Below are 54,618 nucleotides of genomic sequence, written 5' to 3' on the forward strand. Positions count from 1 at the left end.
ACCCCCCCCCCCCCCCCCCCCCCCCCCCCCCCCCCCCCCCCCCCCTCCCCCCCCCCTCCCCCCCCCCCCCCCCCCCCCCCCCCCCCCGGGCCCCTTCGTCGTTCCCGGCCGACAACAGTGCCGCCGCGGGCGGTATGCCCCACTCTGTTTCGCGTGCTGACCAGCGTGTGTGGGGCACGTGTGGGGCGGCGCGCCCGCCCCTCAGCGCCCGGCCACCGCCCGCACCGCGTCCTCCACCGGTACCTCCCCGCCGATCAGCTCCAGCGTCCGGCCGATGGTGGCGGGCTCGTCGAGCAGCGCCACCAGGGCGGCCGCCACATCGTCCCGGGTCACCTCGCTGCGGCCGGTCGTGTCGGCCAGCGCCACCAGGCCCGTGCCGGGGTCGTTGGTCAGCCGGCCCGGTCGCAGGATCGTCCAGTCCAGCCCGGCGCGGGCCCGTACGTCCGCGTCCGCGGCGCCCTTCGCCCGCAGGTACGCGGCGAAGACCGGGTCGGTGCCCTCGGGGGGCTCACGGTCCGCGCCCATGGACGAGACGACGAGGAAGCGCCGTACCCCGGCCGCCTCGGCCGCGTCCGCGAAGACCGCCGCCGCGCCGCGGTCCACCGTGTCCTTGCGTTCGATGCCACTGCCCGGTCCCGCGCCCGCCGCGAAGACGGCCGCGTCGGCGCCCTCCATGTGCCGGGCGAGATCCTCCACCGACGCCGACTCCAGGTCGCAGACCACCGGTTCGGCTCCCGCGGCCAGCACGTCACCGGCCTGTTCCGGCCGGCGGATGATGCCCGCGACCTCGTCCCCGCGCTTGGCGAGCAACCGCTCCAGCCGCAGCGCGATCTGACCATGTCCACCTGCGATGACAATGCGCATGATCCCGACCGTACGCCGAAGCGCCGCCGCGTAGTGCGGGACCGGCCGGGGGAGCGGCCCTTGTCCCCGCGCGCGGCTCAGCGCTGCGACTGCCGCGGCAGCTCCAGCGCCACCTCCGCCGCCGAGTCGCAGTACTCCCGCACCGCGCTGGTACGGGCGACCACCCGCCCGCGGTGGATCACGATCCGGCTGTACGCGAGCGAGAGCACCCCGGCGATCCGCTCGCCCCGCACCGCCAGCAGCTCCGCGGGGAAGCCCGCCTCGACCCGTACCTCCGGCAGCCCCAGGGTCGCCCGGGCCGCCGAACTCACGCTCTCGTAGGCCGCCTCCGGCGTGGCCTCCCCCAGAGACGCCAGCAGATACGCGGCCTCCAACGGGTCACCGCGCCCCACCGGATTCGCCACGTCCCGCAGCGCCCCGCTGCCCGCCGCCACCTGGACACCGGCCGCCCGCAGCAGCCGTACGGGCGCCGGCCGCGACACCCGCGAGCCGTACCGCTCCAGGCCCGTGCAGTCGCCCTGCGGCAGACAGACGACGGCGACCCCGGCGGCCGCCAGCTGCTCGGCGACCCGCGCCGCCACGCTCCGCGGCATCCGCGCCATCCCGGCACACGGGCCGAGCGCGACGCCCGGCCGCAGCCCGCCGGACATCGCCGCGAACCGCGCCAGCCGCGCCGGATCGTCCCCGTCGGTGTGCAGATCCACCGGGCAGCCGTGCTCCCCGGCCAGCTCCAGAACCGTCTCGACGTACCCGGCCGGATCGGGGTCCAGGTCCGGGCAGCCGCCGATGACCGAGGCGCCCATCTTCACCGCGTCCCGCAGCATCGCCAGCCCGTCCGCCCCTGCCACCCCGGTCAGTACCCGCGGCACCGCGACCGCCGCCAGATCGGCCAGCCCGCGCAGCGACCGGCGCGCCTGGAGCACCGCCTCCAGCGACCGCAGCCCCTGTACGTCGCCGATCCTGACGTGGCTGCGCGAGGCGGTGGCGCCGTGCCCCAGCTGGAGCAGCGCGGCCTCGGTCGTCCGGCGCTGGACGTCCTCGGGCGAACGGGAGGCGGGGCCGTCGGAGTCGGCGGTCAGGGCGGTGTCGCAGTGCGCATGGGGTTCGGCGGGGGCGGGGAGCAGGAGGTAGCCGGCGAGGTCGACGCGGGCGCCCTGCGGGGCGAGGCTGCCGGCCGTCCCGACGGCCTCGATGCGTCCGCCACCGAGCCGTACGTCCACCGTCCGCCCGTCGGCGAGCCGGGCACCGCACAACACGAGCGCGCCGCTTTCCGACCTGGCGAACCGGCCGGGCCCGACGGGCTTTCCCGGCTGCGGCTGCGGCGAACTGCTGTCGGACATCGCGCTCCTCGAAGGCACCGGCGTGCAAGATCACGCAGCGTTCTTCCGAGCCTAGGCCGCTGCCGGGAGAGCGTTGCGCAAGCGCGAAATAGTCGTACCGGTGTGGTGCGCGGGGCCGCTGTGGCACGGCCCGGATACGGATTTCACGTTTGGCGGCGGGCCGTGTAATGTCTTCATCGCTCGCCCCAATAGCTCAGTCGGCAGAGCGTCTCCATGGTAAGGAGAAGGTCTACGGTTCGATTCCGTATTGGGGCTCTGATGTGTGAGGTTCCCGCCTTCGGGCGGGGTCCCCTCGCATCGCAGCGGTGTAGCTCAGTCGGTAGAGCAAGCGGCTCATAATCGCTGTGTCACCGGTTCAAGTCCGGTCACCGCTACTGACAGTAGCCGATTGTGGGGTCGGTCCTCCGATCGGCTACTCTTTTATGCGTTAATCCGACCACCCGTCCGTCCAAGGAGCACTCACGTGGCTGCCACCGACGTCCGCCCGAAGATCACGCTGGCCTGCGTGGAGTGCAAGGAGCGGAACTACATCACCAAGAAGAACCGGCGCAACGACCCGGACCGTCTTGAGATGAAGAAGCACTGCCCCCGTTGCAACTCGCACACCGCGCACCGCGAGACGCGATAACACAGGCTCGTCCGTGAGGCCGTCCCCATTCGTGGGGGCGGCCTCACGGCGTTGTCACCATCAGTACAGGGAGGTTGCGAGCCCATGGCGCTCGACCAGTCTTTTGTCGGACGCACGTACCCGCCCACCGACCCGTACGAGGTCGGCCGGGAAAAGATCCGGGAATTCGCCGAGTCGATCGGCGACCCCAACCCCGCTTACACCGACGCCGAAGCGGCCAAGGCACTCGGATACTCCGATGTGATCGCACCGCCGACTTTTGTGTTCGCCATCACTTTCAAGGCCGCGGGACAGGTCATCGAGGACCCGCAACTGGGCCTGGACTACAGCCGGGTGGTGCACGGCGACCAGAAATTCGCCTACACCCGCCCCGTGCGCAGCGGGGACCGGCTGTCCGTCACCTCCACCATCGAGGCCATCAAGACCATGGCGGGCAACGACATCATCGACATCCGCGGCGAGGTGCACGACGAGGCGGGCGAACACGTCGTGACCGCGTTCACCAAGCTGGTGGCCCGTGCCGCGAAGGAGGCCTGAGATGACCGCGAAGATTTCCTATGACGAGGTCGAGGTCGGCACGGAACTCCCGGCGCAGACCTTCCCGGTGAGCCGCGCCACGCTCGTCCGGTACGCGGGCGCCTCCGGTGACTTCAACCCGATCCACTGGAACGAGAAGTTCGCCAAGGAGGTCGGGCTGCCGGACGTCATCGCGCACGGCATGTTCACCATGGCCGAGGCGATCCGGGTGGTCACCGACTGGGCCGGTGACCCGGGCGCGGTCGCCGAGTACGGGGTGCGCTTCACCAAGCCCGTCATCGTCCCCAACGACGAGACCGGCGCACTGATCGAGGTCAGCGCCAAGGTCGCCGCCAAGCTGGACGACGACGACCGTACGGTCCGCGTCGACCTCACCGCGATGAGCGCCGGCCAGAAGGTGCTGGGCATGTCCCGCGCCGTGGTCCGCCTCGCCTGAGCCGGGGCCGCCGGGGGCGTCCGGCCGAGCGCTGTCGGACCGCCCCCGTACCCTTGTGCGCGTGCAGGAACTCCACGACGCCCCCCTCGCCCCGCTGACCACCTTCCGCCTCGGCGGCCCGGCCACCCGCCTCGTCACGGCCACCACCGACGACGAGGTGATCGCCGCCGTCCGCGCGGCCGACGACACCGGGACCCCGCTGCTGATCATCGGCGGCGGCAGCAACCTCGTCATCGGCGACAAGGGCTTCGACGGCACGGCCCTGCGCATCGCCACCCGCGGTTTCACGCTCGACGGCACGACCCTCACGCTCGCCGCGGGGGAGAACTGGTCCGACGCGGTCGCCCGTACGGTCGAGGCCGGACTGGCCGGTGTGGAGTGCCTGGCCGGCATCCCCGGCTCGGCGGGCGCCACCCCGATCCAGAACGTGGGCGCGTACGGCCAGGAGGTCTCCGCCACGATCACCGAGGTCGTCGCCTACGACCGCCGCCGCGGCGAGACCGTCACGATCCCCAACGCGGAATGCGGCTTCTCCTACCGCCACAGCCGCTTCAAGCAGCACCCCGACCGGTTCGTGGTGCTGCGGGTGCGCTTCGCCCTGGAGGACGCCGGGGGCCTGTCCGCGCCCCTGAAGTACCCCGAGACCGCCCGTGCCCTCGGCGTGGAGGCCGGGGACCGGGTCCCGGCAGCCGTCGCCCGGGAGACCGTGCTGGCCCTGCGCGCCGGCAAGGGCATGGTGCTGGACCCCGAGGACCACGACACCTGGTCGGCGGGCTCGTTCTTCACCAACCCGATCCTCACCGAGGCCGAGCACGCCGTCTTCGTCCGCCGCGTCCAGGACCGCCTCGGCCCCGACGCCGCCCCGCCCGCTTTCCCGGCCGGCGACGGCCTGGTGAAGACCTCCGCGGCCTGGCTCATCGACCGGGCCGGCTTCACCAAGGGCTACGGCAGCGGCCCCGCCCGTATCTCCACCAAGCACACCCTCGCGCTCACCAACCGCGGCGCGGCCACCACCGAGGACCTGCTCGCCCTGGCCCGCGAGGTCCGCGACGGCGTGCACGCGGCCTTCGGCGTCACGCTCGTCAACGAACCCGTCACGGTCGGCGTCAGCCTCTAGCCGGCCTCTGGCCGGCCTCTGGCCGGCCTCTGGCCGGCCTCTGGCCGACCTCTGGCCGACCTCTGGCCGGCCTCTGGCGGGCCTCCAGCGGGCCTGTGGCGCCCTACGCGTCCAGCCAGGCGTCGATCTCCGCCAGCAGCCCCTGCTGCGCGTCCTGCGGCGCGCACGAGCCGCGGACCGACTGCCGGGCCAGCTCGGCCAGTTCGGCGTCGGTGAAGCCGTGCGCGCTGCGGGCGATCTCGTACTGCGCGGCCAGCCGCGCGCCGAACAGCAGCGGATCGTCCGCGCCCAGCGCCATCGGCACGCCCGCGTCGAAGAGCGCCCGCAGCGGCACGTCCTCCGGCTTCTCGTAGACCCCCAGCGCCACATTCGACGCGGGGCACACCTCGCACGTCACCCCGCGCGAGGCCAGCCGGCTCAACAGCACGGGATCCTCCGCGGCCCGTACGCCGTGCCCCACCCGGCCGGCGTGCAGATCGTCCAGACAGTCCCGGACGCTCGCCGGCCCCGACAGCTCACCGCCGTGCGGCGCCGCCAGCAGGCCGCCCTCCCTGGCGATGGCGAAGGCGCGGTCGAAGTCCCGGGCGAATCCCCGGCGTTCGTCGTTGGACAGCCCGAAGCCGATCACGCCGCGGTCGGCGTAGCGCACCGCGAGACGCGCCAGCGTACGGGCGTCCAGGGGGTGCTTCATCCGGTTCGCGGCCACCAGGACGCGGATACCGAGCCCGGTGTCCCGGGAGGCGCTGTGCACCGCGTCCAGGATGATCTCCAGGGCCGGGATCAGCCCGCCCAGCCGCGGGGCGTACGAGGTCGGGTCGACCTGGATCTCCAGCCAGCGCGACCCGTCCCGGACATCCTCCTCGGCGGCCTCGCGCACCAGCCGCTGGATGTCCTCGGGCGTCCGCAGACACGACCGCGCGATGTCGTACAGCCGCTGGAAACGGAACCAGCCGCGCTCGTCCGTGGCTCTGAGCTGGGGAGGCTCACCGCTCCGCAGTGCCTCCGGCAGATGGACGCCGTACTTGTCGGCGAGGTCCAGCAGGGTCGCGGACCGCATCGAACCGGTGAAGTGCAGGTGCAGATGCGCCTTCGGCAACCGGCGCAGGTCTCGGATGGCGGCTTCGCCGCGGGCACGAACGCTCTCCATCCGGAGATCTTGCCGTATGGGAGCGGGCACCGGTAGGGCCTTTCCCGAAGGGGTGTCCGGGGGGACGCGCGAACGGGCCCCGGAACATCGGGGCCCGTTCGCATCGATCGGTGGCTGGTGTCCTACTTGGCCTCGGCCAGCAGCTTCTGGATCCGCGACACGCCCTCGACCAGGTCCTCGTCGCCCAGCGCATACGAAAGCCGCAGGTAGCCAGGGGTGCCGAAGGCCTCGCCCGGGACGACGGCGACCTCCGCCTCCTCCAGGATCAGCTCGGCCAGCTCGACGCTGGTCTGCGGGCGCTTCCCGCGGATCTCCTTGCCCAGGAGCTCCTTGACCGACGGGTAGGCGTAGAACGCGCCCTCCGGCTCCGGGCACAGCACCCCGTCGATCTCGTTGAGCATCCGCACGATGGTCTTGCGGCGCCGGTCGAAGGCGACCTTCATCTCCTCGACGGCCGTCAGATCGCCGGAGACCGCCGCGATCGCCGCGGCCTGCGCGACGTTCGAGACGTTGGATGTGGCGTGCGACTGGAGGTTCGTGGCGGCCTTGATGACGTCCTTGGGGCCGATCGCCCAGCCCACCCGCCAGCCGGTCATCGCGTAGGTCTTCGCCACACCGTTGACGATGATGCACTTCTCGCGCAGCTCGGGCACGACCACCGGCAGCGACGAGAACGCGGCGTCGCCGTAGACCAGGTGCTCGTAGATCTCGTCGGTCAGCACCCACAGGCCGTGCTCGGCGGCCCAGCGGCCGACCGCCTCGACCTGCTCGCGGCTGTAGACCGCGCCGGTCGGGTTCGACGGCGAGACGAACAGCAGCACCTTGGTGCGGTCCGTACGGGCCGCCTCCAGCTGCTCCACGGTCACCCGGTAGCCCGTGGTCTCGTCCGCGACGACATCGACCGGCACCCCGCCGGCCAGCCGGATCGACTCGGGATAGGTGGTCCAGTACGGCGCCGGGACGATGACCTCGTCGCCCGGGTCGAGGATCGCTGCGAACGCCTCGTAGATCGCCTGCTTGCCGCCGTTCGTCACCAGGACGTTCGCGGGCTCGATCTCGTAGCCGGAGTCGCGCAGCGTCTTCGCGGCGATCGCGGTCTTCAGCTCGGGGAGACCGCCGGCCGGGGTGTAGCGGTGGAACTTCGGGTTGCGGCAGGCCTCGGTCGCCGCCTCGACGATGTAGTCGGGCGTCGGGAAGTCGGGCTCACCGGCGCCGAAGCCGATCACCGGGCGTCCGGCGGCCTTGAGGGCCTTCGCCTTGGCGTCCACGGCGAGGGTCGCGGACTCGGAAATCGCACCGACACGGGCCGAGACACGGCGGTCGGCAGGGGACGAAGCGGGAGGAGTGGCAGCGCTCATACCTGCATCGTCCCAGACCTCCGACAAGCCCGGCACATGGATCGGCGGGCACCACCCGGGACGTTTCTGTTCGACGCCCGGCGCTGAAGCACGTACACTCGCTGACCGTTGGCTCCCGACAGGTCGCCGCGGTGCACGCACGTAGTGCAGTCGGCCGCATGCGGTAGGTTGGGGGAACCACAAAGGGTCGTAGCTCAATTGGTAGAGCACTGGTCTCCAAAACCAGCGGTTGGGGGTTCAAGTCCCTCCGGCCCTGCTACACGCACTTCGTCACCACAGTGCGTGCACGCGTACGTATGAAATGCACCGCCGTGCGGCTCAACCGGGCGCGGCACGGCCACGACCCGGATTCAGGTGAGGACGAGTGACGGACGCCCTGGGCTCCATCGACATGCCTGAGCGCGGTCGTTCCGAGGATGAAACCGCGGAATCCCAGAAGAAGCCCCGTCGCGGCGGCAAGCGCGGCAAGAAGGGCCCCTTCGCGCGGCTCGCGCTCTTCTACCGCCAGGTCGTGGCGGAACTCCGCAAGGTCGTCTGGCCCACGCGCAACCAGCTGTCGACGTACACCACCGTAGTGATCGTCTTCGTTGTCATCATGATCGGTCTCGTAACCGTGATTGACTTGGGAATCAACCGAGTCGTCGGGTACGTCTTCGGCTGATCCCGCGGAGGGCGCCTCAGCGGGCGCCCCTTTCGCATGTTCAACCCCTTGAAGCCAGGAAGAAGCAGCCACCGTGTCTGACCCGAACCTGAACGACGCCGCCGACTCCGCCGAGACGGCAGCGGCCGACGTGGACGCGGCTGCCTCGGCCGAGGTCGAGGGCGACGACACCGCGCTTGAGATCGTCGAGGGCGTCGACGAGGTCGACGAGCTCGACGCCGAGGACGCTGCCGCCGGCGAGCCCGCCGAAGAGGCCGCAGTGCACACCGAAGAGGATGCCGAGGCCACCGCCGAGGTCGACGAGGACGAGGAGCAGGAGCCGGTCGACCCGGTGGCCGCCCTCCGCGACGAACTCCGCGGCCTCCCCGGTGAGTGGTACGTCATCCACACCTACGCGGGTTACGAGAACCGCGTGAAGACCAACCTCGAACAGCGTGCCGTTTCGCTGAACGTCGAGGACTACATCTTCCAGGCCGAGGTGCCGCAGGAAGAGGTCGCCCAGATCAAGAACGGCGAGCGCAAGACCATCCGCCAGAACAAGCTCCCGGGCTACGTGCTGGTGCGCATGGACCTGACGAACGAGTCCTGGGGCGTCGTCCGCAACACCCCGGGCGTCACGGGCTTCGTCGGCAACGCCTACGACCCCTACCCGCTGACGCTGGACGAGATCGTCAAGATGCTCGCCCCGGAGGCCGAGGAGAAGGCCGCCAAGGAGGCCGCCGCGGCCGAGGGCAAGCCGGCGCCGTCCCGCAAGGTCGAGGTCCAGGTGCTGGACTTCGAGGTGGGCGACTCCGTCACCGTCACCGACGGCCCGTTCGCGACGCTCCAGGCCACGATCAACGAGATCAACGCCGACTCGAAGAAGGTCAAGGGCCTCGTCGAGATCTTCGGCCGCGAGACCCCGGTCGAGCTGAGCTTCGACCAGATCCAGAAGAACTAGGTTCTTCCGGACCACCAGCCAAATCGACCAGGTCAGACGGGCTCACAGCCGGTCTGACCTGCTCGGTTTTTGGCCGCACGACCATACCCGTTATCGTTGTGCGGTATGCCTCCATCCGGATGACCGGATGGATCGGCGAAACACCTCTCACTAGGACCCGGAGAGAGCATGCCTCCCAAGAAGAAGAAGGTCACGGGGCTTATCAAGCTCCAGATCCAGGCCGGTGCCGCAAACCCGGCTCCGCCGGTCGGCCCCGCGCTGGGTCAGCACGGCGTCAACATCATGGAGTTCTGCAAGGCCTACAACGCCGCGACCGAGTCGCAGCGTGGCATGGTCGTGCCGGTGGAGATCACGGTCTACGAGGACCGTTCCTTCACCTTCATCACCAAGACCCCGCCGGCCGCGAAGCTCATCCTGAAGGCCGCGGGCGTGGAGAAGGGCTCCGGCGAGCCGCACAAGACCAAGGTCGCGAAGATCACGCGTGACCAGGTCCGTGACATCGCCACCACCAAGATGCCCGACCTGAACGCCAACGACCTGGACGCCGCCGAGAAGATCATCGCCGGCACCGCCCGTTCCATGGGCATCACGGTCGAGGGCTGATCCCAGCCCTTCAGGCACCACACGTGGCAGGGCCAGGCGCTGGTCCGCACCACGACTCCACCCCACTGCATCAGGAGCAGAAGTGAAGCGCAGCAAGACTCTTCGCAACGCGGACGCGAAGATCGACCGGGAGCGTCTGTACGCCCCCCTCGAGGCCGTCCGTCTCGCCAAGGACACCGCGTCCGTCAAGTTCGACGCGACCGTCGAGGTCGCCATGCGTCTGGGTGTCGACCCGCGCAAGGCCGACCAGATGGTCCGTGGCACCGTGAACCTCCCGCACGGCACCGGTAAGACCGCCCGGGTCCTGGTCTTCGCGACCGGTGACCGTGCTGCGGCCGCGGAAGCCGCCGGCGCCGACATCGTCGGCTCGGACGAACTGATCGACGAGGTCTCCAAGGGCCGTCTGGACTTCGACGCCGTCGTCGCCACCCCGGACCTCATGGGCAAGGTCGGCCGCCTCGGCCGCGTGCTCGGTCCGCGTGGTCTGATGCCGAACCCGAAGACCGGCACCGTCACCCCGGATGTCGCCAAGGCTGTCACCGACATCAAGGGCGGCAAGATCGAGTTCCGCGTGGACAAGCACGCGAACCTCCACTTCATCATCGGCAAGGTCTCCTTCGACGAGGCCAAGCTCGTGGAGAACTACGCCGCGGCGCTCGAGGAGATCAACCGCCTCAAGCCGTCCGCCGCCAAGGGCCGCTACATCAAGAAGGCCACCATCACCACCACGATGGGCCCTGGCATCCCGGTGGACTCCAACCGCACCCGCAACCTCCTCGTCGAGGACGAGGCCGTCTGATCTTCCCGATCGGCGCCTCGTAGCGTGTGACCACTGTCGTCAGGCCCCGCTCTCCCGCACGGAGGGCGGGGCCTGACGCATGCTGTGCCGCCCTCAGCGGCCGCGCCGGCCCCTGGGGCGAGGACGGGGCGGAGGGCGCGCTCCAGCGGCCGGGAGCGCGGCCGGTGCCCCCTCTCAGTCGATTTGCCTGGCGCAGGGCTCTCCCGTACCGTATGCGGAAGCCAAAGACCGCTGGTTGTCTCTGTGCGCCCGATCCCGGGTGTGCAGTGGCCGAAGGATCCGCTAGCTGCGGACGGCCTGCGCAGGTGTGTATGGATGAACTCCCGGGCGGATTTCTGCCTTGGTCGAGTACGCCCCGTGCGCCTGCGCCGGGGCGTTTGTTTTGCCCAGCCCCTTCTGCGCGGTCCTCATCACCCGGAAGGAGGCCGAGGCTCATGGCGACGTCTGACAAGATCGCAGCCGTTGAGGAGATCACTTCTAAGCTCCGTGACTCCAACGCAGCTGTTGTGACTTCTTACACCGGACTGACTGTGGCGCAGCTCAAGGAGCTGCGTCGTTCTCTCGGCGAGAACGCTCAGTACCGTGTGGTGAAGAACACGCTGACCAAGATCGCGGCCCAGGAGGCCGGGATTCAGCTGGACGAGCACCTCAAGGGCTCGACCGCTGTTGCTTTCGTGACCGGTGACCCGGTCACGGCGGCGAAGGGTCTGCGTGACTTCGCCAAGGAAAACCCCTCTCTCGTCATCAAGGGCGGTGTCCTTGAAGGCAAGGCGCTGTCCGCCGACGAGATCAAGAAGCTTGCGGACCTCGAGTCCCGTGAGGTTCTGCTCGCCAAGCTGGCGGGTGGCATGAAGGCGTCCATGGCCAAGGCCGCGGCGACCTTCCAGGCCCCGCTCACGAAGTTCGCCCGCACCGCGGACGCGCTTCGCAGCAAGGTCGAGCAGGGCGGTGCCGGTACGCCGGCTCCCGCCGAGGCTGCCGAGTAATCACTCGGACGCCCAGCGGGCCCGTAGTACGCCCGCCAGACATGTACATCCGGCACCAGCCGAATTAGTGGAAGGACCGCCACCATGGCGAAGCTCAGCCAGGAAGACCTGCTCGCGCAGTTCGAGGAGATGACCCTCATCGAGCTCTCCGAGTTCGTGAAGCTCTTCGAGGAGAAGTTCGACGTCGAGGCTGCCGCCCCGGTCGCCGTGGCCGCCGCCGGCGCCCCGGGTGCCCCGGCCGCCGCCGCCGAGGAGGAGAAGGACGAGTTCGACGTCATCCTCACCGGTGCGGGCGACAAGAAGATCCAGGTCATCAAGGTCGTGCGTGAGCTGACCTCCCTGGGTCTGAAGGAGGCCAAGGACCTCGTCGACGGCACCCCGAAGCCGGTCCTCGAGAAGGTCGCCAAGGACGCCGCCGAGAAGGCCGCCGAGTCCCTCAAGGGCGCCGGCGCCTCCGTCGAGGTCAAGTGACCCCACTGAGTCTCTGACTCACGTCCACAGCGCCTCTGGCGCGTCGGACACCAGCGAAGGGCGATCACCCATGCGGGTGGTCGCCCTTCGGCGTGCTCGCCACGGCTGCGTTGTCTCGCGCCTGCGTGCGAGTATGGTGATCATCGTTGCCCGGACGTGCCCCCATGTGACGATCTCCCAGAGGTGGGGGGCCTTGACGAACCGGACGCGGCGCGCAATTCTCGGGACGCGACGCAGAAGCGATCCAGGGTTCGAGGCATGGATCGCGGACGAAGAGGGAAGCATCGGTGTGCGCCACTGGCGCAGGGCTTTCGGCAGGCGCATGGCATTGAGAAGAACAAACGAGGGCTTCCTCCGGTGCGGAGGGCGTGACCTCCCGGAGGGAGAAGATCGGTATCACGGTGCTGAACCGGTCTCCGGAAACTCGCTCTGGACATCAGTGTGCCAAGTGGCTACACTGACCCTTTGCGCTGCCTGTTAGCTGCTCCCTGCCCGTCACCAGGGGCATACCCGAGCCCGAGCAAACCTGAATGAACCGCCCTGAACTGGGCTTTTCCTCAGTCTGCTCGATTCGGGACCGGTACGCGCGTAGTGAGTCCGAGCCCTCGGAAGGACCCCCTCTTGGCCGCCTCGCGCAACGCCTCGACTGCCAATACGAACAACGGCGACAGCACCGCCCCGCTGCGCATCTCTTTTGCGAAGATCAAGGAGCCCCTCGGGGTTCCGAACCTCCTTGCGCTGCAGACCGAAAGCTTCGACTGGCTGCTCGGCAATGCCGCATGGAAGGGTCGCGTCGAGGCTGCGCTGGAGAGTGGGCAGGAAGTCCCCACCAAGTCCGGTCTTGAGGAGATCTTCGAAGAGATCTCCCCGATCGAGGACTTCTCCGGGTCGATGTCGCTGACGTTCCGCGACCACCGCTTCGAGCCCCCGAAGAACTCCATCGACGAGTGCAAGGAGCGCGACTTCACGTACGCGGCTCCGCTCTTCGTCACCGCCGAGTTCACCAACAACGAGACCGGCGAGATCAAGTCCCAGACGGTCTTCATGGGCGACTTCCCGCTCATGACGAACAAGGGCACCTTCTGCATCAACGGCACCGAGCGTGTCGTCGTCTCGCAGCTGGTGCGCTCGCCGGGCGTGTACTTCGACAGCTCCATCGACAAGACGTCCGACAAGGACATCTTCTCCGCCAAGATCATCCCGTCCCGGGGTGCCTGGCTGGAGATGGAGATCGACAAGCGCGACATGGTCGGTGTGCGCATCGACCGTAAGCGCAAGCAGTCCGTGACCGTTCTGCTCAAGGCGCTCGGCTGGACCACCGAGCAGATCCTCGAGGAGTTCGGCGAGTACGAGTCCATGCGCGCCACCCTGGAGAAGGACCACACCCAGGGCCAGGACGACGCGCTGCTCGACATCTACCGCAAGCTGCGTCCGGGCGAGCCGCCGACGCGTGAGGCCGCGCAGACGCTGCTGGAGAACCTGTACTTCAACCCCAAGCGCTACGACCTCGCGAAGGTCGGCCGCTACAAGGTCAACAAGAAGCTCGGTGGCGACGAGCCGCTCGACGCCGGTGTGCTGACCACCGATGACGTCATCGCGACGATCAAGTACCTGGTCAAGCTGCACGCCGGCGAGACCGAGACGATCGGCGAGAACGGCAACTCCATCGTTGTCGAGACCGACGACATCGACCACTTCGGCAACCGCCGTCTGCGCAACGTCGGCGAGCTCATCCAGAACCAGGTCCGCACGGGTCTGGCTCGTATGGAGCGCGTCGTGCGTGAGCGCATGACGACCCAGGACGTCGAGGCGATCACGCCGCAGACCCTGATCAACATCCGGCCGGTCGTCGCCTCCATCAAGGAGTTCTTCGGCACCAGCCAGCTGTCCCAGTTCATGGACCAGACCAACCCGCTGTCGGGTCTGACCCACAAGCGCCGTCTGTCGGCGCTGGGCCCGGGTGGTCTCTCCCGTGAGCGGGCCGGCCTGGACGTCCGTGACGTGCACCCCTCGCACTACGGCCGCATGTGCCCGATTGAGACCCCTGAAGGTCCCAACATTGGTCTCATCGGCTCGCTGGCCTCCTACGGCCGGGTCAACGTCTTCGGCTTCATCGAGACGCCGTACCGCAAGGTCGTCGACGGCCAGGTCACGGAGGAGGTGGACTACCTCACCGCTGATGAGGAGGACCGCTTCCTGATCGCCCAGGCCAACGCGAAGCTGACCGACGACATGCGCTTCGCCGAGCAGCGTGTCCTGGTCCGCCGTCGTGGCGGCGAGGTCGACCTGGTCCCGGCCGACGAGGTCGACTTCATGGACGTCTCGCCGCGCCAGATGGTGTCGGCCGCGACCGCCATGATTCCGTTCCTCGAGCACGACGACGCCAACCGCGCGCTCATGGGATCGAACATGATGCGCCAGGCCGTTCCGCTGATCAAGGCGGAGTCGCCGCTGGTCGGCACCGGCATGGAGTACCGCTGCGCGGTCGACGCCGGTGACGTCATCAAGGCGGAGAAGGACGGTGTGGTCCAGGAGGTCTCCGCGGACTACATCACCGTCGCCAACGACGACGGCACGTACACCACGTACCGCGTCGCCAAGTTCACCCGCTCCAACCAGGGCACCTCCTTCAACCAGAAGGTCGTCGTGGACGAGGGCGCGCGGGTCATCGAGGGCCAGGTCCTCGCCGACGGTCCGTCCACGGACGAAGGCGAGATGGCGCTCGGCAAGAACCTGCTCGTGGCGTTCATGCCGTGGGAGGGCCACAACTACGAGGACGCGATCATCCTGTCGCAGCGCCTCGTGCAGGACGACGTCCTCTCCTCGATCCACATCGAGGAGCACGAGGTCGACGCCCGTGACACCAAGCTGGGCCCCGAGGAGATCACCCGGGACATCCCGAACGTCTCCGAAGAGGTCCTCTCCGACCTCGACGAGCGCGGCATCATCCGTATCGGTGCCGAGGTCGTCGCCGGCGACATCCTCGTCGGCAAGGTCACGCCCAAGGGTGAGACCGAGCTGACCCCCGAGGAGCGCCTGCTCCGCGCGATCTTCGGTGAGAAGGCGCGCGAGGTGCGCGACACCTCGCTGAAGGTGCCGCACGGTGAGATCGGCAAGGTCATCGGCGTCCGCGTCTTCGACCGCGAAGAGGGCGACGAGCTGCCCCCGGGCGTGAACCAGCTGGTCCGCGTCTACGTCGCGCAGAAGCGCAAGATCACCGACGGTGACAAGCTCGCCGGCCGTCACGGCAACAAGGGCGTCATCTCGAAGATCCTGCCGGTCGAGGACATGCCGTTCCTGGAGGACGGCACCCCGGTCGACATCATCCTCAACCCGCTGGGTGTCCCGTCCCGAATGAACCCGGGACAGGTCCTGGAGATCCACCTCGGCTGGCTCGCCAGCCAGGGCTGGAAGGTCGAGGGCGGCGAGGAGTGGCAGCAGCGTCTGCAGGCGATCGGCGCCGACGACGTCGCGCCGCGCACCAACGTCGCGACCCCGGTCTTCGACGGTGCGCGCGAGGACGAGCTGGCGGGTCTCTTCGACTCGACGCTCCCCAACCGCGACGGCGAGCGGATGGTCAAGAGCTCCGGCAAGGCCCAGCTGTTCGACGGCCGCTCCGGTGAGCCGTTCCCGGACCCGATCTCGGTCGGGTACATGTACATCCTCAAGCTGCACCACCTGGTCGACGACAAGCTCCACGCGCGTTCGACCGGTCCGTACTCGATGATCACCCAGCAGCCGCTGGGTGGTAAGGCTCAGTTCGGTGGCCAGCGGTTCGGTGAGATGGAGGTGTGGGCGCTGGAGGCATACGGCGCCGCCTACGCCCTCCAGGAGCTGCTGACGATCAAGTCCGACGACGTGACCGGCCGCGTGAAGGTCTACGAGGCCATCGTCAAGGGCGAGAACATCCCCGAGCCCGGCATTCCCGAGTCCTTCAAGGTGCTCATCAAGGAAATGCAGTCCCTGTGCCTCAACGTGGAGGTGCTGTCCTCGGACGGCATGTCCATCGAGATGCGCGACACCGACGAGGACGTCTTCCGCGCTGCGGAGGAGCTCGGCATCGACCTGTCCCGGCGCGAGCCGAGCAGCGTCGAAGAGGTCTGACGGGAGTTCGGCCGGGGAGCCAGTGATGGTTCCCCGGCCGGCCCCAGGACCCCCGTTTCAGACCCCAAGACTTACAACCCTGAGAGGGATTGACGCATAGTGCTCGACGTCAACTTCTTCGATGAGCTCCGGATCGGTCTGGCCACCGCTGACGACATCCGTCAGTGGAGCCACGGCGAGGTCAAGAAGCCCGAGACCATCAACTACCGCACCCTCAAGCCCGAAAAGGACGGACTCTTCTGCGAGAAGATCTTCGGTCCGACCCGGGACTGGGAGTGCTACTGCGGTAAGTACAAGCGCGTCCGCTTCAAGGGCATCATCTGCGAGCGCTGCGGCGTCGAGGTCACTCGCGCCAAGGTGCGCCGTGAGCGGATGGGCCACATCGAGCTGGCCGCTCCCGTCACCCACATCTGGTACTTCAAGGGCGTGCCGAGCCGGCTGGGCTACCTGCTGGACCTCGCGCCCAAGGACCTCGAGAAGGTCATCTACTTCGCCGCCTACATGATCACGTGGGTGGACGAGGAGCGCCGCACGCGCGACCTGCCCTCGCTGGAGGCGCACGTCTCCGTCGAGCGTCAGCAGATCGAGCAGCGCCGCGACTCCGACCTGGAGGCCCGCGCCAAGAAGCTCGAGACCGACCTGGCCGAGCTGGAGGCCGAGGGCGCCAAGGCGGACGTGCGCCGCAAGGTGCGCGAGGGTGCCGAGCGTGAGATGAAGCAGCTGCGTGACCGTGCGCAGCGCGAGATCGACCGTCTCGACGAGGTCTGGAACCGCTTCAAGAACCTCAAGGTCCAGGACCTGGAGGGCGACGAGCTGCTCTACCGCGAGCTGCGGGACCGCTTCGGCACGTACTTCGACGGCTCCATGGGCGCCGCTGCCCTGCAGAAGCGCCTGGAGACCTTCGACCTCGACGAGGAGGCCGAGCGCCTCCGCGAGATCATCCGTACCGGCAAGGGCCAGAAGAAGACCCGTGCGCTCAAGCGCCTCAAGGTCGTCTCCGCCTTCCTGCAGACCCGCAACAGCCCCAAGGGCATGGTGCTGGACTGCATCCCGGTGATCCCGCCGGACCTGCGTCCGATGGTGCAGCTGGACGGTGGCCGCTTCGCGACCTCCGACCTGAACGACCTGTACCGCCGTGTGATCAACCGCAACAACCGTCTGAAGCGGCTTCTCGACCTCGGTGCCCCCGAGATCATCGTGAACAACGAGAAGCGGATGCTCCAGGAGGCCGTCGACGCGCTGTTCGACAACGGCCGCCGCGGTCGCCCGGTCACCGGTCCCGGTAACCGTCCGCTGAAGTCCCTCAGCGACATGCTGAAGGGTAAGCAGGGCCGCTTCCGTCAGAACCTGCTCGGTAAGCGAGTCGACTACTCGGCGCGTTCCGTCATCGTCGTCGGCCCGCAGCTCAAGCTGCACCAGTGCGGTCTGCCCAAGGCCATGGCGCTGGAGCTCTTCAAGCCGTTCGTGATGAAGCGCCTGGTGGACCTCAACCACGCGCAGAACATCAAGAGCGCCAAGCGCATGGTCGAGCGCGGCCGCACGGTCGTCTACGACGTGCTCGAAGAGGTCATCGCCGAGCACCCGGTGCTGCTGAACCGTGCGCCCACGCTGCACCGTCTGGGCATCCAGGCCTTCGAGCCGCAGCTGGTCGAGGGCAAGGCCATTCAGATTCACCCGCTCGTCTGCACCGCGTTCAACGCGGACTTCGACGGTGACCAGATGGCCGTCCACCTCCCGCTGTCCGCGGAGGCCCAGGCCGAGGCCCGCATCCTGATGCTGTCCTCGAACAACATCCTCAAGCCGGCCGACGGCCGTCCGGTCACCATGCCGACCCAGGACATGGTGCTCGGTCTCTTCTTCCTCACCACGGATGAAGAGGAGCGCGAGGTCAAGGGCGAGGGCCGGGCGTTCGGCTCGGTCGCCGAGGCCATCATGGCCTTCGACGCCCGTGAGCTCTCGCTGCAGGCGAAGGTCGACATCCGCTTCCCGATCGGCACCGTCCCGCCCCGCGGCTGGACCCCGCCGGTTCCGGAGGAGGGCGAGCCCGAGTGGCAGCAGGGTGACAGCTTCCGGCTGCGGACGACCCTGGGCCGTGCGCTCTTCAACGAGCTGCTGCCCGAGGACTACCCGTTCGTCGACTACTCGGTGGGCAAGAAGCAGCTCTCCGCGATCGTCAACGACCTGGCCGAGCGCTACCCGAAGGTCATCGTGGCGGCGACGCTCGACAACCTGAAGGCGGCCGGCTTCCACTGGGCGACCCGTTCCGGCGTCACCGTCGCCGTCTCGGACATCGTCGTGCCGGAGGCCAAGAAGGCCATCGTCGCGGGCTACGAGGCCCAGGACGAGAAGGTCCAGAAGCAGTACGAGCGCGGTCTGATCACCAAGGACGAGCGCACTCAGGAACTGATCAACATCTGGACCAAGGCGACCAACGAGGTCGCCGAGGCGATGAACGAGAACTTCCCCAAGACGAACCCCATTTTCATGATGGTTGACTCGGGTGCCCGAGGAAACATGATGCAGATGCGGCAGATCGCCGGTATGCGTGGTCTGGTGTCGAACGCGAAGAACGAGACCATCCCGCGTCCGATCAAGGCGTCGTTCCGCGAGGGTCTGTCCGTGCTGGAGTACTTCATCTCCACCCACGGTGCCCGTAAGGGTCTGGCGGACACCGCTCTGCGTACCGCCGACTCCGGTTACCTCACCCGTCGTCTGGTCGACGTCTCCCAGGACGTCATCATTCGCGAGGAGGACTGCGGTACGGAGCGCGGCCTCAAGCTGCGGATCGCCTCGAAGGACGCCGCCGGTGTCCTGCGCAAGGCGGACGACGTCGAGTCCAGCGTCTACGCACGCATGCTGGCCGAGGATGTCGTCGTCGACGGCAAGGTCGTCGCCCCGGCGAACGTCGACCTCGGTGACGTGCTCATCGACGCGCTGGTCAACGCGGGCGTCGAGGAGGTCAAGACCCGCTCGGTCCTGACCTGTGAGTCCGCGGTCGGCACCTGTGCCTTCTGCTACGGCCGTTCGCTGGCCACCGGCAAGCTGGTCGACATCGGTGAGGCGGTCGGCATCATCGCCGCCCAGTCCATCGGTGAGCCCGGCACCCAGCTGACGATGCGTACCTTCCACACCGGTGGTGTGGCCGGTGACGACATCACCCTGGGTCTGCCGCGTGTCGTCGAGCTCTTCGAGGCCCGTACGCCCAAGGGTGTCGCCCCGATCTCGGAGGCGGCCGGCCGCGTCCGGATCGAGGAGACCGAGAAGACCAAGAAGGTCATCGTCACGCCGGACGACGGCAGCGACGAGACGGCTTACGGCGTCTCCAAGCGTGCCCGTCTCCTGGTGGGCGAGGGCGACCACGTCACGGTCGGCCAGCCGCTGACCGTAGGTGCCGTCAACCCGCACGACGTGCTGCGGATCCTCGGCCAGCGTGCCGTCCAGGTCCACCTGGTCGGCGAGGTCCAGAAGGTCTACAACAGCCAGGGCGTGGCGATCCACGACAAGCACATCGAGATCATCATCCGGCAGATGCTGCGCCGTGTGACGATCATCGAGTCCGGCGACGCGGAGCTGCTGCCGGGCGAGCTCGTGGAGCGCACGAAGTTCGAGGGCGAGAACCGTCGGGTCGTGGCGGAAGGCGGCCACCCGGCCTCCGGCCGTCCGCAGCTGATGGGTATCACCAAGGCTTCGCTGGCGACGGAATCCTGGCTGTCGGCCGCCTCCTTCCAGGAGACGACCCGAGTGCTGACGGACGCGGCGATCAACGCCAAGTCCGACTCGCTCATCGGCCTCAAGGAGAACGTCATCATCGGTAAGCTCATCCCGGCCGGTACGGGCCTGTCCCGTTACCGCAACATCCGGGTCGAGCCCACCGAGGAGGCCAAGGCCGCGATGTACTCGGCCGTCGGTTACGACGACATCGACTACTCGCCCTTCGGCACCGGCTCCGGCCAGGCGGTCCCGCTGGAGGACTACGACTACGGTCCGTACAACCAGTAATCCTGGCCCGTACGACAGCGACAGGGCGGCCATCCTTTACGGGGTGGCCGCCCTGCGGCGTTGGTGCGGGAGGTGTTCCGGGCCAACCTTGAAGGTCTGGGGGCCGCGTGGGGGAACTCGTCCTCCCATTGCTGCGTCTGTGATGACAAGATGGGGAGAACTGTCGAGCGGGGGGAGGTTCGCGAAGTGGCATTCCAGCCGTGGCAGGGCGGTCAGCCGGCTCAGCCGTCGAATCAGGTGCCTGCCATGCGTGCCTCGCACGCCGATCGTGAGCGGACGGTCGATGTGCTCAAGGCGGGATTCGCCGAGGGGCGGCTTCAGCAGCCGGAGTACGAGCAGCGGATCGCACGGGCCTACAAGGCGCAGACGCACGCCGAGCTGCAGATGCTGGTCGCGGACCTGCCGCAGGGGCCGGTGCCGCAGGCGCAGTTCGTGCCGCAGCGGCCGATGGTGCCGGCGACGTTCATGCCGATGCAGATGCCGATGCCGGTGACGACGAACAGCTCGGCGACGGGCGCGCTGGTCTGCGGGATCATGACGCCGGTGACCTGGGGCCTGACGGCGATTCCGGCGGTGATCCTGGGGCACAAGGCGCGGGCCGAGATCCGCCGGTCCGGGGAGCGCGGTGACGGCCAGGCCCTCACCGGTCTGATTCTGGGCTGGCTGGCGATCGGTGGCTGGGCGCTGTTCCTGCTGGTCTTCATCCTGACCGCCGCGGTCGGCCTTTAGGGACTGCCCAGCGGTCGTCCGGGGGTTCCCGGTGTCGCCGGGGGAGGGCCGGCGCGGGGGCGTGGTGCCTTCTTCCGTACGGCCGTGGATCCCACTACGGTGACCGCAACGCCGTGAGGAGTCCGGCGTGTCCTTCGCGTGTGCATTTGTTTTGACCGCAGCCAATGCGGTAGGTACGCTCTGACCTTGTGCCTGGGGTGTCCCTGGGCTGCCGTGCGCGCACTCTCCCACTGGAGTACCTGCCGGGCCGTAAGGCCGCGGGAGGACTTCGTCCGGAGTGCCACCAGCACGGAAGCCGGGTTTTGACACCGCAATCTGCCGCCTCACTCGTTCCAGCGAGGGACCGGACTGCAGTATTCGACACACCCGACCGCGTGGGTCGGGGAATGTTCCAGGTTAGCTTTACCGAGACTGGCACACAGAAACCGGAGAAACGGTGCCTACGATCCAGCAGCTGGTCCGCAAGGGCCGGCAGGACAAGGTCGAGAAGAACAAGACGCCCGCGCTCGAGGGTTCGCCCCAGCGCCGTGGCGTCTGCACGCGTGTTTTCACCACCACCCCGAAGAAGCCGAACTCGGCCCTGCGTAAGGTCGCGCGTGTGCGTCTGACCAGCGGGATCGAGGTCACCGCTTACATTCCGGGTGAGGGCCACAACCTCCAGGAGCACTCGATCGTGCTCGTGCGTGGCGGCCGTGTGAAGGACCTGCCGGGTGTTCGGTACAAGATCATCCGCGGCTCCCTCGACACGCAGGGCGTCAAGAACCGCAAGCAGGCTCGCAGCCGCTACGGCGCCAAGAAGGAGAAGTAAGAATGCCTCGTAAGGGCCCCGCCCCGAAGCGCCCGGTCATCATCGACCCGGTCTACGGCTCTCCTCTGGTGACCTCCCTCATCAACAAGGTGCTGCTGAACGGAAAGCGCTCCACCGCCGAGCGCATCGTTTACGGCGCCATGGAGGGTCTGCGCGAGAAGACCGGTAACGACCCGGTCATCACGCTCAAGCGCGCGCTCGAGAACATCAAGCCGACCCTTGAGGTCAAGTCCCGCCGCGTCGGTGGCGCGACCTACCAGGTTCCGGTCGAGGTCAAGCCCGGCCGTGCCGCCACCCTCTCGCTCCGCTGGCTCGTGGGCTACTCCCGCGCCCGCCGCGAGAAGACCATGACCGAGCGCCTCATGAACGAACTGCTGGACGCCTCCAACGGCCTCGGCGCTTCGGTCAAGAAGCGTGAGGACACGCACAAGATGGCCGAGTCCAACAAGGCCTTCGCGCACTACCGCTGGTAGTCGCAACCCACATCGAGACCGAGAGAAGATTGAGCCACTATGGCTACCACTTCGCTTGACCTGGCCAAGGTCCGCAATATCGGGATCATGGCCCACATCGACGCGGGCAAGACGACCACCACCGAGCGGATCCTGTTCTACACCGGTGTTTCGTACAAGATCGGTGAGGTCCACGACGGCGCTGCCACGATGGACTGGATGGAGCAGGAGCAGGAGCGCGGCATCACGATCACGTCTGCCGCGACGACCTGCCACTGGCCGCTGGAAGACGTCGACAACACCATCAACATCATCGACACCCCGGGCCACGTCGACTTCACGGTCGAGGTGGAGCGCTCGCTGCGCGTCCTGGACGGTGCGGTGACGGTGTTCGACGGCGTTGCCGGTGTCGAGCCGCAGTCCGAGACCGTTTGGCGTCAGGCGGACCGCTACGGCGTGCCGCGTATCTGCTTCGTCAACAAGCTCGACCGTACGGGTGCCGAGTTCCACCGCTGCGTCGACATGATCGTGGACCGCCTGGGCGCGACCCCGATCGTGATGCAGCTGCCGATCGGCACCGAGGCAGACTTCAAGGGCGTCGTCGACCTCGTGACGATGAAGGCCCTGGTCTGGTCGGCCGAGGCCGCCAAGGGCGAGATGTACGACACCGTCGACATCCCGGACACCCACATCGAGGCCGCCGACGAGTGGCGCGGCAAGCTGCTCGAGGCCGTTGCCGAGAACGATGAAGAGATCATGGAGCTGTACCTGGAGGGCCAGGAGCCCACCGTGGAGCAGCTCTACGCGGCGATCCGCCGGATCACCATCGCTTCGGGCAAGGCCGAGAACACCACCGTTACCCCGGTGTTCTGCGGTACCGCGTTCAAGAACAAGGGTGTCCAGCCGCTGCTCGACGCGGTCGTGCGCTACCTCCCCTCCCCGTTGGACGTCGAGGCCATTGAGGGCCACGCGGTCAACGACCCGGAAGAGGTCATCAAGCGCAAGCCGTCCGAGGACGAGCCGCTGTCCGCTCTCGCGTTCAAGATTGCGAGCGACCCCCACCTGGGCAAGCTCACCTTCATCCGGGTGTACTCGGGCCGCCTTGAGGCCGGCTCGCAGGTGCAGAACTCGGTGAAGGGCAAGAAGGAGCGCATCGGCAAGATCTACCGGATGCACGCGAACAAGCGTGAGGAGATCGAGTCGGTGGGTGCCGGTGACATCGTCGCCGTCATGGGTCTGAAGCAGACCACCACCGGTGAGACCCTCTGCGACGCGTCGAACCAGGTCATCCTGGAGTCGATGGAGTTCCCGGCCCCGGTCATCCAGGTCGCCATCGAGCCCAAGTCCAAGGGCGACCAGGAGAAGCTGGGTGTCGCCATCCAGCGTCTCGCCGAAGAGGACCCCTCGTTCCAGGTGCACACCGACGAGGAGACCGGCCAGACCATCATCGCGGGTATGGGCGAGCTGCACCTCGACGTGCTGGTCGACCGTATGAAGCGTGAGTTCCGGGTCGAGGCCAACGTCGGTAAGCCGCAGGTCGCCTACCGCGAGACCCTGCGCAAGGCCGTCGAGCGTCTCGACTACACGCACAAGAAGCAGACCGGTGGTTCCGGTCAGTTCGCCAAGGTGCAGATCGCGATCGCGCCGCTTGAGGGCGACGGGTACGAGTTCGAGAACAAGGTCACCGGTGGCCGTATCCCGCGGGAGTACATCCCGTCCGTGGACGCGGGCTGCCAGGAGGCCATGGAGTTCGGTGTTCTCGCCGGCTACCCGCTGACGGGCGTCAAGGTCACCCTGCTCGACGGCGCGTTCCACGAGGTCGACTCGTCGGAAATGGCCTTCAAGATCGCCGGTTCGATGGCCTTCAAGGAGGCCGCGCGCAAGGCCTCCCCGGCCCTGCTCGAGCCGATGATGAAGGTCGAGGTCACCACGCCCGAGGACTACATGGGCGACGTGATCGGCGACATCAACTCCCGCCGTGGTCAGATCCAGTCCATGGAGGACCGCAGCGGCGCCAAGCTCGTCACGGGCCTGGTCCCCCTGTCGGAGATGTTCGGCTACGTCGGAGACCTCCGCAGCAAGACGTCGGGTCGCGCAAGCTACTCGATGCAGTTCGACTCCTACGCCGAGGTTCCCCGGAACGTCGCCGAGGAGATCATCGCGAAGGCCAAGGGCGAGTAGTCCCGTCTCCCGAGAGCCGGAACACGCTTTAGGCTTGACACCGTCTGATGGGGTAATCCCCGCAATCCGTGAGGATTGCCCCGTCAGCCGGCATCCCAGCAAAGATCACCTGGCGCCGATGAGTAAGGCGTACAGAACCACTTCAGGAGGAACCAGTGGCGAAGGCGAAGTTCGAGCGGACTAAGCCGCACGTCAACATCGGCACCATCGGTCACATTGACCACGGTAAGACGACCCTCACGGCCGCCATTACCAAGGTGCTGCACGACGCGTACCCGGACCTGAACGAGGCCTCGGCCTTCGACCAGATCGACAAGGCTCCTGAGGAGCGCCAGCGCGGTATCACGATCTCCATCGCGCACGTCGAGTACCAGACGGAGAACCGTCACTACGCCCACGTCGACTGCCCCGGTCACGCGGACTACATCAAGAACATGATCACGGGTGCGGCGCAGATGGACGGCGCCATCCTCGTGGTCGCCGCCACCGACGGCCCGATGCCGCAGACCAAGGAGCACGTGCTCCTGGCCCGCCAGGTCGGCGTTCCGTACATCGTTGTCGCCCTGAACAAGGCCGACATGGTGGACGACGAGGAGATCCTGGAGCTCGTCGAGCTCGAGGTCCGTGAGCTCCTCTCCGAGTACGAGTTCCCCGGCGACGACGTTCCGGTCGTCAAGGTCTCGGCGCTCAAGGCGCTCGAGGGCGACAAGGAGTGGGGCGACTCCGTCCTCAAGCTCATGAACGCCGTCGACGAGGCGATCCCGCAGCCCGAGCGTGACGTCGACAAGCCGTTCCTGATGCCGATCGAGGACGTCTTCACGATCACCGGCCGTGGCACCGTTGTCACCGGTCGTATCGAGCGTGGTGTCCTCAAGGTCAACGAGACCGTCGACATCATCGGCATCAAGACCGAGAAGACCACCACCACGGTCACCGGTATCGAGATGTTCCGCAAGCTCCTCGACGAGGGCCAGGCCGGTGAGAACGTCGGTCTGCTCCTCCGTGGCATCAAGCGCGAGGACGTCGAGCGCGGCCAGGTCATCATCAAGCCGGGCTCGGTCACCCCGCACACCGAGTTCGAGGCGCAGGCCTACATCCTCTCCAAGGACGAGGGTGGCCGCCACACGCCGTTCTTCAACAACTACCGTCCGCAGTTCTACTTCCGTACGACTGACGTGACCGGTGTGGTGACCCTCCCCGAGGGCACCGAGATGGTCATGCCGGGCGACAACACCGAGATGTCGGTCCAGCTGATCCAGCCGGTCGCCATGGAGGAGGGCCTGAAGTTCGCCATCCGTGAGGGTGGCCGGACCGTCGGCGCCGGCCAGGTCACCAAGATCACGAAGTAATTTCGCTGATCCGGATGATCCGGTCGTAGCTCCCCGGAGCTCACAAGGAGCCCCGCTCACCATCAGGTGGGCGGGGCTCCTTGACAGTTGGGGTCCGATTGGCCTTGGGCGTCCCGGGTATGGCACACTGTCCAGGTTGCTCGGTTGAGTGCCGATGCTGCGCGCCTCCCGCCGGGAGGACCGGAAGCGAGTCCCAGGTATTCGTCGTCCCTTCTCAGGGCCGGAAATACGGGAATCTTCCGGGAAGCGTCAGCGGGGTGCCTCGGCCAGGCGCCCGGTGGGTGTTCTTCCCCTGCCTTCTCCTTCTTGAAGGATCCCCCTTGTGGGGATTTACGAGAAGGGGTGCGACACGCCCGACCGCGTGGGTCGGAGAAGAACGGGAACGTACCGGGTCCCAGAGCGTTACGAGAGACAGGACTACGAAGTAGCCATGGCGGGACAGAAGATCCGCATCCGGCTCAAGGCCTACGACCACGAGGTCATCGACACGTCGGCGAAGAAGATCGTCGAGACGGTGACCCGTACTGGTGCGTCGGTCGCGGGCCCGGTGCCGCTGCCCACTGAAAAGAACGTGTACTGCGTCATCAAGTCGCCGCACAAGTACAAGGACTCGCGCGAGCACTTCGAGATGCGCACGCACAAGCGCCTGATCGACATCCTCGACCCGACGCCCAAGACCGTTGACTCGCTGATGCGCCTGGACCTTCCGGCCGGCGTTGACATCGAGATCAAGCTCTGAGAGGCGCGGAAGAGATGGCTAAGCAGATCAAGGGCATCCTGGGCGAGAAGCTCGGCATGACCCAGGTCTGGGACGAGAACAACCGTGTCGTCCCGGTGACCGTGGTGAAGGCCGGCCCCTGTGTCGTTACCCAGGTGCGCACCAATGACCAGGACGGTTACGACTCCGTCCAGATCGCCTTCGGCGAGATCGACCCGCGCAAGGTGAACAAGCCCCTCAAGGGCCACTTCGCGAAGGCCGACGTCACCCCCCGTCGTCACCTCGTCGAGGTCCGTACCACCGATGCCGGTGAGTACACCCTCGGCCAGGAAGTGACCGCTGAGACCTTCGAGTCCGGCGTCAAGGTGGACGTGACCGGCAAGAGCAAGGGCAAGGGCTTCGCCGGTGTCATGAAGCGTCACGGCTTCCATGGCGGCAAGGCGTCCCACGGTGCCCACCGTGTGCACCGTAAGCCGGGCTCCATCGGTGGCTGCGCCACCCCGGGCCGCGTGTTCAAGGGCATGCGGATGGCCGGCCGTATGGGCAATGAGCGGGTCACCACCCAGAACCTGACCGTCCACGCCGTTGACGCGGAGAAGGGTCTGCTGCTCATCAAGGGCGCAGTTCCTGGTCCGAACGGCGGCCTCGTCCTGGTCCGTACCGCGGCCAAGGGGGCCTGAGGTAACCGATGAGCACCATTGACATCCTTTCGCCGGCAGGCGACAAGGCCGGTACCGTCGAGCTCCCCACGGAGATCTTCGACGCCAAGGTCAGCGTTCCGCTGATCCACCAGGTCGTTGTCGCACAGCTGGCCGCGGCCCGTCAGGGCACGCACAAGACCAAGACTCGCGGCGAGGTCCGCGGCGGTGGCAAGAAGCCGTACCGCCAGAAGGGCACCGGCCGGGCGCGTCAGGGTTCGACCCGTGCGCCGCAGTTCGCCGGCGGTGGCATCGTCCACGGCCCCGTGCCGCGTGACTACAGCCAGCGGACCCCGAAGAAGATGAAGGTTGCCGCCCTGCGCGGTGCCCTCACCGACCGGGCCCGTAACAGCCGTATCCACGTCGTTGCCGGCGTGGTCGAGGGCGACATCTCCACCAAGGCCGCCAAGACTCTCCTCGGCAAGGTCAGCGAGCGCAAGAACGTGCTCCTGGTCGCCGAGCGCAGCGACGAGGCCGCGTGGCTGTCCGCCCGCAACCTGCCCCAGGTTCACATCCTGGAGCCGGGCCAGCTGAACACGTACGACGTGCTCGTCTCCGACGACGTGGTCTTCACCAAGGCCGCTTTCGAGTCCTTCGTGTCTGGCCCCAAGGCCGCTGAGACCGAAGGGAGCGACGCCTGATGACTGAGGCCGTCGTCACCAGCAAGACCTTCACGGACCCGCGCGACGTTCTCGTCAAGCCCGTGGTTTCCGAGAAGAGCTACGCGCTGCTGGACGAGAACAAGTACACGTTCATCGTCGCGCCCGGCGCGAACAAGACCCAGATCAAGCAGGCCGTCGAGGCGGTCTTCTCGGTCAAGGTCACCGGGGTCAACACGATCAACCGGCAGGGCAAGCGCAAGCGCACCCGCACCGGTTACGGCAAGCGTGCGAACACCAAGCGCGCCATCGTGACCCTCGCCGAGGGCGACCGTATCGACATCTTCGGCGGCCCGGTCTCCTAACGGAGTCCGAGTCGTCCGGAATCGGACGAGGACTGAGAAATGGGTATCCGCAAGTACAAGCCGACGACCCCGGGCCGTCGTGGCTCCAGCGTCGCCGACTTTGTCGAGATCACGCGGTCCACGCCGGAGAAGTCGCTGGTCCGCCCGCTGCACAGCAAGGGCGGCCGTAACAACGCCGGTCGTGTGACCGTTCGCCACCAGGGCGGTGGCCACAAGCGCGCCTACCGAGTGATCGACTTCCGTCGTCACGACAAGGACGGCGTGCCGGCCAAGGTCGCGCACATCGAGTACGACCCGAACCGCACCGCGCGCATCGCGCTGCTGCACTACGCAGACGGCGAGAAGCGCTACATCATCGCGCCCCGTGGCCTGGTCCAGGGTGCTCGGATTGAGAACGGCCCTGGCGCCGACATCAAGCCGGGCAACAACCTGCCGCTGCGTCACATCCCCGTGGGTACGACGATCCACGCGATCGAGCTGCGTCCGGGCGGCGGTGCGAAGTTCGCCCGCTCGGCCGGTGCCTCCGTGCAGCTGCTGGCGAAGGAGGGCCGCATGGCTCACCTTCGTATGCCGTCCGGTGAGATCCGCCTGGTCGACGTCCGCTGCCGCGCCACTGTGGGCGAGGTCGGCAACGCCGAGCAGTCGAACATCAACTGGGGCAAGGCCGGCCGTATGCGCTGGAAGGGCGTCCGCCCGACCGTGCGTGGTGTCGTGATGAACCCCGTCGACCACCCGCACGGTGGTGGTGAGGGCAAGACCTCCGGTGGTCGCCACCCGGTCTCGCCGTGGGGTCAGAAGGAGGGTCGTACTCGCTCGCCGAAGAAGGCCAGCAACAAGTACATCGTCCGCCGCCGCAAGACGAACAAGAAGCGCTAGGAGCGGGTTTAGATGCCGCGCAGTCTCAAGAAGGGGCCCTTCGTCGACGACCACCTTTCCAAGAAGGTGGATGTTCAGAACGATGCCGGCACCAAGAACGTCATCAAGACCTGGTCCCGCCGCTCCATGATCGTCCCGGCCATGCTCGGCCACACGATCGCGGTGCACGACGGCCGCAAGCACGTCCCGGTGTTCGTCACCGAGTCGATGGTCGGCCACAAGCTCGGCGAGTTTGCGCCGACCCGCACCTTCCGCGGCCACGAGAAGGACGACCGCAAGTCGCGGCGTCGTTGATCGGCGGAGTGCGAAGACTATGACTGACACCGAAGGGACAACCATGGAAGCCAGGGCCCAGGCGCGGTACATCCGCGTCACGCCCATGAAGGCCCGCCGCGTGGTGGACCTTATCCGTGGCATGGATGCCACGGAGGCTCAGGCGGTCCTGCGTTTCGCCCCGCAGGCCGCGAGCGTGCCCGTCGGCAAGGTGCTGGACAGCGCCATTGCCAACGCCGCGCACAACTACGACCACACGGACGCCTCCACGCTGGTTATCAGCGAGGCGTACGTCGACGAGGGCCCGACCCTGAAGCGGTTCCGTCCGCGTGCTCAGGGCCGTGCCTACCGGATCCGCAAGCGGACCAGCCACATCACCGTGGTCGTCAGCAGCAAGGAAGGAACCCGGTAATGGGCCAGAAGGTAAACCCGCACGGGTTCCGCCTCGGCGTGACGACGGACTTCAAGTCCCGCTGGTACGCCGACAAGCTGTACAAGGACTACGTCAAGGAAGACGTCGCCATTCGTCGCATGATGACGAAGGGCATGGAGCGCGCCGGTATCTCCAAGGTGGAGATCGAGCGCACCCGTGAGCGCGTCCGCGTTGACATCCACACCGCTCGTCCGGGCATCGTCATCGGCCGCCGCGGCGCCGAGGCCGACCGCATCCGCGGCGAGCTGGAGAAGCTGACCGGCAAGCAGGTCCAGCTGAACATCCTCGAGGTCAAGAACCCCGAGACCGATGCTCAGCTCGTGGCCCAGGCCGTCGCCGAGCAGCTCTCGTCCCGCGTCTCCTTCCGTCGCGCCATGCGTAAGAGCATGCAGTCGACGATGAAGGCCGGCGCCAAGGGCATCAAGATCCAGTGCGGTGGCCGTCTCGGCGGCGCCGAGATGTCCCGCTCGGAGTTCTACCGCGAGGGCCGTGTGCCCCTGCACACGCTCCGCGCGAACGTCGACTACGGCTTCTTCGAGGCCAAGACCACCTTCGGCCGCATCGGTGTGAAGGTCTGGATCTACAAGGGCGACGTCAAGAACATCGCCGAGGTGCGTGCCGAGAACGCTGCCGCCCGTGCGGGTAACCGCCCGGCCCGCGGTGGCGGCAACGACCGCCCGCGCCGCGGTGGCGAGCGTGGCGGCCGCGGTGGCCGCAAGCCGCAGCAGCAGACCGCCGCTGCCGAGGCCCCCAAGGCCGAGGCCGCTGCCGCTGCTCCGGCGGAGACCCCCGGAACGGAGGCCTGACCGACATGCTGATCCCTCGCAGGGTCAAGCACCGCAAGCAGCACCACCCGAAGCGCAACGGTATGGCCAAGGGTGGCACCGAGCTGGCCTTCGGTGAGTACGGCATCCAGGCCGTGACCCCGGCCTACGTGACGAACCGGCAGATCGAGTCCGCTCGTATTGCCATGACCCGTCACATCAAGCGTGGCGGCAAGGTGTGGATCAACATCTACCCCGACCGTCCGCTGACGAAGAAGCCGGCCGAAACCCGCATGGGTTCCGGTAAGGGTTCTCCGGAGTGGTGGGTCGCGAACGTCAAGCCCGGTCGGGTGATGTTCGAGCTGTCCTTCCCGAACGAAAAGGTTGCCAAGGAGGCGCTGACCCGCGCCGCCCACAAGCTTCCGATGAAGTGCCGCATCGTGCGGCGCGAGGCAGGTGAGTCGTGATGGCGGCCGGTACCAAGGCGACCGAGCTGCGCGAGCTGAACAACGAGGACCTCGTTGCCAAGCTGCGTGAGGCCAAGGAGGAGCTGTTCAACCTCCGCTTCCAGGCGGCGACCGGACAGCTCGAGAACCACGGCCGGCTGAAGGCCGTCCGCAAGGACATCGCCCGGATCTACACCCTGATGCGTGAGCGCGAGCTGGGCATCGAGACGGTGGAGAGCGCCTGATGAGCGAGAAGAATGTGACTGAGACGAACGAGCGCGGTTTCCGCAAGACCCGTGAGGGTCTCGTCGTCAGCGACAAGATGGACAAGACCGTCGTCGTCGCTGTCGAGGACCGCGTCAAGCACGCGCTGTACGGCAAGGTCATCCGCCGTACCAACAAGCTCAAGGCGCACGACGAGCAGAACGCTGCCGGCGTCGGCGACCGCGTCCTCCTGATGGAGACCCGGCCGCTGTCCGCCACCAAGCGCTGGCGCATCGTCGAGATCCTCGAGAAGGCCAAGTAATCCCTCCTAGGGGGACCCCCTAGGAACAGTTCCGCCAGGCTCGGCAGGGGCCCACTCGTCAGAGGAAAGCCCCTGCCGGGAACCGGCAGACACACAGGAGATAGACGTGATCCAGCAGGAGTCGCGACTGCGGGTCGCCGACAACACTGGTGCGAAGGAGATCCTTTGCATCCGTGTTCTCGGTGGTTCCGGTCGCCGCTACGCGGGCATCGGTGACGTCATCGTCGCCACCGTGAAGGATGCGATCCCCGGTGGCAACGTGAAGAAGGGTGACGTCGTCAAGGCGGTCATCGTTCGCACCGTCAAGGAGCGCCGCCGTCCGGACGGCTCGTACATCCGCTTCGACGAGAACGCGGCCGTCATCCTCAAGAACGATGGCGACCCCCGCGGCACCCGCATCTTCGGCCCCGTGGGCCGGGAGCTGCGCGAGAAGAAGTTCATGAAGATCATCTCGCTCGCGCCGGAGGTGCTGTAACCGATGAAGATCAAGAAGGGCGACCTGGTCCAGGTCATCACCGGTAAGGACAAGGGCAAGCAGGGCAAGGTCATCCAGGCCTTCCCCCGCGAGGACCGCGTCCTGGTCGAGGGTGTCAACCGGGTCAAGAAGCACACCAAGGCCGGACAGACCGCTCGTGGGTCGAAGACCGGCGGCATCGTGACGACCGAGGCCCCCATCCACGTCAGCAACGTTCAGCTGGTCGTGGAGAAGGACGGCAACAAGGTCGTCACCCGCGTCGGATACCGCTTCGACGACGAGGGCAACAAGATCCGCGTTGCCAAGCGGACCGGTGAGGACATCTGATGACTGCCACCACCAACGCGCCGCGTCTGAAGACGCGCTACCGCGAAGAGATCGCCGGGAAGCTGAAGGACGAGTTCTCCTACGAGAACGTCATGCAGATCCCCGGTCTGACCAAGATCGTGGTCAACATGGGTGTGGGCGACGCCGCCCGCGACTCCAAGCTGATCGAGGGTGCCATCAAGGACCTCACCACGATCACCGGCCAGAAGCCGGCCGTCACCAAGGCCCGTAAGTCCATCGCGCAGTTCAAGCTGCGTGAGGGCCAGCCGATCGGTGCCCACGTCACCCTCCGCGGTGACCGCATGTGGGAGTTCCTGGACCGCCTGCTGTCGCTCGCGCTCCCGCGCATCCGCGACTTCCGTGGTCTGTCCCCGAAGCAGTTCGACGGTCGGGGCAACTACACCTTCGGTCTCACCGAGCAGGTCATGTTCCACGAGATCGACCAGGACAAGATCGACCGTACCCGGGGTATGGACATCACCGTGGTCACCACGGCGACCAACGACGATGAGGGCCGCGCTCTCCTTCGTCACCTCGGCTTCCCGTTCAAGGAGGCGTGAGCGAGATGGCGAAGAAGGCTCTGATTGCCAAGGCTGCTCGCAAGCCGAAGTTCGGTGTGCGCGCGTACACCCGCTGCCAGCGCTGCGGCCGTCCGCACTCCGTTTACCGCAAGTTCGGCCTGTGCCGCGTGTGCCTTCGTGAGATGGCTCACCGTGGCGAGCTGCCGGGCGTGACCAAGAGCTCCTGGTAATCCCTTAGTTGGGATGACCGGGGCTCTCGGTAAGCAATCGGCCGGCGGGCGCACCCACCCCCTTTTTCCCGTAGGGTAGAAGGGTTTGGGCGCCCCGCCGCCCGAGACCGACCGCGGGCCGAGCCCGCATAACGTCGCTTACTACGCCGTAGGTCCCCGCGCCGCACCCGTCCCGACTCTGATCGGGGAGAGGGATGGCGCACATAGGAAACCCCGGCGAGAGAGGCCGAAGGCCAATTCATGACCATGACTGATCCCATCGCAGACATGCTGACCCGTCTGCGGAACGCGAACTCGGCGTACCACGACACCGTCGTGATGCCGCACAGCAAGATCAAGTCGCACATCGCGGAGATCCTCCAGCAGGAGGGTTACATCACCGGCTGGCGCGTCGAGGACGCCGAGGTTGGCAAGAACCTCGTCCTCGAGCTGAAGTTCGGCCCGAACCGCGAGCGCTCGATCGCCGGCATCAAGCGGATCTCGAAGCCGGGCCTCCGGGTCTACGCAAAGTCCACCAACCTGCCGAAGGTCCTCGGCGGCCTGGGCGTGGCGATCATCTCCACGTCCCACGGTCTCCTGACCGGTCAGCAGGCCAGCAAGAAGGGCGTGGGTGGGGAAGTCCTCGCCTACGTCTGGTAACCAGGGAACGGAGGAATAGCTAATGTCGCGCATTGGCAAGCTGCCCATCCAGGTTCCCGCTGGTGTGGACGTCACCATCGAGGGCCGGACGGTCGCGGTGAAGGGCCCCAAGGGTTCCCTCTCGCACACCGTCGCGGCACCCATCGAGGTCGCCAAGGGTGAGGACGGCGTGATCAACGTTGTCCGCCCGAACGACGAGCGTCAGAACAAGGCCCTGCACGGCCTGTCCCGCACGCTGGTGGCGAACATGATCACCGGCGTGACCCAGGGCTACAGCAAGGCTCTCGAGATCAGCGGTGTCGGCTACCGCGTCCAGGCCAAGGGCTCCAACCTGGAGTTCTCCCTGGGCTACAGCCACCCGATCCTGGTCGAGGCCCCCGAGGGGATCTCCTTCAAGGTCGAGTCGCCCACCAAGCTCAGCGTCGAGGGCATCGACAAGCAGAAGGTCGGCGAGGTGGCGGCGAACATCCGCAAGCTGCGCAAGCCTGACCCGTACAAGGCCAAGGGCGTCAAGTACGCCGGCGAGGTCATCCGCCGCAAGGTCGGAAAGGCTGGTAAGTAAGCCATGGCATACGGTGTGAAGATCGCTAAGGGTGACGCCTACAAGCGCGCCGCCGCTAAGCGTCGCCACATCCGCATCCGTAAGCGGATTTCGGGTACGCCGGAGCGTCCGCGTCTGGTGGTGACGCGGACCAACCGTGGCATCACCGCGCAGGTCATCGACGACATCGCGGGCCACACGCTGGCCTCCGCGTCGACCCTGGACGCGTCGATTCGCGGTGGCGAGGGCGACAAGAGCGCTCAGGCCAAGAAGGTCGGCTCCCTGGTCGCCGAGCGTGCCAAGGCCGCCGGTGTCGAGGCCGTCGTGTTCGACCGTGGTGGCAAGCAGTACGCCGGGCGGATTGCCGCTCTGGCCGACGCCGCCCGCGAAGCCGGGCTGAAGTTCTAAGCCCCGGTTCCGGAGCTAGCGGACGTAACAGAGAGAGGTAAATCCAATGGCTGGACCCCAGCGCCGCGGGAGCGGTGCCGGTGGCGGCGAGCGGCGGGACCGGAAGGGTCGCGACGGTGGCGCTGCCGCCGAGAAGACCGCATACGTTGAGCGCGTTGTCGCGATCAACCGTGTCGCCAAGGTTGTCAAGGGTGGCCGTCGCTTCAGCTTCACCGCGCTGGTCGTGGTGGGCGACGGTGACGGCACCGTAGGTGTCGGTTACGGCAAGGCCAAGGAAGTTCCGGCTGCCATCGCCAAGGGCGTGGAAGAGGCCAAGAAGAACTTCTTCAAGGTCCCCCGTATCCAGGGCACCATCCCTCACCCCATCCAGGGCGAGAAGGCTGCGGGCGTCGTCCTGCTCAAGCCGGCTTCCCCCGGTACCGGTGTGATCGCGGGTGGCCCCGTGCGTGCCGTTCTGGAGTGCGCGGGCATCCACGACGTGCTGAGCAAGTCGCTCGGTTCGTCGAACCCGATCAACATCGTGCACGCCACGGTGGAGGCCCTCCAGGGACTGCAGCGTCCCGAGGAGATCGCCGCCCGTCGTGGTCTGCCGCTGGAGGACGTTGCTCCCGCCGCTCTGCTGCGGGCGCGTGCCGGGGTGACCGCGTAATGGCGCACCTCAAGATCACGCAGACGAAGTCCTACATCGGTAGCAAGCAGAACCACCGCGACACCCTCCGTTCGCTGGGCCTCAAGCGGCTCAACGACGTGGTTGTCAAGGAGGACCGCCCCGAGTTCCGCGGCATGGTGCACACCGTCCGCCACCTCGTGACGGTTGAGGAGGTCGACTGACATGGCGGAGACCAACCCGCTGAAGGTCCACAACCTCCGGCCCGCCCCGGGCGCCAAGACCGCCAAGACCCGTGTCGGTCGTGGTGAGGCGTCCAAGGGTAAGACCGCTGGTCGTGGTACCAAGGGCACGAAGGCCCGTTACCAGGTTCCGGAGCGCTTCGAGGGTGGGCAGATGCCCCTCCACATGCGCCTCCCGAAGCTGAAGGGCTTCAAGAACCCCGCCCACAAGCAGTTCCAGGTCGTGAACCTGGCGAAGCTGGCCGAGCTCTACCCGCAGGGTGGCGAGGTCACGGTGGCCGATCTGGTCGCCAAGGGCGCGGTGCGCAAGAACGAGCTCGTCAAGGTCCTGGGCCAGGGCGAGATCTCCGTGGCGCTGCAGGTTTCGGTTGACGCCGTTTCCGGCTCCGCCAAGGAGAAGATCGCCGCTGCCGGCGGCACCGTCACCGAGCTCATCTGAGTTCGTTGGTTCAACTGACCGGGGATGCCCATCGATTGGGGCATCCCCGGTTGGTCGTTCCAAGGGGGTACGGTCGCCGGTAAGGTGGCGTGCAGTGTTGTTTTGTCCGGGACCAGTCCCCGGACGTTCGCCGCACAGGCCGTGCCTGTGCGGTTTTGGCCGCTAACTATTCGTCGATCCTCAAGACCGTCACCTCTCGCACAGGCGGGAGGCGCAGGAGGCACCGTGCTCACCGCGTTCGCCCGAGCGTTCAAGACGCCCGACCTGCGCAAAAAGCTGCTGTTCACATTGGGCATCATCGTGCTCTACCGGATCGGCGCGCATGTCCCGGTCCCCGGGGTGAATTACGCGAACGTCGAGACCTGCATGAAGCAGGCCGGCGGTAACAGCGGGTTGTTCGCCCTGGTGAACATGTTCAGCGGTGGTGCGCTGCTGCAGATCACGATCTTCGCGCTGGGGATCATGCCGTACATCACGGCGAGCATCATCCTCCAGCTGCTGACCGTCGTGATCCCCCGGCTGGAGGCCCTCAAGAAAGAGGGACAGTCCGGCCAGGCGAAGATCACCCAGTACACGCGCTATCTGACCGTGGCGCTCGCGATCCTCCAGGGCACCGGCCTGGTCGCCACCGCCCGCAGCGGTGCGCTCTTCCAGAACTGCTCGGTCGCCAGCGAGATCGTCCCCAGCGACTCGATCTTCACCACCATCACGATGGTCATCACGATGACCGCCGGCACCGGCCTGATCATGTGGCTCGGCGAGCTGGTCACCGACCGCGGCATCGGCAACGGCATGTCGATCCTGATGTTCATCTCGATCGCCGCCGGCTTCCCGGGCGCGCTGTGGCAGATCAAGCTCACCGGCAAGCTGGCCGACGGCTGGATCGAGTTCTTCTCGGTGATCGCGGTGGGCCTGGCGATGGTGGCCCTGGTGGTCTTCGTCGAGCAGGCGCAGCGGCGGATCCCGGTGCAGTACGCGAAGCGGATGATCGGGCGCCGGTCCTACGGCGGTACGTCCACTTACATCCCGCTCAAGGTGAACCAGGCAGGTGTGATTCCTGTCATCTTCGCGTCATCGCTGCTCTACATTCCAGCCCTCATCGCACAGTTCAGCGGGTCGAAGGCGGCATGGGCGACGTGGATCGCCACCAACTTCACCAAGGGAAATCACCCCGTTTACATCGTTACGTACTTCCTGCTGATCGTGTTCTTCGCCTTCTTCTACGTGGCCATCAGCTTCAACCCCGAAGAAGTTGCCGACAACATGAAGAAGTATGGTGGCTTCATCCCGGGTATCCGGGCTGGTCGCCCGACGGCCGAGTACCTCAGCTACGTGCTCAACCGGATCACGTGGCCGGGCTCGCTGTACCTGGGGCTGATCGCGCTCGTACCAACAGTGGCGTTGGTGCTTTTCAACGCGAACCAGAACTTCCCGTTCGGCGGGACAAGCATCCTGATCATCGTGGGTGTGGGTCTGGAGACCGTGAAGCAGATCGAGAGCCAGCTTCAGCAGCGCAACTACGAAGGGTTCCTCCGCTGATGCGAATCGTCCTCGTCGGACCCCCGGGGGCCGGCAAGGGTACGCAGGCTGCGTACCTTGCCAAGAACCTCGCGATCCCGCACATCTCCACGGGGGACCTGTTCCGCGCCAACATCAGCCAGGGGACGCCCCTCGGCCGCGAGGCGAAGTCATACATGGACGCCGGCAATCTGGTGCCCGACTCGGTCACCATCGCGATGGCCGAGGACCGTATGGAGCAGCCCGACGCAGCCAACGGCTTCCTGCTGGACGGCTTCCCCCGCAACCTGGGCCAGGCCAAGGCGCTGGACGAGTACCTCAAGGACAAGAACCTCACGCTGGACGCCGTCCTGGACCTGGAGGTCCCCGAGGACGAGGTCGTCAAGCGGATCGCCGGCCGGCGCATCTGCCGCAACGACAGCAGCCACGTCTTCCACGCCGAGTACAACAAGCCGGAGACCGAGGGCGTCTGTGACGTCTGCGGCGGCGAGCTGTACCAGCGGGACGACGACCGCGAGGAGACCGTCCGCAAGCGCCTGGAGGTCTACCACACGGAGACCGAGCCGATCATCGACTACTACAAGGCGCAGGACCTGGTGGTCACGCTCCTGGCGATGGGCAAGGTCGACGAGGTCACCAAGCGCGCGATGGCGGCCCTGCCGTCCCGGGACGCGTAGCAGCAAGAACGGCGTGCCTACGGCCGCGGTGCCCGCGACGGGTACCGCGGCCGTATCGTGTACGGGGCGGTCGTGACGGCCGCCGGAGAAGCGTTGTAGTCGGTTCAGGAAGGCGCCAGCCGTCATGGTGGAGATCAAGACCCCCGAGCAGATCGCGAAGATGCGCGAGGCGGGGCTGGTGGTCGCCGCCATTCACGCGGCGACCCGGAAGGTGGCGGTGCCCGGCGCCACGACCAAGGACCTGGACGACGCGGCACGCAAGGTGATCGCCGAGCACGGTGCGAAGTCGAACTTCCTCGGATACGGCGGCTTCCCCGCGACGATCTGCACCTCGGTCAACGATGTCGTGGTCCACGGCATCCCCGACACCGAGACGGTGCTGCAGAACGGCGACCTGATCTCGATCGACTGCGGCGCGATCATCGACGGCTGGCACGGCGACGCGGCGTACACCGCCTTCGTCGGCTCCGGTCACGCCCCGGAGCTGGTCGAGCTGAGCCGGGTCACCGAGGAGTCGATGTGGGCCGGCATCGCGGCGGTCGCCAAGGGCAACCGCCTGGTCGACATCTCCAAGGCGATCGAGGGCTACATCCGCCGCCAGCCCCGGCCGGCCGGCGGTAAGTACGGCATCGTCGAGGACTACGGCGGCCACGGCATCGGCTCGCAGATGCACATGGACCCGCATCTGCTGAACTACGTCGACCGCAAGCGCGGCCGCGGCCCGAAGCTGGTGCCCGGCTTCTGCATCGCGATCGAGCCGATGGTGAACCTCGGCACGGCCAAGACCCATGTGCTCGACGACGACTGGACGGTCAAGTCGAACGACGGCAGCTGGTCCTCGCACTGGGAGCACTCGGTCGCGCTGACCGAGGAGGGCCCGCTGGTGCTGACCGCGCCGGACGGCGGCAAGGCCAAGCTCGCCGAGCTGGGGATCACGGCCGCGCCCGACCCCCTGGCATGAGCCGGGCGACCCGGGCGTAAGGATCACGCCTGATGGGCAATAATCCAGGATTCGTCTTTTCCTGGGCCCTGGCGTAGACTGACGCGTCGGCTCTCGTGCATCCGTATGCCCTCTTGGTTGAGGGCGTGGTGCGGGATAGTCGATCAAGGTAGCCGATTCGAAGGGCGAAGCGTGGCCAAGAAGCAAGGTGCCATCGAGATCGAGGGCACCGTGATCGAGTCCCTCCCGAACGCCATGTTCAAGGTGGAGCTCCAGAACGGTCACAAGGTCCTCGCGCACATCAGCGGCAAGATGCGGATGCACTACATCCGTATCCTCCCGGATGACCGGGTCGTCGTGGAGCTTTCTCCCTACGACCTGACGCGTGGCCGGATCGTCTACCGCTACAAGTAGATCTTGTCGGCGCCCCGCTCCCGTGGGGTGACGGCACTGACCCGGAGAACCTCACATCCCATGAAGGTCAAGCCGAGCGTCAAGAAGATCTGCGACAAGTGCAAGGTGATCCGCCGCCACGGCCGGGTCATGGTCATCTGCGACAACCTGCGCCACAAGCAGCGCCAGGGCTGACGCACGCCGACCACCTGCATTTCGCAGTTTTCGCGCGACGCAAGCACATACGTACATACGCAGTCACCCGACCCCCGCATCACTCGCGTGGGGACGACACCCCCGGCTCGGAGGCCGGGGACCCGGCTCGTAATTCTTCAGAGTCTTACGGGAACGGTGCTGCGGAAGACCTCCGAATAGCCATCAGGAGCCACATCAATGGCACGCCTCGCAGGCGTTGATCTCCCGCGCGAAAAGCGTGTGGAGGTCGCCCTCACCTACGTCTTCGGTATCGGGCGGACGCTGTCGCAGCAGACTCTCGCCGCCACCGGCGTGAACCCGAACACCCGGGTTCGCGACCTGGCCGAGGAAGACCTCGTCAAGATCCGCGAGTACGTGGACAACAACCTCAAGACCGAGGGTGACCTCCGTCGCGAGATCCAGGCCGACATCCGCCGCAAGGTCGAGATCGGCTGCTACCAGGGTCTGCGTCACCGCCGCGGTCTGCCGGTGCACGGTCAGCGCACCAGCACGAACGCCCGTACCCGCAAGGGCCCGCGTCGCGCGATCGCCGGCAAGAAGAAGCCGGGCAAGAAGTAGTCCTCAGCAGGACGCTCACCAGCGGTCTTCGCTGTAGGACCGACCACCTCCACGGGAGTAATGAATGCCTCCGAAGGGCCGTACGGCCGGCGCCAAGAAGGTGCGCCGCAAGGAGAAGAAGAACGTTGCCCACGGGCACGCTCACATCAAGAGCACGTTCAACAACACGATCGTCTCGATCACGGACCCCACGGGCAACGTGATCTCTTGGGCCTCGGCCGGCCACGTCGGCTTCAAGGGCTCGCGCAAGTCCACCCCCTTCGCCGCGCAGATGGCCGCCGAGTCGGCCGCCCGCCGCGCGCAGGAGCACGGCATGCGCAAGGTCGACGTCTTCGTCAAGGGTCCTGGCTCCGGCCGTGAGACCGCGATCCGCTCCCTCCAGGCCACCGGCCTCGAGGTGGGTTCGATCCAGGACGTCACCCCCACTCCGCACAACGGATGCCGCCCGCCCAAGCGCCGGCGCGTCTGACGCACTGAGGTAACGGAGACAACTGGAAAATGGCGCGATACACCGGGGCCGACTGCAAGCGTTGCCGTCGGGAGAAGCAGAAGCTCTTCCTCAAGGGGAGCAAGTGCGAGAGCGCGAAGTGCCCGATCGAGATCCGTCCTTACCCCCCGGGTGAGCACGGTCGCGGGCGCACCAAGGACAGCGAGTACCTGCTCCAGCTTCGTGAGAAGCAGAAGTGCAGCCGTATCTACGGTGTCCTGGAGAAGCAGTTCGTGAACTACTACAAGGAAGCGAACCAGAAGACCGGCAAGACCGGTGAGAACCTTCTGCGCATCCTTGAGACCCGCCTCGACAACGTGGTCTACCGGGCCGGCTTTGCCAAGTCCCGCGACCACGCCCGTCAGCTGGTGCGTCACGGACACATCACGGTGAACGGCCGCAAGACCGACATCCCGTCGGCGCGGGTGGCCGTGAACGACATCGTCGAGGTCCGCGAGGGCTCTCGGAACCTGACCCCCTTCGAGGTGGCCAAGGCCGAGGCCGGCGAGAAGACGGTTCCGGCCTGGCTGGAAGCGATTCCGTCGAACCTGCGGATTCTCGTGCACAGCATGCCCGAGCGCCAGGTGATCGACACCCAGGTGCAGGAGCAGCTGATCGTTGAGCTCTACTCCAAGTAAGAGCTGACCGGTGGGGGCGGTACGGAGCCGATGGCGCCGTGCCGCCCGTACCCTTGTCAGTACAGCGGACGTCAAATAGCGGGCGTCCACGACTGAAGGATCGAAGAACATGCTGATTGCTCAGCGTCCCTCGTTGACCGAAGAGGTCGTCGACGAATACCGCTCCCGGTTCGTGATCGAGCCGCTGGAGCCGGGCTTCGGTTACACCCTCGGCAACTCCCTGCGCCGTACCCTCCTGTCCTCGATCCCGGGTGCGGCGGTCACGTCCATCCGCATCGACGGTGTCCTGCACGAGTTCACCACCGTGCCGGGCGTCAAGGAGGACGTCACCGACCTCATCCTCAACATCAAGCAGCTGGTCGTCTCCTCGGAGCACGACGAGCCGGTCGTGATGTACCTGCGCAAGCAGGGTCCCGGCCTGGTCACCGCTGCTGACATCGCGCCCCCGGCCGGTGTCGAGGTGCACAACCCGGACCTGGTCCTCGCCACCCTCAACGGCAAGGGCAAGCTGGAGATGGAGCTGACCGTCGAGCGCGGTCGCGGCTATGTCTCCGCCGTCCAGAACAAGCAGGTGGGCCAGGAGATCGGCCGTATCCCGGTCGACTCCATCTACTCGCCGGTGCTCAAGGTCACCTACAAGGTCGAGGCGACCCGTGTCGAGCAGCGCACCGACTTCGACAAGCTGATCGTCGACGTCGAGACCAAGCAGGCCATGCGCCCGCGTGACGCCATGGCGTCCGCCGGTAAGACCCTGGTCGAGCTGTTCGGTCTGGCGCGCGAGCTCAACATCGACGCCGAGGGCATCGACATGGGCCCGTCCCCGACGGACGCCGCCCTGGCCGCCGACCTGGCGCTGCCGATCGAGGAGCTGGAGCTCACGGTCCGCTCGTACAACTGCCTCAAGCGTGAGGGCATCCACTCCGTGGGTGAGCTCGTGGCGCGCTCCGAGGCCGACCTGCTCGACATCCGCAACTTCGGTGCGAAGTCGATCGACGAGGTCAAGGCGAAGCTGGCCGGCATGGGCCTGGCCCTCAAGGACAGCCCGCCCGGATTCGACCCGACCGCCGCGGCGGACGCCTTTGGCGCCGATGACGACGCGGACGCCGGTTTCGTCGAGACCGAGCAGTACTAAGAGCTCGGGCCGGACGGCCTGATTTCGGCTGCGGGCCGGCGGTGGCCGGTCGCGCAGTTCCCCGCGCCCCTTACGGGGTGCGGGGGTCCCGCCCCTCTCCTCGCGGGAGGGGCTGGTTGTTGCCGGTGAGCAACCGCTCGCCGGGTCCTGACCTCGGTACCTGATACGGCCGGGGCAGATACCAAGGAGAAAGAACATGCCGAAGCCCGCCAAGGGTGCCCGTCTGGGCGGCAGCGCTGCGCACGAGCGCCTCATGCTGCGCAACCTGGCCACCGCGCTCTTCGAGCACGGCCGCATCACGACGACCGAGGCCAAGGCCCGTCGTCTGCGTCCGTACGCGGAGCGCCTGGTGACCAAGGCGAAGAAGGGCGACCTTCACAACCGCCGTCAGGTCATGCAGCTGATCTCGGACAAGAGCGTCGTGCACACGCTCTTCACGGAGATCGCCCCGCGGTTCGAGAACCGCCCGGGTGGCTACACCCGTATCACCAAGATCGGTAACCGTCGTGGCGACAACGCTCCCATGGCCGTCATCGAGCTGGTGGAGGCGCTGACCGTGGCCCAGCAGGCCACCGGTGAGGCCGAGGCCGCGACCAAGCGTGCGGCCAAGGACGCGGAGGCGGCCACGGCTGCCGAGGCGACCGAGGAGTCGAAGGACGCCTGAGTCCCGGCTTGAGCGTCAGCGGGTCCGCCCTTCGGGGCGGGCCCGCTTTCGTATGCGGGGGCGGGTGTCCCACGGGAGGCTTGAGAGGATTGCGGGTGTGAGTGACGAAGTGAAGCCGGGCGCGGTCCGGGTGCGGATGGACCTTTCCTACGACGGAAAGGACTTCTCCGGATGGGCGAAGCAGGCCGGCGGGCGGCGGACCGTCCAGGGGGAGATCGAGGACGCGCTGCGGACGGTGACCCGGTCCGCGGAGACGTATGAGCTCACCGTGGCGGGGCGGACGGATGCCGGGGTGCATGCGCGGGGGCAGGTGGCGCATGTGGATCTTCCCGCGGAGCTGTGGGCCGAGCATCAGGACAAGCTGCTGCGGCGGCTGGCCGGGCGGCTGCCGAAGGATGTGCGGGTGTGGCGGCTCGCCGAGGCGCCGTACGGCTTCAACGCCCGGTTCTCGGCGATCTGGCGGCGCTATGCGTACCGGGTGACCGATCACCACGGCGGGGTGGATCCGCTGCTGCGCGGCCATGTGCTGTGGCACGACTGGGCGCTGGACGTCGAGGCGATGAACGAGGCCTCCCGGCCGCTGCTGGGTGAGCACGACTTCGCGGCGTACTGCAAGCGGCGGGAGGGCGCGACGACGATCCGTACGCTCCAGGAGCTGAGCTGGGTGCGCGGGGCCGACGGGATCATCACGGCGACCGTGCGGGCGGATGCCTTCTGCCACAACATGGTGCGGTCGCTGGTGGGGGCGATGCTGTTCGTCGGGGACGGGCACCGGCCCGTGGAGTGGCCGGGCAAGGTGCTGGCCGCCGGGGTGCGGGACTCCGCCGTGCATGTCGTACGGCCCCATGGGCTGACGCTGGAGGAGGTCGGCTATCCGGCCGACGAGCTGCTGATGGCGCGCAACCAGGAGGCGCGGAACAAGCGGACGCTGCCGGCGGGCGGCTGCTGCTGAGCGGCGGTCCGGTGGTGGCGCCGCCGGAGGGGCGGCGCCACCGGAGGCGTCAGGACTGGCCGGCCTTCTCCCGGGCCTCCTTCAGCTGCTGCTCGGCGGCCTTCGCGGCCTGGTCCTTGCCGCGCTGGGTGATCTGGCTGAACGCGTAGGCACCGCCGTCCCGGGCGATCTGCCGGGCCTTGGTCTCGGTGTTGGTGACGTCCTTGCCGTTGAGGTAGCCGGCGATCGTGAAGTAGGCGTAGCGGCCGGTGGCATTGGTCGCCATCCGGCACTTCGTGCCCTGGCAGAAGTCCGCCGGGACACCGCCGCCGGGCAGCGGCATGAGGTTGGCCCTGTTCTCGTTCATGACCTTGGTGGCCTGCGCCGGGGAGTCGAAGACCGCGATGCCGACGGTGACCGCGACACCGCCCTTGGAATACGTGGCCCGCAGCAGCTGCCGGCAGCCGTTGTGGGTGAGTGAGGAGACCAGCGGGCCCTGGGCGGCGGCGGTGCAGTCCTTGGTGGTGGCGGTCTTGGTGCGGGGGTAGGCGTGCTCGCCGACGACCATGCTCTTCTGCGGGAAGAGGGTGGCGGGCGTCAGCGGCGCCTTGTCCTTCTTGGGGTCGGAGATGTAGTCCCGCGGGTTGGGCGGGGGCGGGACGGAGACGTCCGGGAAGGACGGCTGGTCGTCCGGCACCGCGGCGTCGTCGGACGCGCTGGGCGACGCCGTCGGACTGCCGCCCTTCGCACCGCCGGTCATGACGGCGGCGGTGACGATGCCGGCCACCGCGAGGGCCGCCAGCACGCCGCCGCCGATCCACATCCAGCGTTTGCGGCGGGCCTGTGCCTCACTCTCCTCGGCGAGTGCGCCCCAGTCCGGCGTCGACGACGAAGAACCCCCGGGGCCGTCGAACGGCCCGCCTTGCCCAAAGCTCATGCCGCGCATCCTAATCCGGTTGGTAGAAGGCTTGGAGGGCGGTCACAATCCCGTTCATGGGACATCTTGAGGCCGGACATCTGGAGTACTACCTGCCGGACGGGAGGGTCCTGCTGGGGGATGTGTCCTTCCGGGTGGGGGAGGGGGCGTCGGTCGCGCTGGTGGGGGCCAACGGGGCCGGCAAGACGACGCTGCTGCGGCTGATCGCGGGGGAGCTCCAGCCGCACGGCGGGGCGGTGACGGTCAGCGGCGGGCTGGGGGTGATGCCGCAGTTCGTGGGCTCCGTACGGGACGAGCGCACCGTGCGTGACCTGCTGGTTTCCGTGGCGCAGCCGCGGATCAGGGAGGCGGCCGCCGCGGTGGACGCCGCCGAGCTGGCGATCATGACCGCCGAGGACGACGACGAGGCCGCGCAGATGGCCTATGCCCAGGCGCTCAGCGACTGGGCGGAGGCCCGCGGCTACGAGGCCGAGACCGTCTGGGACATCTGCACGACGGCGGCGCTGGGGATGCCCTACGAGAAGGCGCAGTGGCGCAAGGTGCGCACGCTGTCCGGCGGTGAGCAGAAGCGGCTGGTGCTGGAGTCGCTGCTGCGCGGCACGGACGAGGTGCTGCTGCTGGACGAGCCGGACAACTATCTGGACGTGCCGGGCAAGCGGTGGCTGGAGGAGCAGCTGCGGGAGACCCGTAAGACGGTGCTGTTCGTCTCGCACGACCGGGAGCTGCTGGCCCGCGCCGCGGAGAAGATCGTCAGCGTGGAGCCGGGCCCGGCGGGCTCCGACGTATGGGTGCACGGCGGCGGCTTCGGCACGTATCACGAGGCCCGCAAGGAGCGCTTCGCCCGCTTCGAGGAGCTGCGGCGGCGCTGGGACGAGAAGCATGTGCAGCTGAAGCAGCTGGTGAACACGCTCAAGAACAAGGCGGCGTTCAACGACGGTCTCGCCTCCCGCTACCAGGCCGCCCAGACCCGGCTGCGGAAGTTCGAGGAGGCCGGGCCGCCGCCGGAGCCGCCGCGCGAGCAGGAGATCACCATGCGGCTGCGCGGCGGGCGCACCGGCGTGCGCGCGATCACCTGCGAGGGGCTGGAGCTCACCGGCCTCATGAAGCCCTTCTTGCTGGAGATCTTCTACGGCGAGCGGGTCGCGGTCCTCGGCTCCAACGGTTCCGGCAAGTCGCACTTCCTGCGGCTGCTGGCCGGGGACGAGCAGAATCCCGTCCCGCACACCGGCGCCTGGAAGCTGGGCGCCCGGGTCGTCCCCGGCCACTTCGCGCAGACGCATGCCCACCCCGAGCTGCTGGGCCGCACCCTGCTCGACGTCCTGTGGACCGAGCACGCCAAGGACAAGGGCCAGGCGATGTCCGCGCTGCGCCGCTATGAGCTGGAGAAACAGGCCGAGCAGCGCTTCGACCGGCTCTCCGGCGGCCAGCAGGCGCGCTTCCAGATCCTGCTGCTGGAGCTGGCCGGGACGACCGCCCTGCTGCTCGACGAGCCGACCGACAACCTGGACCTGGAGTCGGCGGAGGCGCTTCAGGAGGGGCTGGAGGCGTACGACGGCACGGTGGTCGCGGTCACCCACGACCGGTGGTTCGCGAAGTCCTTCGACCGGTTCCTGGTGTTCGGCTCGGACGGCCTGGTGCGGGAGACGGCGGAGCCGGTGTGGGACGAGCGGCGGGTGGAGCGGAAGCGGTAGGCCGGGGCCGTCCCGGACCGCACGCCGGTTCGGGAGGCGTTTTGACCCCGCTGGGGACGGCCCGGTATTCTGCTGGTTCGTTATGCGTATTGGCTTGCTCTATCTCACGTGAGGGGCCCTTACGCCGGTCCCTGGGCCGATAACCAGCGGCGGACGATCGGGTTGCGTCACCCGTAGTGCCGCCCTGCTGCGGGATCGGTCACGGCGACCAGTACAGGACCCATTCACTTAAGAAGCGAAGGCTAAGACGTGCGTACGTTCAGCCCCAAGCCCGGCGATGTCCAGCGCCAGTGGCACATCATTGACGCGCAGGACGTTGTCCTGGGCCGTCTGGCCAGCCAGGCCGCGTCCCTCCTGCGGGGTAAGCACAAGCCGGTCTACGCGCCGCACGTTGACATGGGTGACTTCGTCATCATCGTCAACGCCGACAAGGTGCACCTGTCCGGCAACAAGCGGACCCAGAAGATGGCCTACCGCCACTCGGGCTTCCCGGGCGGTCTGCGCTCGGTCCGCTACGACGAGCTGCTCGACAAGAACCCCGAGAAGGCCGTCGAGAAGGCCATCAAGGGCATGCTCCCCAAGAACACCCTCGGCCGTCAGATGCTCTCGAAGCTGAAGGTCTACGCAGGTGCCGAGCACCCGCACGCTGCGCAGCAGCCGGTCCCGTTCGAGATCACCCAGGTCGCGCAGTAAGTCCGGCCACCCCCTAAGACGACAGAGAATCTGAGGAGCATCGTGGCCGAGACCACTCCCGAGACCGTCATCGAGAACGACGACGCCGTCGAGGAATACACCACCGAGACCGAGGTCGTGGAGTCGGAGTACACCTCCGAGTCCCTCGCGTCCCGCTTCGGCGACCCGCAGCCGGCGGCCGGCCTGGGCCGTCGCAAGAACGCCATCGCCCGCGTCCGGATCGTTCCGGGCACCGGCCAGTGGAAGATCAACGGTCGCACCCTTGAGGGCTACTTCCCCAACAAGGTGCACCAGCAGGAAGTCAACGAGCCCTTCAAGGTGCTTGAGCTGGACAACCGCTACGACGTCGTCGCCCGCATCTCCGGTGGCGGCATCTCCGGCCAGGCCGGTGCGCTGCGCCTGGGCGTGGCCCGTGCGCTGAACGAGGCGGACGTCGACAACAACCGCCCGGCGCTGAAGAAGGCCGGATTCCTCAAGCGTGACGACCGTGCGGTCGAGCGCAAGAAGGCCGGTCTGAAGAAGGCCCGTAAGGCGCCGCAGTACAGCAAGCGCTAATCGCGCCTGCTGCACCGTGCAGCATCTTGGCGAACGCCCCGGTGGCACCTCCGTGCTGCCGGGGCGTTCGGCTATCCGGGACCAGGGGCGTATACCTGGACTTAATGCTCTGGTCCAAGCTCATCTACTCGGAGGACACCAGTGGGACGACTCTTCGGCACGGACGGTGTGCGCGGCGTCGCCAATGCGGATCTGACGGCGGAGCTGGCGCTCGGTCTGTCGGTCGCTGCGGCGCATGTGCTCGCGGAAGCCGGCACCTTCGAGGGGCACCGGCCGGTGGCGGTGGTCGGCCGCGATCCACGCGCGTCCGGTGAGTTCCTGGAGGCCGCGGTCGTCGCGGGCCTGGCCAGCGCCGGCGTGGACGTGCTGCGGGTGGGGGTGCTCCCGACCCCGGCGGTCGCGTATCTGACCGGCTCGCTCGGCGCGGACCTCGGCGTGATGCTCTCCGCCAGCCACAACCCGATGCCCGACAACGGCATCAAGTTCTTCGCCCGCGGCGGCCACAAGCTCGCCGACGAGCTGGAGGACCGCATCGAGCGGACCTACCGCGCGCACAGCTCCGGTGAGCCCTGGGAGCGGCCGACCGGGGCCGGCGTGGGCCGGGTCACCGTCTATGACGAGGGCTTCGACAACTATGTCGCGCACCTCGTCGGCGTGCTGCCCAACCGCCTGGACGGGCTGAAGATCGTCATCGATGGCGCCCACGGCGCGGCGGCGCGGGTCTCGCCCGAGGCGTTCGCCCGGGCCGGCGCCGACGTCATCACGATCGGCACCGACCCCGACGGCCTGAACATCAACGACGGCTGCGGCTCCACGCACCTGGAGCTGCTGCGCGCCGCCGTGGTCGAGCACGGCGCGGACCTGGGTGTCGCCCACGACGGCGACGCGGACCGCTGCCTGGCGGTGGACCGCGAGGGCAACGAGATCGACGGCGACCAGATCCTGGCCGTCCTGGCGCTCGGGATGCGCGAGGCGGGCACGCTGCGCAAGAACATCGTGGTCGCCACCGTGATGTCGAACCTCGGCTTCAAGCTGGCCATGGAGGGCGCGGGCATCGACCTCGTCCAGACCGCGGTCGGCGACCGCTACGTCCTGGAGGAGATGAAGGCGCACGGCCTCGCGCTGGGCGGCGAGCAGTCCGGGCACGTCATCGTGCTGGACCACGCCACCACCGGTGACGGCACGCTGACCGGTCTGATGCTGGCCGCGCGGGTCGCCGCGACCGGCAAGCCGCTGGCCGAGCTGGCGGGCGTCATGGAGCGGCTGCCGCAGATCCTGATCAACGTCCCCGACGTCGACAAGTCCCGGGTGGCCACCTCGCCCGAGGTGACCGCGGCGGTCACCGAGGCGGAGCGCGAGCTGGGCGCCACCGGGCGGGTGCTGCTGCGGCCGTCCGGTACGGAGCCGCTGGTGCGGGTGATGGTGGAGGCGGCGGACATCGAGCAGGCCCGCGCGGTCGCCGAGCGGCTGGCGGACGCGGTCAAGTCGGCGCTGGGATGAGTGCCGTAGGCGGTGGCCGCGGCCGCCGTTGAGGCAACGGACCGCGGCTCGGGTGCCGCGGACGCACCGGGCTCGCCCCGGGGTGGCAGGTTTGCCGCTCCGGGGCGAGGCCGTTTCCGGTCCGGGGCGTGGCCGTCCGCTCCGGGGGAGCCCGTTTCCGGTCCGCTAGCGGCCGATGGGGAGGGTGCCGTGCCGGGCCCACAGCAGCTTCTGTGTGGCCAGGGTGAGGGTGCCGGCGATCACGATGCCCGCCATGTTCAGCCCGAGCTGGCCGACGGAGCCCCAGGTCTGCGCGTAGTCGCCGTAGGTGAAGGCGACAGCGGCGTTGGCAGCGGCGGGCACGGTCGTCACGGAGATGGCCACGCCCACCAGGGCGCCGGACTTCGCCGAGGTCAGCGAGAGGGTGCCGGCGATACCGGCGAGGAAGGCCACCACGAACGACATCCAGTCCGGCTGCCAGATGAACGACGTATTGGGCCGCGGGCCCTCGACCCGGTGTTCGGTGAACAGCCCCACCGCATCCATGAAGTAGCTGAAGCCACAGGTCAGCACCATGGCCACAACGAAGCCGACGACCAGCGCCACCAGCGAGCGCCAGGCCGGCCGCAGGGCCCGCCGGACCAGGGCGGTGGAGATGCCCGCCAGCGGGCCGAACTCGGGGCCGACCGCCATCGCGCCGACGATCAGGATGGCGTTGTCGAGGACCACACCGCAGGCCGCGATCATCGTCGCGAGGGTCAGGAACGCGAGGTAGGTGGCCGTCAGCGTCGACTCCTCGTGGGTGGCGTCGGTCAGCGACTCCCACAGCACGGCGTCCGCGCCCTCGCCGGGGGCCTCGTCCTCCGCCCGGTCGGCCCGCCGGGACAGCGACAGATCGATGTGCTCCAGCGCGATGGAACCACTCCGGTCGAGGCCCATCTCCCGCAGCCGGACCAGCAGTCCGTCACCGGCCTCCCGGGCGACATCGCACAGCACCACATCGCCCCGCGGCTCACGGGCCGCCCCGCTCAGCACGACGAGATGGGTGGTCCCGACGGTCTGCTCCAGCAGCTGGAGCACCTCGTCCGTACGGTCCTCCGGGACGATCAGGCGCAGATGCAGCACGGCGTTCGTACTCCCTAGAGCTTGCGCAACGACAACCGCTGCACCTTGTGGTCCGGCCCCTTGCGGAGCACCAGGTTGGCACGGCCGCGAGTCGGGGCGACGTTCTGTTGCAGATTGGGCTTGTTGACGGTGCGCCAGATCATCCGGGCGTAGTCGAGGGCCTCGTCCTCGGAGACCTGGGTGTACTTGCGGAAGTACGAGAACGGGTTCTGGAAGGCGGTCTCGCGCAGCTTGCGGAAGCGGCCCAGGTACCACTTCTCGATGTCCTCGGTGCGGGCGTCGACGTAGACGGAGAAGTCGAAGAAGTCGGCGAGCCCGAGGCGGGTGCGGCCGTCCTTGCCGGGCAGGGCCGGCTGGAGGACGTTCAGGCCCTCGACGATGAGGATGTCGGGGCGCTGCACGGTCAGCTGCTCGCCGGGCACGATGTCGTAGATCAGGTGGGAGTAGACCGGTGCGGTGACCTGCGCCTTGCCGGACTTCACCGCCGCGACGAAGCGGGTCAGCGCCCGCCGGTCGTAGGACTCGGGGAAGCCCTTACGGGACATCAGACCGCGCCGGTGCAGTTCGGCGTTGGGGAAGAGGAAGCCGTCGGTGGTGACCAGCTCGACGCGCGGGTGCTCGGGCCAGCGGGCCAGCAGCGCCTGGAGCAGCCGGGCGGTGGTGGACTTCCCGACCGCCACGCTGCCCGCGACCCCGATGACGAACGGGGTGCCGGGCTGGGGGCCGCCGCCCGCGTCGCCGAGGAAGGTGTTCAGGGCGCCGCGCAGATTGCTGGTGGCGCCGACATAGAGGTTGAGGAGCCGGGACAGCGGGAGATAGACATCGCGTACCTCGTCGAGGTCGATGACATCGCCCAGGCCCCGCAGCTGTTCGACCTCGTCGGCCGTCAGGGGCAGCGGGGTCTTCTCCCGCAGGGCGCTCCACTGTGCGCGCGTCAGATCGACGTACGGGGAGCTCTCGGCGCGGCGTCGTTGCTGCGGATCGGTCGTCAGGGGCACGCGCCCATTGTGCGCAGCCGCCACCCGCCGTTCATCTCGGGGTGGCCGGCCGGGCGCCGGAAGGTGGTCTTGTGGATGTCGGGGTGGGCTTGGGTGAATCTCAGCCACCCTGTCTGTACCCGGTCGGTATTGCCCGGTACGGTCAGCGGCGGGGAAGGGCCCGGAGACGGGCCGCGGACGAATCAGGGGGGGGTTCGGGTGCGCACGCGTAAGGCCGGTCTGCTGGGACATCGGCCGTGGGGGAGAAACGCCGGCGCGGACCACACCGGTCCGGACTGCACCACGGACGGCTTCGCTGCCCAGGTGTACGCCGAGCTGGCCGAGGAGCTGCCGGACGAGGACCTGGGAGAGGATCTCGCCGATTTCCTGGAGCGCTTCGAGCCGGGCGGCGGGCCCGGCGGGGACGCGGAGGCGGACGAGGAGTCGTTGGAGGCGGTGCGGGAGGCGCACCATCGGATAGCGCGGGGGTATTGAGGGGCCCGGGCATGTGGGCGCTGGCGCGCGGTGCGGGGGCGTGTTCCGGGGCGCGGTCATCGGTCGTGATCATGACCGGAAAGCCGGGCCCGCGGCGACCGGTGACCTCGGGGCCGGCGGTACGGCCCCGAGCCCGCCGCGTCGCCATACCGTCGCCGTGCAGGACCCGGCGCGTACCCTGCCCCCATGTGCGGAATCGTGGGATATGTGGGCGGGCAGAGCGCCCTGGATGTTGTCCTGGCCGGGCTGAAGCGGCTGGAGTACCGGGGGTATGACTCGGCGGGGGTCGCCGTGCTGGCCGATGGGGGGCTGGCGGCGGCCAAGAAGGCCGGGAAACTGGCCAACCTGGAGAAGGAGCTGGCGGACCGTCCGTTGCCGGCCGGTTCGACGGGGATCGGGCACACCCGGTGGGCGACGCACGGCGGGCCCACCGACGAGAACGCCCATCCGCATCTGGACAACGCCGGCCGGGTCTCGGTCGTGCACAACGGCATCATCGAGAACTTCGCCGGGCTGCGCGCCGAACTCACCGACCGCGGGCACGAGTTGGCGTCCGAGACGGATACCGAGGTCGTGGCGCATCTGCTGGCCGAGTGCTACTCGTCGTGCGGCGAGCTGGCCGAGGCGATGCGGCAGGTGTGCCGGCGGCTGGAAGGTGCGTTCACGCTGGTCGCGGTGCATGCCGATGAGCCGGATGTGGTGGTCGGGGCGCGGCGGAACTCGCCGCTGGTGGTGGGTGTCGGGGACGGTGAAGCCTTCCTGGCCTCGGATGTGGCGGCGTTCATCGCGCATACGAGGGAGGCCATCGAGCTGGGCCAGGACCAGGTCGTGGAGCTGCGCCGGGACGGAGTGACGGTCACCGACTTCGAGGGGGCGCCGGCGGAGGTCCGCGAGTACCACGTGGACTGGGACGCCTCGGCCGCCGAGAAGGGCGGCTACGACTACTTCATGCTGAAGGAGATCGCCGAGCAGCCGAAGGCCGTCGCGGACACGCTGTTGGGGCGGATCGACGCGTCGGGCGTGCTGTCGCTGGACGAGGTGCGGATCCCGCCGGAGGTGCTGCGGGAGGTCGACAAGGTCGTCATCGTGGCGTGCGGGACGGCGTACCACGCGGGGATGATCGCCAAGTACGCGATCGAGCACTGGACCAGGATTCCCTGCGAGACCGAGCTGGCCAGTGAATTCCGTTACCGGGACCCGATCCTGGACCGGCACACGCTGGTGATCGCGATCAGCCAGTCCGGCGAGACGATGGACACCCTGATGGCGCTGCGGCATGCGCGGGAGCAGGGCGCGAAGGTGCTCGCCATCTGCAACACGAACGGGTCGACCATCCCGCGGGAGTCGGACGCGGTGCTGTACACGCACGCCGGGCCCGAGGTGGCGGTGGCGTCGACGAAGGCGTTTCTGACGCAGCTGGTGGCCTGCTATCTGGTGGCGCTCTACGTCGCGCAGGTGCGGGGCACCAAGTGGGGCGACGAGATCCGGGACGTGGTGCGCGAACTCGCCGCCATCGGCACCCAGGTGGAGCAGGTGCTCGGCACGATGGAGCCGGTACGGGAGCTGGCGCGCTCGCTCGCCGACAAGAACACGGTGCTCTTCCTCGGGCGGCATGTGGGCTATCCGGTGGCGCTGGAGGGTGCGCTGAAGCTCAAGGAGCTCGCGTACATGCATGCGGAGGGCTTCGCGGCCGGGGAGCTCAAGCACGGGCCGATCGCGCTGATCGAGGACGATCTGCCGGTCGTCGTGGTGGTGCCGTCGCCGCGTGGGCGGTCGGTGCTGCACGACAAGATCGTGTCGAATATTCAGGAGATCCGGGCCCGGGGCGCGCGGACCATCGTGATCGCGGAGGAGGGCGACGAGACGGTGGTGCCCTACGCCGACCACCTCGTACGGATCCCGCGCACGCCGGTGCTGCTCCAGCCGCTGGTGTCCACCGTCCCGTTGCAGGTCTTCGCCTGTGAGCTGGCCACCGCCCGCGGCAACGAGGTCGACCAGCCGCGCAACCTCGCCAAGTCGGTGACGGTGGAGTGATCATCGGGGTAGGGATCGATGTCGCCGAGATCGATCGCTTCGGTGCGGCGCTGGAGCGCACGCCGGAGCTGGCGCATCGGCTGTTCATCGAGGACGAGCTGATATTGCCGAGCGGGGAACGGCGGGGCATCGCTTCCCTGGCGGCGCGGTTCGCCGCCAAGGAAGCGCTGGCCAAGGCGCTCGGGGCGCCGGCCGGTCTGCACTGGACCGACGCCGAGGTGTACGTCGAGGACAGCGGGCAGCCGCGGCTGCGGGTGCAGGGCACGGTCGAGGCGCGGGCGGTGGAGCTCGGGGTCCGGTCGTGGCATGTGTCGCTGAGCCATGACGCGGGGGTCGCCTCCGCCGTGGTGATCGCCGAGGGGTGAGGGCGGTGCGGCGCCTGTCCGGTCCGTCGTGGCGGGCGCCGTCCCCGGACGTCTTCGGGCGGGGGAAATCCCCCGCACCCGGTGGATGAGGGGCGAGACTTGGCCGTATGAGGACTGCCTACAGCGTGGAGACCGTACGGGCCGCCGAGCGAGAGCTCATGGCCCGGTTGCCCGGAGGGGCCCTGATGCAGCGGGCGGCGGCCGGACTGGCCGTGGCCTGTGGGGAGTTGCTGGGCAAGGTGTACGGCAGCCGGGTGGTGCTGCTGGTGGGCAGCGGTGACAACGGCGGGGACGCGCTGTACGCCGGTGCCCGGCTGGCCCGGCGGGGGGCCGGGGTGGTGGCGGTGCTGCTCTCGCCCGACCGGGCCCACCAGGGCGGCCTGGCCGCGCTGCGGGCGGCCGGGGGACGGGTTTCGGACGACGCGCCGCGGGACATCGGCCGGGCCGATCTGGTCGTGGACGGCATCGTCGGGATCG

64 protein-coding genes and 3 tRNA genes (1 of these 67 cut by a window edge) are annotated in these 54,618 nt (G+C 67.9%); 60 read left to right on the plus strand and 7 right to left on the minus strand.

Annotation, left to right across the window (positions count from 1 at the left end; genetic code table 11):
* Window positions 1–201: 201 nt before the first annotated feature.
* A complete protein-coding gene (locus tag ACZ4XD_RS28835) occupies window positions 202–864 on the minus strand; it encodes an NAD(P)H-binding protein (protein ID WP_450361267.1) in 663 nt (220 codons plus the stop codon).
* 77 nt (window positions 865–941) lie between these two features.
* A complete protein-coding gene (locus ACZ4XD_RS28840) occupies window positions 942–2,204 on the minus strand; it encodes an amidohydrolase family protein (RefSeq protein ID WP_388198287.1) in 1,263 nt (420 codons plus the stop codon).
* Window positions 2,205–2,386: 182 nt separating this feature from the next.
* Between ACZ4XD_RS28840 and ACZ4XD_RS28845 the strand changes: the two genes are divergently transcribed.
* The 6 genes from ACZ4XD_RS28845 (at window position 2,387) to ACZ4XD_RS28870 (ending at window position 4,922) form a co-directional block, all read left to right on the plus strand.
* Window positions 2,387–2,459: transfer RNA gene (locus tag ACZ4XD_RS28845), tRNA-Thr, on the plus strand.
* A gap of 46 nt (window positions 2,460–2,505) precedes the next feature.
* Window positions 2,506–2,578, plus strand: a tRNA-Met gene (locus ACZ4XD_RS28850).
* Window positions 2,579–2,667: 89 nt separating this feature from the next.
* Window positions 2,668–2,832, plus strand: a complete 165-nt coding sequence (gene rpmG / locus ACZ4XD_RS28855) for a 50S ribosomal protein L33 (protein ID WP_006604855.1) — start codon at window positions 2,668–2,670, stop codon at window positions 2,830–2,832.
* A gap of 84 nt (window positions 2,833–2,916) precedes the next feature.
* Window positions 2,917–3,369, plus strand: a complete 453-nt coding sequence (locus ACZ4XD_RS28860) for a MaoC family dehydratase N-terminal domain-containing protein (protein WP_042155816.1) — start codon at window positions 2,917–2,919, stop codon at window positions 3,367–3,369.
* Between the two features lies 1 nt (window position 3,370).
* On the plus strand, window positions 3,371–3,805 hold the full coding sequence (locus ACZ4XD_RS28865; protein WP_042155818.1) for a MaoC family dehydratase: 435 nt from the start codon (window positions 3,371–3,373) through the stop codon (window positions 3,803–3,805).
* A gap of 61 nt (window positions 3,806–3,866) precedes the next feature.
* Window positions 3,867–4,922, plus strand: a complete 1,056-nt coding sequence (locus ACZ4XD_RS28870; RefSeq protein WP_468046831.1) for a UDP-N-acetylmuramate dehydrogenase — start codon at window positions 3,867–3,869, stop codon at window positions 4,920–4,922.
* A gap of 103 nt (window positions 4,923–5,025) precedes the next feature.
* Here ACZ4XD_RS28870 and ACZ4XD_RS28875 read toward each other — a convergent pair whose 3' ends face one another.
* On the minus strand, window positions 5,026–6,069 hold the full coding sequence (locus ACZ4XD_RS28875) for an adenosine deaminase (RefSeq protein ID WP_468046833.1): 1,044 nt from the start codon (window positions 6,067–6,069) through the stop codon (window positions 5,026–5,028).
* 122 nt (window positions 6,070–6,191) lie between these two features.
* On the minus strand, window positions 6,192–7,427 hold the full coding sequence (locus ACZ4XD_RS28880) for a pyridoxal phosphate-dependent aminotransferase (RefSeq protein ID WP_468046835.1): 1,236 nt from the start codon (window positions 7,425–7,427) through the stop codon (window positions 6,192–6,194).
* 183 nt (window positions 7,428–7,610) lie between these two features.
* On the opposite strand from ACZ4XD_RS28880, the gene ACZ4XD_RS28885 reads away from it, so the two are divergent.
* From ACZ4XD_RS28885 to truA, 46 genes are all read left to right on the plus strand, one after another.
* A tRNA-Trp gene (locus ACZ4XD_RS28885) sits at window positions 7,611–7,683 on the plus strand.
* Between the two features lie 108 nt (window positions 7,684–7,791).
* Entirely contained in the window at window positions 7,792–8,088 is a 297-nt protein-coding gene (secE, locus tag ACZ4XD_RS28890; RefSeq protein WP_468046837.1) for a preprotein translocase subunit SecE, read from the plus strand.
* A 73-nt stretch (window positions 8,089–8,161) separates the two neighbouring features.
* Window positions 8,162–9,028 carry a transcription termination/antitermination protein NusG gene (gene nusG, locus ACZ4XD_RS28895; protein WP_398832117.1) on the plus strand — a complete coding sequence of 289 codons (867 nt, stop codon included), beginning with the start codon at window positions 8,162–8,164 and terminating at the stop codon, window positions 9,026–9,028.
* Window positions 9,029–9,196: 168 nt separating this feature from the next.
* Entirely contained in the window at window positions 9,197–9,631 is a 435-nt protein-coding gene (gene rplK, locus ACZ4XD_RS28900; protein ID WP_009715899.1) for a 50S ribosomal protein L11, read from the plus strand.
* Between the two features lie 82 nt (window positions 9,632–9,713).
* Entirely contained in the window at window positions 9,714–10,430 is a 717-nt protein-coding gene (rplA, locus tag ACZ4XD_RS28905; RefSeq protein ID WP_042155835.1) for a 50S ribosomal protein L1, read from the plus strand.
* A gap of 434 nt (window positions 10,431–10,864) precedes the next feature.
* Complete coding sequence (rplJ, locus tag ACZ4XD_RS28910; RefSeq protein ID WP_042155838.1) at window positions 10,865–11,416, plus strand: 50S ribosomal protein L10; 552 nt, start codon at window positions 10,865–10,867, stop codon at window positions 11,414–11,416.
* Between the two features lie 84 nt (window positions 11,417–11,500).
* The gene (gene rplL, locus ACZ4XD_RS28915; protein ID WP_042155841.1) at window positions 11,501–11,887 is read left to right on the plus strand and encodes a 50S ribosomal protein L7/L12; all 387 of its coding nucleotides are present in this window, start codon (window positions 11,501–11,503) and stop codon (window positions 11,885–11,887) included.
* 621 nt (window positions 11,888–12,508) lie between these two features.
* On the plus strand, window positions 12,509–15,991 hold the full coding sequence (gene rpoB, locus ACZ4XD_RS28920; protein ID WP_042155844.1) for a DNA-directed RNA polymerase subunit beta: 3,483 nt from the start codon (window positions 12,509–12,511) through the stop codon (window positions 15,989–15,991).
* A 99-nt stretch (window positions 15,992–16,090) separates the two neighbouring features.
* A complete protein-coding gene (locus ACZ4XD_RS28925; protein ID WP_042155846.1) occupies window positions 16,091–19,990 on the plus strand; it encodes a DNA-directed RNA polymerase subunit beta' in 3,900 nt (1,299 codons plus the stop codon).
* 246 nt (window positions 19,991–20,236) lie between these two features.
* Complete coding sequence (locus tag ACZ4XD_RS28930) at window positions 20,237–20,719, plus strand: DUF1707 and DUF4190 domain-containing protein (protein WP_468046841.1); 483 nt, start codon at window positions 20,237–20,239, stop codon at window positions 20,717–20,719.
* A 436-nt stretch (window positions 20,720–21,155) separates the two neighbouring features.
* Window positions 21,156–21,527, plus strand: a complete 372-nt coding sequence (gene rpsL, locus ACZ4XD_RS28935; protein WP_003948652.1) for a 30S ribosomal protein S12 — start codon at window positions 21,156–21,158, stop codon at window positions 21,525–21,527.
* Between the two features lie 2 nt (window positions 21,528–21,529).
* Window positions 21,530–22,000 carry a 30S ribosomal protein S7 gene (gene rpsG / locus ACZ4XD_RS28940; RefSeq protein WP_004571813.1) on the plus strand — a complete coding sequence of 157 codons (471 nt, stop codon included), beginning with the start codon at window positions 21,530–21,532 and terminating at the stop codon, window positions 21,998–22,000.
* 39 nt (window positions 22,001–22,039) lie between these two features.
* The gene (gene fusA / locus ACZ4XD_RS28945) at window positions 22,040–24,160 is read left to right on the plus strand and encodes an elongation factor G (protein ID WP_468046844.1); all 2,121 of its coding nucleotides are present in this window, start codon (window positions 22,040–22,042) and stop codon (window positions 24,158–24,160) included.
* Between the two features lie 155 nt (window positions 24,161–24,315).
* Window positions 24,316–25,509 carry an elongation factor Tu gene (gene tuf, locus ACZ4XD_RS28950; protein WP_387247042.1) on the plus strand — a complete coding sequence of 398 codons (1,194 nt, stop codon included), beginning with the start codon at window positions 24,316–24,318 and terminating at the stop codon, window positions 25,507–25,509.
* Between the two features lie 430 nt (window positions 25,510–25,939).
* A complete protein-coding gene (gene rpsJ, locus ACZ4XD_RS28955) occupies window positions 25,940–26,248 on the plus strand; it encodes a 30S ribosomal protein S10 (protein WP_004571821.1) in 309 nt (102 codons plus the stop codon).
* A 14-nt stretch (window positions 26,249–26,262) separates the two neighbouring features.
* A complete protein-coding gene (rplC, locus tag ACZ4XD_RS28960; RefSeq protein ID WP_030986140.1) occupies window positions 26,263–26,907 on the plus strand; it encodes a 50S ribosomal protein L3 in 645 nt (214 codons plus the stop codon).
* An 8-nt stretch (window positions 26,908–26,915) separates the two neighbouring features.
* The gene (gene rplD, locus ACZ4XD_RS28965; RefSeq protein WP_042155858.1) at window positions 26,916–27,566 is read left to right on the plus strand and encodes a 50S ribosomal protein L4; all 651 of its coding nucleotides are present in this window, start codon (window positions 26,916–26,918) and stop codon (window positions 27,564–27,566) included.
* Window positions 27,566–27,889 (plus strand): 50S ribosomal protein L23, encoded by a 324-nt coding sequence (gene rplW / locus ACZ4XD_RS28970; RefSeq protein WP_042155860.1) that lies wholly within the window; start codon window positions 27,566–27,568, stop codon window positions 27,887–27,889. The genes rplD and rplW overlap by 1 nt, the downstream gene beginning before the upstream one ends.
* A 39-nt stretch (window positions 27,890–27,928) precedes the next feature.
* A complete protein-coding gene (gene rplB, locus ACZ4XD_RS28975) occupies window positions 27,929–28,765 on the plus strand; it encodes a 50S ribosomal protein L2 (protein WP_042155863.1) in 837 nt (278 codons plus the stop codon).
* 12 nt (window positions 28,766–28,777) lie between these two features.
* Window positions 28,778–29,059, plus strand: a complete 282-nt coding sequence (gene rpsS, locus ACZ4XD_RS28980) for a 30S ribosomal protein S19 (protein WP_018090899.1) — start codon at window positions 28,778–28,780, stop codon at window positions 29,057–29,059.
* Window positions 29,060–29,102: 43 nt separating this feature from the next.
* Window positions 29,103–29,450 carry a 50S ribosomal protein L22 gene (gene rplV / locus ACZ4XD_RS28985; RefSeq protein WP_009997296.1) on the plus strand — a complete coding sequence of 116 codons (348 nt, stop codon included), beginning with the start codon at window positions 29,103–29,105 and terminating at the stop codon, window positions 29,448–29,450.
* Window positions 29,450–30,277, plus strand: a complete 828-nt coding sequence (gene rpsC / locus ACZ4XD_RS28990; protein WP_018090897.1) for a 30S ribosomal protein S3 — start codon at window positions 29,450–29,452, stop codon at window positions 30,275–30,277. The genes rplV and rpsC overlap by 1 nt, the downstream gene beginning before the upstream one ends.
* Window positions 30,278–30,282: 5 nt before the next feature.
* Entirely contained in the window at window positions 30,283–30,702 is a 420-nt protein-coding gene (gene rplP, locus ACZ4XD_RS28995) for a 50S ribosomal protein L16 (protein ID WP_004571829.1), read from the plus strand.
* Complete coding sequence (gene rpmC, locus ACZ4XD_RS29000) at window positions 30,702–30,926, plus strand: 50S ribosomal protein L29 (RefSeq protein ID WP_004950453.1); 225 nt, start codon at window positions 30,702–30,704, stop codon at window positions 30,924–30,926. Before rplP ends, rpmC begins: the two co-directional genes overlap by 1 nt.
* Window positions 30,926–31,207 (plus strand): 30S ribosomal protein S17, encoded by a 282-nt coding sequence (rpsQ, locus tag ACZ4XD_RS29005; protein ID WP_006604882.1) that lies wholly within the window; start codon window positions 30,926–30,928, stop codon window positions 31,205–31,207. The genes rpmC and rpsQ overlap by 1 nt, the downstream gene beginning before the upstream one ends.
* 106 nt (window positions 31,208–31,313) lie before the next feature.
* The gene (gene rplN, locus ACZ4XD_RS29010; RefSeq protein ID WP_003998823.1) at window positions 31,314–31,682 is read left to right on the plus strand and encodes a 50S ribosomal protein L14; all 369 of its coding nucleotides are present in this window, start codon (window positions 31,314–31,316) and stop codon (window positions 31,680–31,682) included.
* Between the two features lie 3 nt (window positions 31,683–31,685).
* Window positions 31,686–32,009, plus strand: coding sequence for a 50S ribosomal protein L24 (gene rplX / locus ACZ4XD_RS29015; protein WP_030062892.1), 324 nt, complete (start codon window positions 31,686–31,688; stop codon window positions 32,007–32,009).
* Window positions 32,009–32,569, plus strand: a complete 561-nt coding sequence (gene rplE, locus ACZ4XD_RS29020; RefSeq protein WP_018090895.1) for a 50S ribosomal protein L5 — start codon at window positions 32,009–32,011, stop codon at window positions 32,567–32,569. The genes rplX and rplE overlap by 1 nt, the downstream gene beginning before the upstream one ends.
* Window positions 32,570–32,574: 5 nt before the next feature.
* Window positions 32,575–32,760: a type Z 30S ribosomal protein S14 gene (locus ACZ4XD_RS29025; RefSeq protein WP_003956452.1), complete on the plus strand. Its 186-nt coding sequence runs from the start codon at window positions 32,575–32,577 to the stop codon at window positions 32,758–32,760.
* Between the two features lie 240 nt (window positions 32,761–33,000).
* Window positions 33,001–33,399, plus strand: coding sequence for a 30S ribosomal protein S8 (rpsH, locus tag ACZ4XD_RS29030; RefSeq protein ID WP_006604885.1), 399 nt, complete (start codon window positions 33,001–33,003; stop codon window positions 33,397–33,399).
* Window positions 33,400–33,421: 22 nt separating this feature from the next.
* Window positions 33,422–33,961: a 50S ribosomal protein L6 gene (rplF, locus tag ACZ4XD_RS29035; protein WP_042155875.1), complete on the plus strand. Its 540-nt coding sequence runs from the start codon at window positions 33,422–33,424 to the stop codon at window positions 33,959–33,961.
* Between the two features lie 3 nt (window positions 33,962–33,964).
* The gene (rplR, locus tag ACZ4XD_RS29040) at window positions 33,965–34,348 is read left to right on the plus strand and encodes a 50S ribosomal protein L18 (RefSeq protein WP_042155876.1); all 384 of its coding nucleotides are present in this window, start codon (window positions 33,965–33,967) and stop codon (window positions 34,346–34,348) included.
* A 46-nt stretch (window positions 34,349–34,394) separates the two neighbouring features.
* Window positions 34,395–34,997 (plus strand): 30S ribosomal protein S5, encoded by a 603-nt coding sequence (rpsE, locus tag ACZ4XD_RS29045; RefSeq protein ID WP_042155878.1) that lies wholly within the window; start codon window positions 34,395–34,397, stop codon window positions 34,995–34,997.
* Window positions 34,997–35,179 (plus strand): 50S ribosomal protein L30, encoded by a 183-nt coding sequence (rpmD, locus tag ACZ4XD_RS29050; protein WP_006604889.1) that lies wholly within the window; start codon window positions 34,997–34,999, stop codon window positions 35,177–35,179. Before rpsE ends, rpmD begins: the two co-directional genes overlap by 1 nt.
* 1 nt (window position 35,180) lies before the next feature.
* A complete protein-coding gene (rplO, locus tag ACZ4XD_RS29055; RefSeq protein ID WP_042155880.1) occupies window positions 35,181–35,636 on the plus strand; it encodes a 50S ribosomal protein L15 in 456 nt (151 codons plus the stop codon).
* A gap of 225 nt (window positions 35,637–35,861) precedes the next feature.
* The gene (gene secY / locus ACZ4XD_RS29060; protein WP_468046853.1) at window positions 35,862–37,175 is read left to right on the plus strand and encodes a preprotein translocase subunit SecY; all 1,314 of its coding nucleotides are present in this window, start codon (window positions 35,862–35,864) and stop codon (window positions 37,173–37,175) included.
* Window positions 37,175–37,831 carry an adenylate kinase gene (locus ACZ4XD_RS29065; protein WP_423665569.1) on the plus strand — a complete coding sequence of 219 codons (657 nt, stop codon included), beginning with the start codon at window positions 37,175–37,177 and terminating at the stop codon, window positions 37,829–37,831. The genes secY and ACZ4XD_RS29065 overlap by 1 nt, the downstream gene beginning before the upstream one ends.
* A 124-nt stretch (window positions 37,832–37,955) precedes the next feature.
* Window positions 37,956–38,792 carry a type I methionyl aminopeptidase gene (map, locus tag ACZ4XD_RS29070; protein ID WP_468046855.1) on the plus strand — a complete coding sequence of 279 codons (837 nt, stop codon included), beginning with the start codon at window positions 37,956–37,958 and terminating at the stop codon, window positions 38,790–38,792.
* Between the two features lie 171 nt (window positions 38,793–38,963).
* Window positions 38,964–39,185 (plus strand): translation initiation factor IF-1, encoded by a 222-nt coding sequence (infA, locus tag ACZ4XD_RS29075; RefSeq protein ID WP_003956442.1) that lies wholly within the window; start codon window positions 38,964–38,966, stop codon window positions 39,183–39,185.
* Window positions 39,186–39,245: 60 nt separating this feature from the next.
* Entirely contained in the window at window positions 39,246–39,359 is a 114-nt protein-coding gene (gene rpmJ / locus ACZ4XD_RS29080; RefSeq protein WP_003956441.1) for a 50S ribosomal protein L36, read from the plus strand.
* Between the two features lie 198 nt (window positions 39,360–39,557).
* On the plus strand, window positions 39,558–39,938 hold the full coding sequence (gene rpsM, locus ACZ4XD_RS29085; RefSeq protein ID WP_018090888.1) for a 30S ribosomal protein S13: 381 nt from the start codon (window positions 39,558–39,560) through the stop codon (window positions 39,936–39,938).
* Between the two features lie 64 nt (window positions 39,939–40,002).
* Complete coding sequence (gene rpsK / locus ACZ4XD_RS29090; RefSeq protein ID WP_004571845.1) at window positions 40,003–40,407, plus strand: 30S ribosomal protein S11; 405 nt, start codon at window positions 40,003–40,005, stop codon at window positions 40,405–40,407.
* A gap of 29 nt (window positions 40,408–40,436) precedes the next feature.
* Window positions 40,437–41,063 (plus strand): 30S ribosomal protein S4, encoded by a 627-nt coding sequence (gene rpsD, locus ACZ4XD_RS29095; protein WP_042155896.1) that lies wholly within the window; start codon window positions 40,437–40,439, stop codon window positions 41,061–41,063.
* Window positions 41,064–41,172: 109 nt separating this feature from the next.
* A complete protein-coding gene (locus ACZ4XD_RS29100) occupies window positions 41,173–42,195 on the plus strand; it encodes a DNA-directed RNA polymerase subunit alpha (RefSeq protein ID WP_003956430.1) in 1,023 nt (340 codons plus the stop codon).
* A 196-nt stretch (window positions 42,196–42,391) separates the two neighbouring features.
* Window positions 42,392–42,859 (plus strand): 50S ribosomal protein L17, encoded by a 468-nt coding sequence (gene rplQ / locus ACZ4XD_RS29105; RefSeq protein WP_018090886.1) that lies wholly within the window; start codon window positions 42,392–42,394, stop codon window positions 42,857–42,859.
* Between the two features lie 97 nt (window positions 42,860–42,956).
* On the plus strand, window positions 42,957–43,811 hold the full coding sequence (gene truA / locus ACZ4XD_RS29110; protein WP_468046860.1) for a tRNA pseudouridine(38-40) synthase TruA: 855 nt from the start codon (window positions 42,957–42,959) through the stop codon (window positions 43,809–43,811).
* A 49-nt stretch (window positions 43,812–43,860) separates the two neighbouring features.
* On the opposite strand, the gene ACZ4XD_RS29115 is transcribed toward truA, so the two are convergent.
* Window positions 43,861–44,727, minus strand: coding sequence for a hypothetical protein (locus ACZ4XD_RS29115; protein WP_468046862.1), 867 nt, complete (start codon window positions 44,725–44,727; stop codon window positions 43,861–43,863).
* A 56-nt stretch (window positions 44,728–44,783) separates the two neighbouring features.
* On the opposite strand from ACZ4XD_RS29115, the gene ACZ4XD_RS29120 reads away from it, so the two are divergent.
* From ACZ4XD_RS29120 to glmM, 4 genes are all read left to right on the plus strand, one after another.
* Window positions 44,784–46,418, plus strand: coding sequence for an ABC-F family ATP-binding cassette domain-containing protein (locus tag ACZ4XD_RS29120; RefSeq protein ID WP_468046863.1), 1,635 nt, complete (start codon window positions 44,784–44,786; stop codon window positions 46,416–46,418).
* A 249-nt stretch (window positions 46,419–46,667) separates the two neighbouring features.
* Window positions 46,668–47,111, plus strand: a complete 444-nt coding sequence (rplM, locus tag ACZ4XD_RS29125) for a 50S ribosomal protein L13 (RefSeq protein WP_042155907.1) — start codon at window positions 46,668–46,670, stop codon at window positions 47,109–47,111.
* A 42-nt stretch (window positions 47,112–47,153) separates the two neighbouring features.
* Window positions 47,154–47,666: a 30S ribosomal protein S9 gene (rpsI, locus tag ACZ4XD_RS29130; RefSeq protein ID WP_042155909.1), complete on the plus strand. Its 513-nt coding sequence runs from the start codon at window positions 47,154–47,156 to the stop codon at window positions 47,664–47,666.
* A 141-nt stretch (window positions 47,667–47,807) separates the two neighbouring features.
* Window positions 47,808–49,166 carry a phosphoglucosamine mutase gene (glmM, locus tag ACZ4XD_RS29135; protein ID WP_468046865.1) on the plus strand — a complete coding sequence of 453 codons (1,359 nt, stop codon included), beginning with the start codon at window positions 47,808–47,810 and terminating at the stop codon, window positions 49,164–49,166.
* A gap of 165 nt (window positions 49,167–49,331) precedes the next feature.
* Here the strand turns inward: glmM and ACZ4XD_RS29140 are convergent, their stop codons facing one another.
* Together ACZ4XD_RS29140 and coaA are read right to left on the minus strand one after the other, a co-directional pair.
* Complete coding sequence (locus ACZ4XD_RS29140; protein WP_468046866.1) at window positions 49,332–50,270, minus strand: DUF389 domain-containing protein; 939 nt, start codon at window positions 50,268–50,270, stop codon at window positions 49,332–49,334.
* 14 nt (window positions 50,271–50,284) lie between these two features.
* Entirely contained in the window at window positions 50,285–51,268 is a 984-nt protein-coding gene (coaA, locus tag ACZ4XD_RS29145; RefSeq protein WP_468046868.1) for a type I pantothenate kinase, read from the minus strand.
* A gap of 198 nt (window positions 51,269–51,466) precedes the next feature.
* On the opposite strand from coaA, the gene ACZ4XD_RS29150 reads away from it, so the two are divergent.
* The 4 genes from ACZ4XD_RS29150 to ACZ4XD_RS29165 form a co-directional block, all read left to right on the plus strand.
* Window positions 51,467–51,742 carry a hypothetical protein gene (locus ACZ4XD_RS29150; protein ID WP_468046870.1) on the plus strand — a complete coding sequence of 92 codons (276 nt, stop codon included), beginning with the start codon at window positions 51,467–51,469 and terminating at the stop codon, window positions 51,740–51,742.
* A gap of 186 nt (window positions 51,743–51,928) precedes the next feature.
* The gene (glmS, locus tag ACZ4XD_RS29155; RefSeq protein ID WP_042155916.1) at window positions 51,929–53,776 is read left to right on the plus strand and encodes a glutamine--fructose-6-phosphate transaminase (isomerizing); all 1,848 of its coding nucleotides are present in this window, start codon (window positions 51,929–51,931) and stop codon (window positions 53,774–53,776) included.
* Complete coding sequence (locus ACZ4XD_RS29160) at window positions 53,773–54,141, plus strand: holo-ACP synthase (protein ID WP_042155918.1); 369 nt, start codon at window positions 53,773–53,775, stop codon at window positions 54,139–54,141. The genes glmS and ACZ4XD_RS29160 overlap by 4 nt, the downstream gene beginning before the upstream one ends.
* 107 nt (window positions 54,142–54,248) lie before the next feature.
* On the plus strand, window positions 54,249–54,618 hold the start of the coding sequence (locus tag ACZ4XD_RS29165; RefSeq protein ID WP_468046872.1) for an NAD(P)H-hydrate dehydratase. Its footprint extends 1,055 nt past the window's final position; only the first 370 of its 1,425 coding nucleotides appear in the window; its start codon is at window positions 54,249–54,251; its stop codon lies off the right edge, out of view.

The sequence above is a fragment of the Streptomyces sp. NPDC029466 genome, assembly GCF_055574515.1.

What these genes read in the sequence shown, in the direction of transcription:
- rpsE (WP_042155878.1), top strand. Translation starts at nt 34,395, where the DNA reads ATGGCTGGACCCCAGCGCCGCGGGAGCGGTGCCGGTGGCGGCGAGCGG.
- ACZ4XD_RS29120 (WP_468046863.1), top strand. Translation starts at nt 44,784, where the DNA reads ATGGGACATCTTGAGGCCGGACATCTGGAGTACTACCTGCCGGACGGG.
- rpsS (WP_018090899.1), top strand. Translation starts at nt 28,778, where the DNA reads ATGCCGCGCAGTCTCAAGAAGGGGCCCTTCGTCGACGACCACCTTTCC.
- rpsD (WP_042155896.1), top strand. Translation starts at nt 40,437, where the DNA reads ATGGCGCGATACACCGGGGCCGACTGCAAGCGTTGCCGTCGGGAGAAG.
- ACZ4XD_RS29115 (WP_468046862.1), bottom strand. Translation starts at nt 44,727, where the DNA reads ATGAGCTTTGGGCAAGGCGGGCCGTTCGACGGCCCCGGGGGTTCTTCG.
- rplP (WP_004571829.1), top strand. Translation starts at nt 30,283, where the DNA reads ATGCTGATCCCTCGCAGGGTCAAGCACCGCAAGCAGCACCACCCGAAG.
- ACZ4XD_RS28860 (WP_042155816.1), top strand. Translation starts at nt 2,917, where the DNA reads ATGGCGCTCGACCAGTCTTTTGTCGGACGCACGTACCCGCCCACCGAC.
- ACZ4XD_RS28865 (WP_042155818.1), top strand. Translation starts at nt 3,371, where the DNA reads ATGACCGCGAAGATTTCCTATGACGAGGTCGAGGTCGGCACGGAACTC.
- ACZ4XD_RS29065 (WP_423665569.1), top strand. Translation starts at nt 37,175, where the DNA reads ATGCGAATCGTCCTCGTCGGACCCCCGGGGGCCGGCAAGGGTACGCAG.
- rpsQ (WP_006604882.1), top strand. Translation starts at nt 30,926, where the DNA reads ATGAGCGAGAAGAATGTGACTGAGACGAACGAGCGCGGTTTCCGCAAG.
- rpsH (WP_006604885.1), top strand. Translation starts at nt 33,001, where the DNA reads ATGACCATGACTGATCCCATCGCAGACATGCTGACCCGTCTGCGGAAC.
- fusA (WP_468046844.1), top strand. Translation starts at nt 22,040, where the DNA reads ATGGCTACCACTTCGCTTGACCTGGCCAAGGTCCGCAATATCGGGATC.
- rpmC (WP_004950453.1), top strand. Translation starts at nt 30,702, where the DNA reads ATGGCGGCCGGTACCAAGGCGACCGAGCTGCGCGAGCTGAACAACGAG.
- rpsC (WP_018090897.1), top strand. Translation starts at nt 29,450, where the DNA reads ATGGGCCAGAAGGTAAACCCGCACGGGTTCCGCCTCGGCGTGACGACG.
- rplK (WP_009715899.1), top strand. Translation starts at nt 9,197, where the DNA reads ATGCCTCCCAAGAAGAAGAAGGTCACGGGGCTTATCAAGCTCCAGATC.
- rpsK (WP_004571845.1), top strand. Translation starts at nt 40,003, where the DNA reads ATGCCTCCGAAGGGCCGTACGGCCGGCGCCAAGAAGGTGCGCCGCAAG.
- rplB (WP_042155863.1), top strand. Translation starts at nt 27,929, where the DNA reads ATGGGTATCCGCAAGTACAAGCCGACGACCCCGGGCCGTCGTGGCTCC.
- rpsJ (WP_004571821.1), top strand. Translation starts at nt 25,940, where the DNA reads ATGGCGGGACAGAAGATCCGCATCCGGCTCAAGGCCTACGACCACGAG.
- rpsM (WP_018090888.1), top strand. Translation starts at nt 39,558, where the DNA reads ATGGCACGCCTCGCAGGCGTTGATCTCCCGCGCGAAAAGCGTGTGGAG.
- rplD (WP_042155858.1), top strand. Translation starts at nt 26,916, where the DNA reads ATGAGCACCATTGACATCCTTTCGCCGGCAGGCGACAAGGCCGGTACC.
- rplQ (WP_018090886.1), top strand. Translation starts at nt 42,392, where the DNA reads ATGCCGAAGCCCGCCAAGGGTGCCCGTCTGGGCGGCAGCGCTGCGCAC.
- rplV (WP_009997296.1), top strand. Translation starts at nt 29,103, where the DNA reads ATGGAAGCCAGGGCCCAGGCGCGGTACATCCGCGTCACGCCCATGAAG.
- rplW (WP_042155860.1), top strand. Translation starts at nt 27,566, where the DNA reads ATGACTGAGGCCGTCGTCACCAGCAAGACCTTCACGGACCCGCGCGAC.
- rpmD (WP_006604889.1), top strand. Translation starts at nt 34,997, where the DNA reads ATGGCGCACCTCAAGATCACGCAGACGAAGTCCTACATCGGTAGCAAG.
- rplL (WP_042155841.1), top strand. Translation starts at nt 11,501, where the DNA reads ATGGCGAAGCTCAGCCAGGAAGACCTGCTCGCGCAGTTCGAGGAGATG.
- rplE (WP_018090895.1), top strand. Translation starts at nt 32,009, where the DNA reads ATGACTGCCACCACCAACGCGCCGCGTCTGAAGACGCGCTACCGCGAA.
- ACZ4XD_RS29100 (WP_003956430.1), top strand. Translation starts at nt 41,173, where the DNA reads ATGCTGATTGCTCAGCGTCCCTCGTTGACCGAAGAGGTCGTCGACGAA.
- ACZ4XD_RS28875 (WP_468046833.1), bottom strand. Translation starts at nt 6,069, where the DNA reads ATGGAGAGCGTTCGTGCCCGCGGCGAAGCCGCCATCCGAGACCTGCGC.
- rplO (WP_042155880.1), top strand. Translation starts at nt 35,181, where the DNA reads ATGGCGGAGACCAACCCGCTGAAGGTCCACAACCTCCGGCCCGCCCCG.
- rpsG (WP_004571813.1), top strand. Translation starts at nt 21,530, where the DNA reads ATGCCTCGTAAGGGCCCCGCCCCGAAGCGCCCGGTCATCATCGACCCG.
- rplC (WP_030986140.1), top strand. Translation starts at nt 26,263, where the DNA reads ATGGCTAAGCAGATCAAGGGCATCCTGGGCGAGAAGCTCGGCATGACC.
- rplR (WP_042155876.1), top strand. Translation starts at nt 33,965, where the DNA reads ATGGCATACGGTGTGAAGATCGCTAAGGGTGACGCCTACAAGCGCGCC.
- ACZ4XD_RS29025 (WP_003956452.1), top strand. Translation starts at nt 32,575, where the DNA reads ATGGCGAAGAAGGCTCTGATTGCCAAGGCTGCTCGCAAGCCGAAGTTC.
- rplX (WP_030062892.1), top strand. Translation starts at nt 31,686, where the DNA reads ATGAAGATCAAGAAGGGCGACCTGGTCCAGGTCATCACCGGTAAGGAC.
- glmS (WP_042155916.1), top strand. Translation starts at nt 51,929, where the DNA reads ATGTGCGGAATCGTGGGATATGTGGGCGGGCAGAGCGCCCTGGATGTT.
- rplF (WP_042155875.1), top strand. Translation starts at nt 33,422, where the DNA reads ATGTCGCGCATTGGCAAGCTGCCCATCCAGGTTCCCGCTGGTGTGGAC.
- ACZ4XD_RS28880 (WP_468046835.1), bottom strand. Translation starts at nt 7,427, where the DNA reads ATGAGCGCTGCCACTCCTCCCGCTTCGTCCCCTGCCGACCGCCGTGTC.
- map (WP_468046855.1), top strand. Translation starts at nt 37,956, where the DNA reads ATGGTGGAGATCAAGACCCCCGAGCAGATCGCGAAGATGCGCGAGGCG.
- ACZ4XD_RS28840 (WP_388198287.1), bottom strand. Translation starts at nt 2,204, where the DNA reads ATGTCCGACAGCAGTTCGCCGCAGCCGCAGCCGGGAAAGCCCGTCGGG.
- rplJ (WP_042155838.1), top strand. Translation starts at nt 10,865, where the DNA reads ATGGCGACGTCTGACAAGATCGCAGCCGTTGAGGAGATCACTTCTAAG.
- ACZ4XD_RS28835 (WP_450361267.1), bottom strand. Translation starts at nt 864, where the DNA reads ATGCGCATTGTCATCGCAGGTGGACATGGTCAGATCGCGCTGCGGCTG.
- ACZ4XD_RS28930 (WP_468046841.1), top strand. Translation starts at nt 20,237, where the DNA reads ATGCGTGCCTCGCACGCCGATCGTGAGCGGACGGTCGATGTGCTCAAG.
- rpmJ (WP_003956441.1), top strand. Translation starts at nt 39,246, where the DNA reads ATGAAGGTCAAGCCGAGCGTCAAGAAGATCTGCGACAAGTGCAAGGTG.